This window comes from Limosilactobacillus gorillae (genome assembly GCF_001293735.1).
Classification (GTDB): Bacteria; Bacillota; Bacilli; order Lactobacillales; family Lactobacillaceae; genus Limosilactobacillus; species Limosilactobacillus gorillae.
On sequence record NZ_BCAH01000031.1, the window covers coordinates 1 to 46,942 of the forward strand.

A 46,942-nucleotide genomic window follows, 5' to 3' on the forward strand; every position below is an offset into this window, starting at 1 on the left:
TTAATCGGTGGTAGTTGACAATTCTTTTCACTTTCCACGTGAACTTTCTTTTTTTGTAGACTAGCGTACTGCTTTTTAGTAACTGATTCGTAGGCTTCCTCTTTAAAGGGCGTTCGTGGCTGGAATGATAACTTGCTTACTATCATCTAAATCACGATGAGCACTGAGTTGAACAGTTCTATTAGTAGAAGCATGTGGGATTTCAATTGTTGCTACTCCATTTTTAACCTTAACCGATTTAATTACACCATTTCCAATGCGATAATATATACGTTTACGTGAGGTGCGTACGTTGATTTCATTATAGTTACCGTCGGTGGATACCTTAATTTTCTTGATATGGGAGCGATCAGCTAATAGCATACCAGCGAATACAATGGCTCCGAGTCCTACTACTTTTTTCATGGTTGTTCTTTTCATGACTATCCTCCTTGTCTTAACTAGATAAGCAACGTATTATACTTCTATTTTAACCTAATTTAGTTGAACTAAAACTATATAATTAACTCCCGACTTGCAAAGCGAGCCGGGAGTTTTTTTATGCCATAACTATGGAAAGCCCCTAGCTTGCATAACAGTAACTAGGGGCTTTAACTATATCAATTTTGTTCAATGGCAATTGATAGAAAGCTATGTGCACCAACTTCAAAATTTCGTGAGGTTCTCAAGTTTTCCTAGATTTTATCAAAAATGAGGCGGGCGGGAATCGAACCCGCAACCTTTGGTTTAGAAGACCAATGCTCTATCCGGTTGAGCTACCGCCCCAGACTACATTAGTATAAAGAACGGGATAGGGCTTGTCAATTTCTTACCCGAAAAGCGTTGAAATAATAGTCAAGTATTTAAAGTAAGCGTTTGACGACAACTTATATTGAACATATAATAGGTAGTAAGAATAGAGAAAGAATACTTCATACCTGAAGGTACCGTATTGTGTCAAGGTTCTTGAATGGGGGTTATAAGATGACAGTCATTAAGCAAGATCCGCGGGTTGTTAAAACGCAAACCAATTTACGACGTGCATTGGTCTACCTAATGCAGCATGAAAAACTAGAAAACATTTCCGTTCAAAAAATTACCAAGACAGCCAATATCACACGGGGAACCTTTTATCTCCACTACCGGGATAAACAAGATTTTGTGGAGGCAGCAATGAATGGGATTATCGACCAGTTGTTCGAACACGTCCTAGAAAAGGGTACTCCCCGAGAAGTAACTAACGGCACTACTCTCCAGACCATGAGCATTAGTGAAACCTTTTCCTATATTGAAAAGAATGCGGATGTCTTTACCGTTTTGCTCAGCGGCCAACAAAATCGTTACTTTTACCAGCAACTGTACAATCGGCTGATGGAGGTGATTACTAATTATGCTAAGGGGCTGGGGACGGATTTAGAGGAGATCGACGTTCCGCTTCGAATTCAAGTGGCTTTCATCGCCTCGGCACTGTTAGGATTAATTATTCGTTGGCTTGAGGGGTGCTTAATATACACTCCCCGTTTCATGACCAGTAGCCTTGAAAAAATGCTTAATAACTTTGCCAGTAGCCACTTGTTAGTAATATCCTTCTTTGATTTTCAAATCCATAATGATTTAGAAATATAATCAGAAAATATGGACCGTCTTTTCGCCAATCAGTTGACGAAGGGACGGTTCTTTGATAGGATAAGAACGTTGTATTTGTAACCCCACAACTACAACCGCACGATGACGAGTTTAAAAGCAGCCGCTACTCGTCGCGGCGAGTCTTAATTAAGGAGGTGCACAGAATGTACGCAATTATCGTAACTGGTGGCAAGCAATACAAGGTAGAAGCAGGTCAAGCTATCTACGTTGAAAAGCTCGATGCTCAAGCAGGTGACAAGGTTACCTTTGACAAGGTTGTCTTCGTAGGCGGTGACGACACTAAGATCGGCACGCCATTTGTTGACGGCGCTTCTGTTGAAGGGACTGTTGACAAGCAAGGCAAGGAAAAGAAGGTTGTAACCTTCAAGTACAAGCCGAAGAAGCACACCCACACGAAGCAAGGTCACCGTCAACCTTACACTAAGGTTACTATTGACACGATCAACGCTTAATGAGGTGTTAGTATGATTCGTGTCTCATTTACGGTGACGCTGGATCAAAAAATCACATCGTTTAAGATGGTCGGGCATGCTGATTCTGGGCCCATGGGCCAAGATATTGTGTGTGCTGCGGTCTCGGCCTTGGCGATCACAACGGTTAACGGTCTTGAACGGGTAGTAAAAAAAGAACCCACCGTTACACAAGATGTATCCAATGGGGGCCATTTAGAGGTTACCTATATTGACCAAGGTCACGATGCTCAAATAATTCTCCAAACGTTTCTTACTGGGATTCTTGACATCCAGGAACAGTATGGTGAGTTTCTTGAGGTTAAAATGTTTAATTAATATCTTTGCTGGAGGTGAACAACTATGATTATGGATCTTCAATTCTTCTCCCACCACAAGGGGGGCGGTTCCACTGCCAACGGTCGTAACTCTGCAGGTCGGCGCCTTGGTACTAAAGCAGCTGATGGTTCCGTAGTTACTGCCGGATCAATCATCTACCGTCAACGTGGTACTCACATCAACCCAGGTGAAAACGTTGGTCGCGGTAACGATGATACTCTGTTTGCATTGGTTGATGGCGTTGTTAAGTTTGAACGCATGGGCCGGAGCAAGCGGAAAGTTTCCGTTTACCCAGTGGCTGAATAAGCTCATAATAGACCGTAAGCCTTGTGCTTACGGTTTTTTTGTCTTTTAATGGATTGTTTGTGCTTTAGGAAGGGTAGCTTATGAAAACGAGAATTGAGCGGCTCCGGATGGGGTTTGAAAAGCAGTATATTGATGCGTTTTTGGTAACCGATAAGACTAACATTCGGTACCTAACTGGTTTCAACCTTGAGCAGGGCGATGGTGGACTGTTAGTTACTGACTCCGATGCCGTAATCATCACTGATGCACGGTATCAAGAGGCCTTACGAGAGTTTAAGTCTGATGAGGTGGTGGCGATGATCACCCAGGATTATTGGGGAGATCTAAATAAGCTCTGCAAGGGAATGAAGGTAACGGTGATGGGTTTTGAAGACACCATCAATTACCGGACTTACGAACGTCTTGACGATTTGATGGAAGCTGCCATTGTACCCTCTAACCGGGTGGTGGAACGGCTGCGTCGGATTAAAGATGCTGAAGAGGTTGAGAGGCTACGTAAGGCAGCGAAACTACACGACCGGGGTTATAACTACCTCTTGTCAATTGCTCACCCCGGAGTAAGCGAACGGGAACTAGCCTTGGAGCTAGACCATTGGATGAGAATGAACGGAGCTACCAGAGAATCGTTCCCAACAATCTTAGCTAGCGGCCCGAACTCGGCTAAGCCGCATGCCACCGCTTCGGCCCGTCAGCTAAGGGAGGGAGATTTGGTAACCATTGACTTTGGCTACTATGTGGATGGCTACACTGCGGATATGACCCGAACTTTTGCTGTCGGGCAACTTGACCAGCGACTGATTGATCTGCATCACCTGATTGACGCTGCTCAAAAAAACGTAATTTCTCAATTGAAAGTTGGAATGACTGGTAACGAGGCAGACATGCTGGGGCGGAGGCCAGTTGAGGATGCTGGCTATGGAGATTACTTTAACCACGGGATGGGACACGGAATTGGAATGATGGTTCACGAATTTCCGAACTCGTACGGACCGGGCAGCCATCGTTACAAGTTCCGTAACAATGAAGTGGTTACCGTTGAACCAGGAGTTTACTTACCTGGTGTAGGCGGGATCCGGATCGAAAATGATGTATTAGTAACGCATGGCGGGGCTGAAGTCTTGACCAAGGCGCCCACCGACTTAGTTGTAGTGAGCTAGGTCAATTTGCAATTTATCCTTTAATAGTGCAAAATAGAAAAGATAACGCATGTACTGACGTGCCCGATCCAAGAATAAATAGGAGGCCGAACGGATGGCTGAAGATTCAACGATTATTTTAAATAGTGACGACCAGTCCTTAGGTAAGATTCAAATTGCACCGCGGGTCATTGAAATCATTGCGGGAATCGCTGCTAATGAGATCGATGGGGTGTCTAAGATGCACGGTTCTCTTGCCAACAACGTGGGAGAACTACTGGGCCGTTCTGATCGCCGGCGTGGGGTTAAGTTGGCCAATCGGGAAGACCGAACCCTGGCAATTGACGTCGATGTCTATCTTGATTACGGCGCTCAACTCCCGAAGGTAGCAGCTGAAATTCAAGGTAAGGTAACCCAACAAGTGGCTTTGATGACGGACTTGACGGTTAGTGAAGTAAACGTTCATGTTCAAGGGATTGTCACACCAAAAGAAGCCCAAACGGTCGATCCAGATAATTTATTTGAACAAGAAGAAAGTGAAGATGGTGAAGAGTAGTGAGTTTTAGTCGTCGTAAGATTCGAGAAGTGGCCTTTCAAACATTGTTTGCGATGGCGTCTGATGCTGAGGTTAACCGAGAAGAGTTGTACCGGGAATTATTGCCACTTGCCCCGCAAGAAGAAGTGCCGGCCTATCTTGAGAGTCTTGTCACAGGGGTAACCCAACATGAAGACGAGTTTAACCAAGACATTGAAGCGTCGTTGGCGAAGGGCTGGACGCTTTCGCGGGTGGAAAAGCCAAACTTAATTATCTTACGCTTAGCCCTTTATGAAATGAAATACGTTGATGACGTTCCGGTTGCCGTTGCCATTGATGAGGCCTTGGAATTAGCTAAGGAATACAGCGATGACAAGTCACGGAAGTTTATCAACGGGGTGTTAGGTCACATTGGGGGACCAAAGATAACTACCCCGTAATTAAAGGAAAGGGGCCAAGCACTGTGCTGGGCCCCTTTTTCTTATTTTCAAGCTAGGAGTTGGCGTGTTAAAATTAATCCATGGTAAAAAAGGAACTTAAATTTAGTTTAAGTTAAATAATGCCGTTAAATCCCGAACATTAACCAAAAATGAACGACCGATAGGGGAGGAATTGTTTACCATGGTGGAACTAATCGACGGTAAAAAATTAGCTAGGGAACTTAATGAAAAGACGGCCGCCCGTGTTACGGCACTGAAGGAGCGGGGAATAACTCCGGGAATTGCGGTGATTCTGGTCGGTGATGATCCAGCCAGTGCAATTTACACTCGTAATAAGCATCGCAAAGCCGAAAAACTTGGGATGAAGTCTGTGTTAAAAACTTTTGCAGAAGACGTCAGTCAAGAAGAAGTTATGGCCTGTGTTCAGGATTTGAATCAAGATCCGTCAATTCATGCAATTTTGATTCAATCGCCACTGCCGAGCCATCTTGACGAAAAGGTCCTTGATAACGCCATCAACCCTCAAAAAGATGTTGACGGCTTCCATCCCTTTAACGTGGGGCGACTATATAATAATGATCCGGATAAGTGCTACCCAGTTTCATGTACCCCACGGGGAGTTATGACGATGCTGGACCATTACAATGTTAAGTTAGGTGGCAGGGATGTTGTGGTAATGGGCCGCTCGATTTTGGTCGGCAAGCCGATGCAATCCCTGTTACAAAACCGGAATGCAACGGTAACGATGATATCTCGCCACACAAAAGATAAAGCCTTTTATATGCGTCATGCCGATGTCTTGATTGTTGCCATTGGGCAACCTCGCTTTGTCAAGGCTCAAGACGTCAAAGAAGGTGCCGTGGTGATTGATGTCGGGATTAACCGTTTAGAAGATGGGAGTTTGTGTGGCGATGTCGATTTTGAAGATGTTAAGGATAAGGCAAGTCTAATCACTCCGGTTCCCGGTGGGGTCGGTCCGATGACGATTGCCAGCTTGATGGCTCAAACTGTGGATTTGGCAGAGTGGAGTGAGGAGTAAATGATCGCGGAAAAGAACTGTTTGACGGTGGCCCAGCTCACTAGGTACGTTAAGCGAAAATTCGATGCGGACCCGTATCTAAACCGGAATGTTTACGTGGTAGGCCAGCTAACCGATTTTCGCTTACGTAAGACACACCAGTACTTTTCCTTAAAAGACGATCAGGCTGATGGGCAGTTTCAGTTGTCAGTAGTGATGTTTCAGCGGGCCTTTGCTAAGGTTAACTTTACCCCGGAAAATGGAATGCGGGTGATCATAAAGGGCCGCTTATCGGTTTATGAAGGCCGGGGCAGCTATCAAATGTACGCCGAGGAGATGGAAGTGACGGGGATTGGAACCCTTCAGGTGCGCTTCGAACAGCTTTATAAAAAGTTACGTCAAGAAGGTTTATTTGACCTGCCGAAAAAAACAGTACGCCCCTTCCCTAAGCAGGTGGCGGTGGTGACTTCCAATGATGCAGCCGTCAAGCACGATATCATTACCACCGTTCGTCGCCGTAACCCGTTGGTTCAGCTGATCTTTTATCCAACTCGAGTTCAAGGAGATCAGGCTGCCAGTGAAATTGCACATCAGATTAATCGGGTTAGTGAAGCCAGAGCCTATGATGCTCTAATTGTCGCCCGGGGTGGGGGATCGTTAGAAGACCTCTGGCCTTTTAACGAAGAGGTTGTTGGAAGAGCGATTGCAAAGGCGACTCTACCAGTAATTTCATCGATTGGTCATGAAACGGATACAACAATTGCTGACCTAGTGGCCGACGTTCGGACGGCAACTCCGACAGCGGCAGGAGAGGCAGTCACCGCCTGGCCACTAGCCGACGTCTTGGCCGAACTTCAAAAGGATCAAGCGTTACTCTATACGGCCGAAAAAAACCGACTGCAAAATGTTCGCCAGCAGGTAACGGCACTGACGGAAAGCTACTTCTTCAAGCAACCCGAGCGCCTTTTCGCCCCCCGGATCCAACAAGTGGATGAACTAACTGACCGGCTAAAAAACCAGGCCCAACTAAGGGTGACCAATAAGCGCCAAGTGGCTCAAGAATTGCAAACGTTCCTGGAGCGAAACTCGCCTCGGGCACGACTGGCGAAGCAGCAAGCCCAGTTAGCAAGTATCCAGCGGGCACTTCAAGTTCAAATGCAGGTCCGATTAAATCACGAACGGGAACGTCTGATTCGATTAAAAGAGAGGCGCGGAGCATTAACCAAACTCTTAACCCAGGTGCAAAGTGGTATTATTCACGATCGAAGCCAGCAGGTAGACACGCTGATTAAACAACTCGATACATTGAGCCCGCTTAAGGTTATGGCCCGGGGCTTTGCTCTGGTCACTAAGGATGAGAAAGTTGTGTCATCAACTAAGCAGCTACAAGTTGGTGACCAGGCCACAATCAGATTTGAAGACGGGGCTGTGAACGTAACGGTTAAAGAAATTGAAAAGGGGAATAAATAATGGCAAATCAATCAGCAAGTTTTGAAGAGCAACTGGGACACCTCCAAGAAATTGTTACTAAGCTCCAACAGGGGAACGTATCGCTAAGTGATTCAATTGACCTGTTTAAAGAGGGGATGACCATATCTAACGGTTTAAAGAAGCAACTCAACGACGCTGAAGCCACCCTAGCCAAGATGATGGACGAAAACGACAAGCTTCATCCAGCCGAAGAAAAGGGTGAAGACGTGTCTAATAATGGGGTTAACAATCAGGGGTTTCAATCGCAGTTTTTAAATGAGGATCATTTTTAATGGCAAAACAACTAACCGCTCTAGTGAGCCAAGTTGATGCTTACCTGGCCGCTAATTTAGCCGATAATTGCGATCAAGCAATTTTAAAGGAGTCAATGGGATACTCGCTTTTGGCGGGAGGAAAGCGTCTGCGACCTACCCTAACAATGGCGGTAGCTAAGATGCTGGGAACCATAGTTGATGATAACGTAACCAGGGCCGCTTGTGCGTTAGAACTAATTCACACTTACTCCTTAATTCATGACGACCTACCGGCGATGGATAACGATGATCTGCGGCGGGGTAAACCGACTAACCATCGGGTCTTCGGGGCGGGGATGGCAACCTTAGCCGGTGACGGTTTGTTGACCTTGGCCTTTCAATGGGTAAGCGAAAATGATCTTGCCCCAGCAGTCCGGTTACGACTAGTCCAGGAGTTGTCGCGGGCAGCAGGGCCAGCTGGGATGGTAGCCGGACAGGCAACAGATGTTTCGGCCACTGGTCAAAAACTCTCACTGACTGAGTTGAAGAAGCTTCATCGTCAAAAGACGGGCGCCCTTTTGCGCTATGCGGTCTTAGCGGGAGGGATCATCGCAAATCAACCACAAGAAGTTTTGGACGCCCTGATCGGCTTTGGTGAGAGTTACGGGTTAGCCTTTCAGATCTATGATGATATCTTAGACGTGACCGCTACGACGGCCCAAATGGGTAAGAAAACTCACAAGGATCAAGATAAGGCCAAAAATACCTACCCGGGACTCTTAGGGCTTGATCAAGCCAAGCAAGAGTTAGTCACCGCCCTGCAAACGGCTGGGGATTATCAGGCACAAATCAAGGAAGCTGCCGGGTGTGATGTTTCAATTTTGGATGAATTTTTAGCGTACTTTAAAATCTAGGGGTAAAATATGGAAAAAGAACGGGTGGACATTCTCTTAGTAAAGCAGGGACTGTTTGATTCGCGTGAACAAGCTAAACGATCAATAATGGCTGGCGAAATTCTAGGGCAAAACAACGAACGCCTTGATAAGCCGGGCCAAAAGATTCCCGTCACCACCACACTGCACATGAAAGGCAAGAAAATGCCCTATGTCTCACGTGGGGGACTGAAGTTGGCCAAGGCACTGAAGGTTTTTGATATCTCCGTTTCTGATAAAGTTGTCTTAGATATTGGGAGCTCGACGGGGGGATTTACTGACGTAATGCTTCAAAATAAGGCTAAGCGTTCTTACGCCTTAGATGTTGGGACTAACCAGCTCGTTTGGCAGTTACGTGATGATCCCCGGGTGGTGGTAATGGAACAAACAAACTTCCGTTACTCCAAGCGGGAAGACTTTACAGCAGGCCAACCCGAATTTGCTTCCATTGACGTTTCCTTCATCTCTTTATCAATGATTCTCCCTCCGCTGGCTAATATTCTGGTGCCGGGTGGGGAAGTGGTAGCCCTGATTAAACCCCAGTTTGAAGCGGGTAAAGAGCATGTTGGAAAGCATGGAATTATTCGCGAACGTAAGGTTCACGAAGAGGTTTTGACGCGGGTGTTATCCTTTATGGTCGAAGATGGCTTTGACGTTTTGGGATTGGACTTCTCCCCGATTAAGGGAGGCCAGGGGAACGTTGAGTTCTTGGCTCACTTAAGGCTGGCTAAGGGTAATGCCCAAATTAATCCCCAAATTGACATTAACCGCGTTATTGACGCTGCCTACGCGGAACTAAATAGCTAAGGAGGAAAACGTAATGAAAAAGGCTGGTCGTCAACGGCAAATTCAACAAATCATTGAGGAAAATGATGTTGAGCGTCAGGATGATCTCGTCAACTTGTTAGCACAGGCGGGAATTCAGGTTACGCAGGCAACAATTTCACGCGACATCAAGGAAATGAAATTAATTAAGGTACCGTCAACCCATGGCGGGTACCACTACAGCTTACCCAATCACCATCAAGAGGATAGAGAAGTCCAGTTGGAGGCAACCATTAAGAGCAACCTGGTTGAACTAAAGCGAAGTGACCGGATGGTGGGACTGATGATGCAACCAGGCCACGGACCGTTGATGGCTCTTCTGGTGAACTCACTTAAGTTTCCAGAAGTCTTCATGGCAATTGGCGATGATGCGAGCGTCCTGGTGGTTTGCCAATCAACGGAAGCGGCCAAGAAGTTTGAGATGCGAATTGAGGAGATGCGTTAATAGAATGGGGGGCTGCGTGTGTTACAAGAGCTTACAATTGATAACTTAGCGATTATCGATCACTTGAACCTGGCCTTTGATGATCACATGACGGTCTTAACCGGTGAAACCGGGGCCGGAAAGTCGATTATCATTGATGCCGTCAGCTTGCTAGCGGGGGGCCGAGGGTCTCAGGAATTTATTCGTAAGGGCGCTGAAAAATTATCCCTGCAGGGGCAGTTTGAACTCCCAAAGGTACCAGGTTACCAGGAACTCTTGGATGACCTGGGGATTTCACATGATGATGGGGTCCTGATTATTTCACGCGAGATTCACCGAAACGGACGTAACACCATTCGAGTTAACGGGAGCCTAGTCAACGCAACAATACTTAAACAATTGGGTGCCGGCCTGGTTGATATTCAGGGTCAAAACGAGCACCAGTTACTGCTCCGGCCCGAATCCCACCTAGGTATGCTAGATCAGTACGCAAGTGCCAAGGTACGTCCCCTGCTTGCCGGTTATAAAGAGGTCTATCAGGAGTACCGGCGTCTGGAGGCGGCGGTCAATAAGAAGAAGGAAAATGAGCAGCAGTGGGCCCAGCGCTTGGATATGCTGCGCTACCAGGTTAAAGAGATCGGTGAGGCCAACCTGCAAGCTGGTGAAGAAGACGAGATGATCGCGGAAAAGGAACGCCTGGAGCACTTCCAACAAATTGCTACCACCCTTCAGCAGGTGGTGGGCATTTTGAATGATAATGAGGGCACCCCTGTTTTAGATCAGGTAGCCACGATCATGAACGCAACTGAAGAAATCGCCCCCTTTGATGCCGACTATTCGGACTTGGCTAAGTCACTGTCTGATGCTTACTATTCCTTACAAGACGTTGCAAACCAAGCGGGTCACCAGCTAGATAGCCTGGAGTTCGATGAGAATCGCTTGGCGGCCATCAACGCTCGTCTAACGGTGATCGCCGATCTGGAGCATAAGTATGGCGAGAGCCTAACCGACGTTTTGGACTACTATGAGCAGATTAAAGCAGAGCTTAGTGAGATGGAAGCGACTGCAGACTCGGATTCTGACCTTGAAGAACGGCTGAACCAAGTTAAAGAAGAGCTTTTGAAAAGGGGCAGCGCCCTTAGCAAGGTTCGGCAAGAGGCGGCTAAGGAGTTAGCCCAAAAAGTTCACGTTCAGCTTAAGGAACTGTACATGGAAAAGGCGGTTTTTGAGGTTAACTTCTTGAAGACCAACGCTCCGGCCTTTTCACCGACCGGAATTGATCAAGCTGAATTCTACATTCAAACTAACCCTGGAGAAGCGATGGGTCCACTGGCCCGTATTGCTTCGGGTGGGGAACTGTCACGAGTCATGTTGGCCTTAAAGACCATCTTTGCCCAGGGCGAGGGCGTCACCAGCATCATCTTTGATGAGGTTGATACTGGGGTTTCCGGCCGGGTAGCCCAGGCGATCGCTGATAAAATCCGTCTGATTGCTCAGGGATCACAGGTCCTTTGCATTACCCACTTACCTCAGGTTGCTGCCGTGGCTCAGCACCACTTGCTGATCAAAAAGCAGGTTCAAAACCAGCGGACAACCACCAGTGTTTCACAACTGAATGAAGACCAGCGAGTTGAAGAATTGGCCCGGATGTTAGCCGGTGAAACAATTACTAAGCTTGCACGCGAACACGCCTCGGAATTATTAGCAATGGCAAAATAAAAAAAGCAAAAAACGACCCTGGACCTTTGGAGAGGCCTAGGGTCGTTTGCTTAATTATGGTTAGCCGGCAATGTAGCGGAGTTGGGCAAGCTTAAAGAAATAGGAGAGATTGCCAGTTTGGATAACGTATTGACCGGCGTGGAGCTGAGACAAGGGACCCCGGACATTGATAATCTGACCATCGGTGTGAACAGGCATTAGCTGAACAAAGACCTCACGTCGTTCTTTAATGGCGCGGTTAAGGAATTGGCGTCGCTGAAAAAGCGGCTGGATGGGAAGAATTCGTGGAACCATCGTTTGATTATTGCTTGGTGTATCAAATAAGGAGAACCAAAGAGCGGTCCCCCGGTTAATTAAAGAATGTTTTGGAATTTTCATATTGGTCCTCCCCGAACGTTTGTTTGTGACTATATTATACGAACGGATGTTCAGAAAAGCAAGGAAAAATCCGATCATTTATCCGTAATTTATTAAATGATTGTGAGAATTCATTAGTCTTCGCCCGGCAGAGTAAGAAACTGTGGTATCATATATCCAATACTTTTAAAAATGGTTAGGGGTAAGAACAGAAATGACAAAGCGAGGAATGTTGATTGTCCTTTCGGGACCATCTGGTGTTGGTAAGGGAACGGTTCGGAAGGCAATCTTTGACCAACCAGGAAACGACTTTCAGTATTCAATTTCGATGACGACGCGTAAGCCACGACCGGGTGAAGTTGATGGTAAGGACTACTTCTTTGTTTCTAAAGAGGAGTTTGAACAAAAGATCCAAGCTGGTGAAATGCTTGAGTACGCCAAGTATGTTGACAACTATTACGGTACACCATTAAAATGGATTAACGATACCCTGGATTCCGGTAAGGATGTCTTCTTGGAAATTGAAGTTAACGGGGCAATGCAGGTTCGCTCCAAGAGCCCGAACGGCGTCTTCATTTTCTTGACCCCACCTGACCTGATGGAATTGAAGCAACGTTTGATTCATCGGGGAACCGACAGCATGGAAGTAATCAACAAGCGGATCCAAAAGGCCTTTGGTGAGATCGAAATGATGCAAAATTACGACTATGCCGTAGTAAACGATGAAGTTCCAAATGCCGTTGAAAAGGTAAAGGAAATCATTCGAAGCGAACGATTACGAGTACGACGGGTAATGCCGGATTACTTAGAAATGTTAGGAGAATCGATGAAATGATTTTATTTCCATCCGTTGATAAACTTTTAGAACGGGTTGACTCCCGTTATTCATTAATCATGTTAGCAAGCAAGCGCGCCCACGAAATCGATAAATACCGTATTGATAAATGGCGTGCTGACCACCCAGACAAGGCGGGGGAAACCGTTAGTTTAGAAGGGGATAAGCCACTTTTGTTGGACCACTACGACTCTGACAAGTCTGTTGGGATGGCCCTTGAAGAAATCGAAGCTGGTCTGGTGACGATCGACGCCACTAGCCAGGAAAACATATAAAATAACCACCGGGAGAACCGGGAAAGTGGCCAGGGGAATCCCAGGTCGCTTTTTATTTTAAGGAGGAAACAAGATGGCGCGAATTGCAGTGTACGTAACGGGAAGTATTGCCGCTTATAAGGCGGTTAGCGTGGTACGGGATTTGCAACGGGCAGGACATGAAGTACGGGTGGCTCAGACCAAGGCCGCCCAGCAATTTGTTGGCCCAGCCACTTGGGGCTCCTTAACCCACCACCCCGTCGTCGATGACTTATGGGCGATGAGTGCAGAGGGACAGGTTCCCCACGTTCACTTGGCTGACTGGTCAGATTTAGCCCTGGTGGTCCCAGCAAGTGCAGATGTACTTGCAAAGATGGCCAGTGGCTTGGCTGACGATGCAGTCACTAGTGCTCTTTTAGCAACTCAGGCACGCCGCCTGGTGGTTCCGGCCATGAATTCGCACATGTGGGCCAATCCGGCCACTCAACGAAACGTTGCCCAGCTGAAAAAAGATGGGGTTCACTTTCTAGAACCAACCGACGGGATGCTTGCGGAAGGCTACGCTGGTAAGGGACGGATGCCCGAACCGGCTACCATTTCTAAATGGGTCGATTCCTTTTTAAACAAGAGTAACGCCCTTACCAAAAAACGGGTGGTTGTTACCGCTGGTGGGACCCGGGAGCCCCTTGATCCAGTCCGTTTCATTGGCAACCGATCATCTGGGAAGATGGGAATCGCAATTGCTAAAGCGGCCGCTTTAAGGGGCGCCGATGTTAACTTAATTGTGGGTCAAGTGAGTGTCGAAGTGCCTCACCATCCCAATATTCGGGTTCAACGAGTTGAGACAACGGAAGAGCTATTTGAAAAAGTTGATCTAGCCTTTGAGAAGGCGGATGCACTAGTGATGGCCGCAGCAGTAGCCGATTTTCGCCTGGCCAAGCCAAACGAACAGAAAATTAAGAAGGATCAAAACGGCAATTTAACGTTGCAATTGGTTAAAACCACTGACATCTTAAAGGTGATGGGCCAAAAGAAGGGTAAGCGACTGGTGGTGGGATTTGCCGCTGAGACGGAGCACCTACTTGAAAACGGGACCGCGGAGCTAGCTAGAAAAAACGCCGACTTGATTGTGGCTAACGACATCACTAAGGCCGGGAGTGGCTTTGGCAAAGATACCAATCAGGTAACGATTATCTCACGTGATCAAGATCCCGTTGAATGGCCTCAGATGAGTAAGCGAGCGGTTGCTGAGCACCTAATTGACTTAATCGGACAGCGTTTAACGGAGAGAAAATAGGACGGGTGAAATTAAATGGTAGAGATCGTCCAAGTAATTGTTGATGTTCCGACAATGCAAACCAACCGCCCCTATACCTACCGGGTTCCTACCCGGCTTGAACGTCAGGTTGCACCGGGAATGCGGGTAATGGTTCCCTTTGGCCGCGGGAGCCGGGAGGTACAGGGCTTTATCATTGCCGTCGATCAGCCAACTGATTACGACGGGAACCTCAAGGAACTAACGGCGGTGATGGACCTAACCCCAGTTTTAAACCCAGAGCTGTTACGCCTCTCCTCTTGGCTTGCTGATACCACCTATTCCTTTCGAATTACTGCCTTGCATACTATGCTGCCCAATCTCTTAAAGGCGCGGACAATTCGGTTAGTTCGCCTGGTTGACGAGGTCGATGAGCAAACCTACCTTAACTTATTTGGTGGCCAGAACGAACTTGACTTAGCCAGTGTGCAAAGTGACCCGCTAGCCCTTAGTAATTTGATGAAACTCCGGCGGGCCGGAAAAGTAGTTATCGACTACCAGGTTAAGGATCAAGCACGTGTCAAGGTGGTGACGACGATCATCCCGCTACTATCCTTTGACGACTACGAAGGGGAACGGCTGGCGGTTGCTAAAAATGCCCATGCTCAGCAGAAACTATTGGATTACCTGCAGAGCCTTAACGGCGAAACGGTTACCTTTAAGGTGGCCCAGGAAGTGAGTGGCTTAAAGCCAGCGACCTTTACCATCGGTGAAAGACGGGGCTGGCTTAAAAAGGGACAACAAGAGGTCTACCGTGATCCCAGTGGGGCGCTGCTGTCTTCAACTACTCCGCCCCCGGTTTTAAATGATGATCAACGGAAAGCCGTTTTGGCAATTAACCAAGCTACCAACCAGCATGAAGAAAGGGTCTTTTTGCTCCAGGGAGTGACCGGATCAGGAAAAACGGAGGTCTACTTGCGGGCAATCCAGGAGGCCTTAAAAAATGGTCGAACCGCCCTGATGTTAGTACCAGAAATTTCTTTAACCCCTCAGATTGTAAGCAGGGTTCGGGCACGGTTTGGCCGCCGGGTGGCCGTCTTACACTCGGGACTTTCTAATGGCGAACGTTACGATGAGTGGCGCCGAATTAGGCGTGGTGAAGCCCAGGTAGTGGTTGGGGCCCGTTCAGCCGTTTTTGCACCACTGGAAAATATTGGTATTATCATTATGGATGAGGAGCATGAGTCGTCGTATAAGCAGGATGATGTTCCTCGCTACCACGCTCGTGAGGTGGCTAAGTGGCGTGCCAAGTACCATCATGCTCCCCTGGTTTTGGGGTCGGCCACCCCAAGCCTTGAGTCACGGGCACGGGCCGAAACAGGGCTTTACCAGCGCCTAATACTACCTCAACGAATTAATCAGCAGCCTTTACCACCGATTGAGGTAGTGGATATGAAGGAAGAGGTACAGCGGCGTGGAGAGACCAACTTATCACTGCCACTCTTAAACCTCCTGGTTGATCGCTTGAATAAGGGTGAACAGAGCATTTTGATGCTTAATCGGCGGGGGTTTTCCTCCTTTGTTATGTGTCGGGACTGCGGTTTAGTGCCCAAGTGTCCCAACTGCGATATCTCCTTAACGTTGCACATGGATAGCCATACCTTAAAGTGTCACTACTGCGGGCACGAAGAACCAATTCCGCGTTTATGTCCTCGCTGCCAGAGCCGGCGAATTCGCTATTATGGAACAGGAACTGAAAAGGCCCTGGCGGAGTTGCAAACTCGGTTGCCGACTGCTAGGATCATTCGGATGGATGTTGATACCACCCGGCGCAAGGGGATGCATGAAAAGTTGTTAGCCAAGTTTGGTAACCATGAGGCAGACATCTTACTGGGGACTCAGATGATTGCTAAGGGACTTGACTTCCCCAACGTTACCCTGGTGGGGGTCTTGAATGCTGATACCGGTCTGGACTTACCTGACTTTCGGGCTACGGAGCGAACTTTTGACCTGCTTGCTCAGGTAGCAGGTCGAGCGGGTCGTGCTGAAGCAGCGGGTCAAGTGGTAATTCAAACCTTTAATCCTGATAACTACGTGATTCAGTTGGCCAAGGCCCATGATTACGAGCGCTTCTTTGTTCAGGAGATGAACCTGCGTAAGCTGGGGGCATATCCACCTTACTACTACACAATCCGGGTGATGGGGAGTCACCCTAATGAGCAAACTGCTGCCAGAGTGATGCAAACAATCCGCCGGGAACTGACGGGTGCTTTAGACACCCAGACCGTTATCTTGGGACCAACGCCCCGGGCGATTGCTCGCCTTAAAAACCGTTACTACTACCAGATTGTAATTAAATACCGTCACGATTTAACCCTTCACGACCGTCTGACTGCCATCATGGAGGGAGCTCAGAAAAAGTTTGACCGTCAGACCCAGGTAATAATTGACCCGGATCCACAGTACTTCTTATAGTTTCAGAAAGGATAGATAGTTAATGACATCGATTGTTTTTATGGGAACCCCACACTTTGCGGTTCCAATTCTACAGGCTCTGATCGAAAGTGATGATTACCAGGTCTTGGCCGTTGTTACCCAGCCAGATCGCCGGGTAGGGCGAAAGCACCAGTTGAAAGCGACCCCAGTCAAGGAGGCGGCGCTCTCAAACGGCATTGAAGTCCTGACCCCTGAAAAGATTAATCATAGCCCTGAGATGGACCGGGTGATTGAATTGGCGCCTGACTTGATCATCACGGCGGCCTTTGGTCAGTTCCTCCCGGAGCGACTTTTGGCCGCTGCAAAGCTGGCTGCCATCAATGTTCATGGCTCACTTTTACCCAAGTACCGTGGGGGCGCTCCAATTCAATACGCCGTTATGAACGGTGATAAGGAGACTGGGGTTACCATCATGTACATGGTTAAGAAGATGGACGCCGGTGACATCATTAGCCAAGCACACCTTGAAATCACCCCCCAAGATGATACTGGGACCATGTTTGAGAAGCTGTCCTTACTGGGCCGCGATCTCTTACTTGAAACCCTGCCCAAACTAATTGCAGGGACGATTACCCCGGTTAAGCAAGATGAGAGTGGGGTTGTTTTCTCACCTAACATTACGCGGGAACAGGAGCAAATTGACTATACCTTACCGGCTGAGCGAATCGACGACCTAGTACGTGGGCTACGTCCAGCACCAGTGGGGAACATGGTTTTAGACGGCCTGGTTACCAAGATTTACGACGTAACCCCGCTTGAAGAGACCACCGATTTAAAGCCTGGCCAGGTAGTACGGGTTGAAAAGCACGCCCTTATTCTAGCGGCGGGTGAGGGGACAACTTATCAGATCAACAGCTTAAAGCCAGCTGGTAAGCCCAAGATGGATATCACGGCCTACTTAAATGGTCATCAAAACCTAAGGGCAGGGGTGCAAGCAATAAGCCATGAATAAGACACAAGTGAAACCACGCGGGGCTCGAGAAATCGCCCTGACAACGTTAGATAAGGTTCGGTCTTCTGGTGCCTATTCGAACCTGCAGTTAAACCAGGCTCTACAAAATAGCCGGCTGTCCAAAGCTGATCGCCGGCTCGTGACGACTTTGGTTTACGGGACTCTGCAGCACCAGTTAACCCTGGAATACTGGTTGGCTCCCTTTATTAAGGGTAAAAAGGTAACGCCATGGGTCAAGACCCTGCTCTTGATGACCATTTACCAGTACCAATACTTGGAACGGGTGCCTAATTTCGCTGCCACTGATGAGGCAATTGAAATTGCCAAGTACCGGGGGAACCCCGGGGTCCGCCGGTTTGTGACCGGGGTGCTACACGCCATTTTGGATAGGGGCGTTGCTGATTTGACAAAAATCAAGGACCCCCTGATGCAGATGGGAATTCAGGCTTCATTGCCGGACTGGCTAATTAAGACCCTGGTGGATCAGTATGGTGAGCAAACAGCCAAGGCGATCGCCAAAACAGTTAACGAACCGGCCCGAGTCAGCCTTCGAGTCAACCTAAAAAAGGCATCGGTTGAGCAAGCTCAGAAACTTTTGAAAGAGCAGGGAGTGGAAACGAAGCGTTCTGAGGTTGCCAAGGCCGGTCTGGTAGTAACTAAGGGGGCGGTTATTAGTACCCCGGCCTTTTCAGAGGGAATCGTGACGATCCAAGATGAATCAGCTATGCTAGCAGTGGAAAGCATGCACTTGATGGGGACAGAACGGGTCTTAGATGCCTGCGCTGCCCCAGGGGGCAAGACGGTTCAGATTGCCGAGGCCTTGACGACTGGGAAAGTCTACGCCCTGGATATCCATAAGCATAAGGTTGGTTTGGTTGAAAAAAATGCTCAGCGCATGGGGGTTAGTGATCGGGTTACCGTCCGCCAGCTTGACGCCCGTCACGTTGGAGAGGCCTTTTCAGACGGGTTCTTTGACCAGATCTTAGTTGATGCCCCGTGTTCGGGAATGGGTCTGCTACGACGGAAACCGGAAATTCGCTATGATAAGCAACTAACGGACAGTCAGCACCTGCACCAAATTCAGGAAGCAATTTTGGATTCGGTGGCCACAAAAGTAAAAAAAGGCGGTATAATTACTTATAGTACGTGTACGATCCTTCGTCAGGAAAATGACGATACGGTGGCTGATTTCTTAAAGCGCCACCCGAACTTTAGGTTACAGAAAACCACAACCGCACGTATGTTGAAGGACAACCGCCAAGCCCAAACGCTCACCCTGTTGCCGAGTGATTACGGCTCTGATGGTTTCTTTATTAGTAACCTTCAACGAGTCCAGTAGAAGGGGAACGAAGAAACACATGGAGACTGCATTTCGATCTGATATCGGTCAACAACGATCCCAAAACCAGGATCGGGTCAGTGCCTTTTGTATTACACCAAATCTCCAATTGGTTGTTATTGCCGATGGAGTTGGTGGAAATAATGGGGGGAATGTCGCCGCAGAAGAAACGGTGATGGCGCTTGGTCGTTACTTCACCCAGGAGGCACCGAAAACTTCTGAAGCCGCAAAAGAATGGTTTCGGGAAAAGGTCCGCCTGGTTAACCAATTAATCTTAAAAAAATCCCAATCGAACCCGAAGTACCGGGGGATGGGAACGACGATGGTGGCCGCCATTTTAATCGATAGCGTGGCCGTTGTTGCTAACATCGGTGACAGCCGGGGTTATATTTTCCACCAGGATTTACTGACCCAGATTACCGACGACCACTCCCTCGTCAATGAACTAGTCAAAAACGGTGACTTAACGGAGCAAGAGGCGGCTCACTCCCCGCAAAATAATATTATTACCCGGGCAATTGGAATTTCTAATGATGCCGAAATCGACGTTAACGTCTTTCAACTGGGGCCAAAGGACCAACTTTTATTGTGTACGGATGGCTTAACCAAGATGGTTCCCGCAGCCCAAATTACGACCATTTTAGCGGGGAAAGGATCCTTAACGGATAAGTGTGCCGGCCTGATCAAGCTAGCTAATGAAGCCGGCGGAAGCGACAACGTTACCGTATTAATTAGCCAAAACGACCAGGAGAAATAGCAAATGGAACCCGGATACGAGCTTAATCACCGGTACCGAATCATTTGTCCCCTTGGTGAAGGGGGGATGGCCAATGTCTACTTGGCCCATGACCTGGTTTTAGACCGGGATGTATCGGTAAAGTTACTCCGGCTTGATTTACGGGATGATCCCAATACGCAGCGCCGTTTCCATCGGGAAGCGCTTGCGGCAACACAACTTAATGATCCTCATATTGTTGGGGTTTATGACGTGGGTGAAGACCACGGAATGCAGTATATGGTGATGCAGTACGTCAAGGGGATGGACCTCAAAGACTACATTAAAATGCATTATCCGCTTCCGCTTTCCCAAGTTATTAACATTATGGAACAGGTATTGGCAGCTGTTGAAGCCGCCCATACCCAGGGGATTATTCACCGTGACTTAAAGCCACAGAACATTTTAATTGATGAACAACAGAATATAAAAATCACTGACTTTGGGATTGCAATGGCTAGCTCGGGCAATTCGTTAACGCAAACAAACACTTTATTAGGTTCAGTCCATTATTTATCACCTGAACAAGCGCGTGGCTCGATTGCCACTAAGCGCTCCGATATTTATTCGCTGGGGATTATTCTCTATGAATTGTTAGTGGGTAAGGTTCCCTTTGAGGGCGAAACCGCGGTCTCAATTGCTCTAAAGCATTTTCGGGACCAGGTTCCTTCGGTGCGCCAAGTAAATCCGTCGATTCCGCAAGCGTTAGAAAATGTGGTTTACCGGGCGACAGCAAAGGATCCCGCTCAACGTTATAAAACTGCCGCAGAAATGGCCGCGGATTTGGCAACCGTCTTGTTACCAGAGCGAGAAAATGAAGCACCACTAAAGCTGATGGACCCCGGTAACGAGGAAACTAAGGTGTTGGATTACCACCAGATTAAGGAAGAGGTTGCCAAGGCCAAGGAGGAACCGGTCAAAAAGGCCCCGGTTGATCAGAAAAAAAAGGAGCCTGAAGAAGAGCATCTTAAAAATAAGAGGCGTCACCGCGATGTTTGGGTAAGTCTAATTGTACTGGTGTTAGGAACCCTATTTGGTGCGGGCTGGTACTTTAACCGTGAGGTCACGGTGCCCGACCTAAGTGGGATGACTACCCGTCAGGCCACAAAAGTGCTAGCAGCACGGCACTTGCGGTTGGGGAATATTACCCGGGAAAACTCCTCGTCGGTTGCCAAAAATCGGATTGTGTCCGTAGATGGGGCAAGTAAGGTCCGCTATGGACGTGAGGTCAACGTAATTCTTTCTAACGGAATTAAAACCTGGACGATGGCGGATTACGTTGGTAGTTACTACCAGGGGACAAAGGAGAGCTTAGAAGCCAAAGGTTTTACCGTCCGGATTAAAAAGGAATACTCCGACACGGTGAGCAAGGATCAGATCATCCGGCAGTCAACTACGTCGGGAGAGGTAGTTCACCCGTCTCAAGACGTGATTACCCTGACGGTGTCAGCGGGCAAGAAAACCTATAAGATCCCTAATTTCAAAAATCAGGATATCACTAACGTACAAGACTACGCCAGCAAACACGGCCTGCAATTGACGGTAACGCAACGGGATTCGTCAACAGTAGCAGCGAACAAGGTAATTAGTCAGACCCCTAAGGTGGGGAGTCGGCTGGCCAAGGGTGACACCCTAACGGTGGTTATTGCGAGTTCCGGGACCCAACTAAAGACTACCAGCATCCAGATTGATATTCCTTTCGATGGTAATGGTGGTAAGACCGAAAACCGGGTCCAAGTTTACATTGAAGACGCCTACCATAATCTGACGATGGAATACCAAGACATTACAATTAACCAAGAGACAACGATTAACGTTCCCTTTACCCTGCGTGATGGTGAAACTGGAGCCTACAAGGTTATCCGCAACGGGAAGACGATTATGAGTGCAACCAACATTACCGGCTAAATGCGATAGGAGGTCGTTTGTGAGAAGCGGGACAATTCAACAGTCACTGAGTGGCTTTTATGACATTTGGTCCAACGGAAAGCTGTACCGGACCAGGGCGCGAGGAAATTTTCGAAAGCGGGGGTTAAAACCAGTCGTTGGCGACCAGGTCGAATTTGAGGCCGCAAACCAACAAGAAGGGTACCTGCTAAAGATTTTACCCCGGAAAAATCAGTTGGTCCGCCCGATGGTGGCTAACGTTGATTTAGCGGTGGTGGTAACTGCCGTTAAGGAGCCTACCATGTCCACTAACCTGCTGGACCGTCAGTTGGTGGCATTAGAGAGCCAAAAAATTGATCCGATCATCTACTTTTCAAAGACCGATTTGCTTTCGGATGAAGAGGAAAGCGCCCTAATGAAAATCGTGGCTGGCTACCGTGAGATCGGTTACCCAGTAGTTTACCAGCGCCCCCCGTTTGGCACTGAAGCGCTAGATGAGTTAAGGAGCTTGCTATCCGGTAAGGTTGTGACCTTGATGGGCCAAACCGGGGCTGGAAAGTCGACCCTGTTAAACCACCTAGCACCCGACCTAAAGCTTGCCACGGGTGAAATTTCTCAAGCTCTCAAGCGAGGAAAACACACCACAAGAAAGGTTAGCCTGATGCAAGTGGGGGACGCCTTGATTGCCGATACACCAGGTTTTTCTTCCTACGAAGATTTTAAGATGACGGTTCAAGAACTCCCGAATCTTTTTCCGGAAATGCGGGCCTTGGTACCGGAATGTAAATTTCGTGGTTGTTTACACATAAAAGAACCATCCTGTGCGGTGAAGAATGCATTAGAACATGGTAAAATAATGACTAGTCGGTACGACAATTACCTCCAGTTCCATGAGTTAATTGCCAACCAAAAACCAAACTACCAGAAATGAGGGAAATGATATTATGATTAAAGTTGCACCGTCAATTTTGAGCGCTGACTACGTTAACCTGCAAAAGGATATTGAAATGGTGGAAAAGGGGGGCGCAGAAGTCCTTCACATTGACGTGATGGATGGGACCTTTGTTCCAAGCATTTCTTACGGACCAGGCTTCGTAAAGGCGATCCGGCCAATCTCTAAGATGGTCTTGGACGTGCACTTAATGGTTCAAAACCCAGAACACATCTTACCGGACTTTATTGATGCCGGTGCGGATATTATTGGGGTTCAGGTTGAAGCTACACAACACATTCATCGGGCCCTTCAAATCATCAAGAACGGTGGGGTAAAGGCTGAAGTCGTTATTAACCCGGGGACACCGGTTGACATGATCAAGCCGGTTCTACATCTGGTTGATCAAGTGCTAGTCATGACGGTTAACCCAGGTTTTGGGGGACAGAAGTTCTTACCAGAAACGGTGGATAAGATTGCGGAATTAGACGCATTGAAGAAGGAACAGGGCTACGACTTTGATATTGAAATTGACGGTGGGATCAACGATCAAACCGTTGTTGATTGCTACAAGGCGGGGGCAACGGTGGCCGTTGCCGGCTCATTTGTCTTCAATAACGAAGATCCGGTTGCCCAGATCAACAAGATCAAAGACGCAACTAAGTAAGCTAGGTCAACTCCACTAGGATCGTGTAGTTGTTATTAATGGGTTCCAGCAGCGCGGCGAAACGCAACTGGGACCTTTTACTATATGGGGGCGAAGGGATGAAGGAAGTAAACATCATGGTTGGGGGGATCTTAGACCTGGTTCCCTTAGACCAACTGCAAAAACGGACACAAGAGACCTGGATCGGGGTCGATTATGGGGCCACTTTTTTACTGGACCATGGTATTGTTCCCGCCATTGCACTGGGAGATTTTGATTCAACGCCGGCGCCCCTCTTAAAACGGCTGAAGGAACGGGTAGGGTGCCTGGAAACTTTCCCACCCGAGAAAGACTACACCGATACCCAGTTAGGAGTTAAACGGGCCTTTTTGGACTATCAACCGGACCGGGTTAACATTTACGGGGCCACTGGGGGACGGTTAGACCAGCTCTTATCTAACCTTTACTTCCCACTCTTGGAGGAATTTCAACCCTACTTAGACCGGATCCGCTTGATCGACCGGCAAAATGAGGTTACCTACTACTGGCCGGGGGAGTATACCATCAAAAAACTATCGGAAATGCGGTACCTAGCCTTTGTCGGTTTAACCCCAGTTAAGAACCTGACCCTGCCAGATGAAAAGTACCGTTTGAAAAACTTTAGCACGACGGTGCCAATTTCGTGGTCAAGTAATGAGTTTAATGGTCAGGTCAATCACTTTTCGTTTCAAGCCGGAGTGGTAGCCGTGATTCAAAGTCGGGATTGGACCCTTTGATGCTGTCAAGGGAAAATACTTGAAAGAAAATGTTGCAATCACCGCGCCCCTATGGTAAATTATTTAGGTGAGTTACCGCAGATGCGCGGAGAAAATAATTTGATGAGGAGAGGAGGGTTATCATGGCTAAGGATTTTATTACTGGTAAGCGGACGCAGTTTGGTAACAAGCGTTCACACGCCCTTAACTCAAGTCGTCGCAGCTGGAAGCCAAACTTACAAAAGGCCACCATTTTGGTTAATGGTAAGCCAAAGAAGGTTTACGTTTCAGCACGTACCCTGAAGTCAGGGAAAGTGACTCGGGTTAACTAAGAACCTAACAAATGCGGCTGCCAAGTTTGGCAGCCGTTTTTTGCTTGCCCTGGAAAAACAGTTTAGTTTTTGTTGACCAGGGTGTTGTATGGTAAGATATGATGGATATATGATTTTACGAACTAAGTTTAGCGACTAAAGGAGGCCATTAAGGATGGCAGTAAAGATTAAAACTCCAGCTGGAATGATCGACATTGCTAACGACGTCATTGCGACGGTTGTTGGTGGGGCGGCCACCGATAACTACGGGGTCGTCGGAATGGCAAGTCGGAACCCCCTTAAGGATGGGGTAAACCAGATCTTGGGGCGGGACAGTTTCCACCAAGGGGTCGTCATCCGTCAACAAGACAACGGGATTGCCGTTGACGTTTACATTATTGTTGGTTATGGCACTAAGATTTCAGCCGTATCAAAGAGCGTCCAAGAGAAGGTTAAATACAACCTGGAAGCGATGCTCGGGGTAACGGCGAATTCTGTAAACATTATGGTTCAGGGCGTACGTGTCCTGGGAGATTAAGTCGACCGAGCGGAGGAACAATAACTTTGGTAGTTACAACAATTACAAACCATGAATTTGGCAAGATGGTGCAGGCAGCGGCGGCAAAGCTAAACGCCCGGGCCGACTACATCAACTCGCTGAACGTCTTTCCAGTTCCGGATGGTGATACTGGGACCAACATGTCGATGTCAATGGCATCCGGAGCTAAGTACGAACGCGATGCTACTTCAACGCAAGTGGGCGATTTAGCTAATGCGCTGGCTAAGGGCCTTCTGATGGGGGCGCGCGGGAACTCCGGGGTGATCTTATCTCAGATTTTTCGGGGCTTTGCCAAGGGCTGCGAAGGGGCTAAAAGCCTTGATGCCAAAGGCTTCGTTGATGCATATGCTAACGGGGCTAAGACAGCCTATAAGGCAGTGATGAAGCCAACAGAAGGGACGATCCTGACCGTGGTTCGTGAATCGGCTCAGGCCGGCTTAAACGCGGTTAAAAACGGCGAACAAGATCTAGAAGTTATCATGCAAGAGATTGTAACGGCTGCCGACCTGGCACTGGAAAAAACGCCGGATCTCTTACCAGTTTTGAAGGAAGTTGGTGTGGTTGACTCCGGTGGTCAGGGGTTAGTCGTTGTCTTACATGGTTTCTTGGAAGCCTTGACCGGCCAAGTGGTGGAAGACACACTGCCGGATGCGGCTACGTTAGATGAAATGGTTAACGTCAATCACCGCCAAAGTGCCCAGGGAAAGTTAAACCCCGATGATATTAAGTATGGCTACTGTACCCAAATGATGGTTCGCATTGGCCGCGGTAAGTCGGTTACCAAAGAATTTGATTACGATACCTTCTATAATTACCTGGCCGACCTTGGAGATTCCCTGCTGGTGATTAATGATGATGAAATCGTTAAAGTCCATGTTCACACCGAACAACCGGATAAGGTTCTGGGCTGGGGACTCCAGTTTGGGGATCTGCAGACGATCAAGATCGATAACATGCGTTGGCAACAGGAATCGATCATGGAGCACGATGAAGAATCAACACAAGTACCGGTTGCTGAAGTAAAAAAGACAGCTGAAAGTACCCAGGTTAAAACTGCGGTGATCGCTGTGGCCTCCGGAGACGGGGTCGAAGAACTCTTCAAGTCGCTTGGTGTAACCCACGTAATCAGTGGGGGTCAAACCATGAACCCAAGTATTGAAGACCTGGTCAACGCCGTTAACGCATCCGGGGCTAAGCAGGCCTTATTGTTACCTAATAATGGGAACATCTTCATGGCCGCCGATCAGGCAGCCGAAGTGGCTGAGGTCCCAACCAAGGTCGTTCATGCTAAGACGATCGCCCAAGGGATGAGTGCCCTCTTGGAATTTAACCCGGAAGCTTCTTTGGAAGATAATCAAGAAGCGATGGAAGAAAACCTAGCAACTGTTAAGTCTGGTGAGGTAACAGTTGCCGTTCGTGACACCACGATCGAGGGACGAACAATCAGGGAAGGCGACTTCATGGGTATTGTAGACGGTAAGATTACCGTTACTGATCCGGATATTGAACAGGCCGCTTCCAAGATGGTGGTAGGTATGCTGGATGAAGATAGTGAAATTGTCACGATTCTGTATGGCCAAGAAGGAACCAAGGAAGCAGCGGAACGGATTTCAGCGGCAATTGAAGCCGAAGATGATGAAATTGAAGTTCAGATTTACGAAGGAGATCAACCGGTTTACCCGTACCTGATCTCAGTTGAATAAGTAAAACCGCACGAGCGGGGTGGTCCACGCGGCAACCCCGCTTCTAGTGTTTAAAGGGGGGATGCACATGAAATCCTTACAAGACCCGGTCAGTCAATTAAAGGGGGTTGGTCCCAAGATGGCTGAAAATTTAGCGACCCTGGGGATCAAGACAGTTGGTGACTTGCTAACCCATTATCCATCTCGCTATGACGATTTTGCACCGACCGACTTATCAGTGGCAAAGGATAAGCAAAAGGTAACGGTTAAGGGAACTGTTGTGTCTGACCCCCTAATGTCTCGTTATGGTTATCGGCGCTCGCGGCTATCTTTTCGCCTGATGGTTGGTCCGGGTGTGGTTAACGTAGTGTATTTTAACCAACCTTACTTAAAGAAGCAGGTTGAACGGAGCCAGGACGTGACCGTGTTGGGAACTTGGGACGCACCTCGCCAGCAAGTCCTGGGGACTAAGCTAATTGCTAAAGGTAGCAAGGCCCAGGCTATTGGAGCTACCTACCCGGCTAACAAGCACGTTCGCCAGGCAACGTTGCGCAAACTAATCGCCCAAGCTTTTGAACAGTACCAAAACGTAATTGCAACTCTTTTACCGATTAGTTTGCGTCAGCGCTATCAGCTGATGGAGCGGCGTGAGATGATCAAGCAGATGCATTTTCCAAGTGATACCACGATGGCCGAGGCCGCTAAGCGAACAGCAGCCTTTGAAGAATTCTTCTTGTTTGAGCTCCGTTTGCAAGCGATCCGGCGGGCTAACCGTAAGGACGAGGGGCTTAAGATCTTATACAATAATGATGACCTACGTGCCTTCATTAAGACGATTCCCTTTGAACTGACGGGGGCTCAAAAGCGAGTGGTTAACGAGATTTGCCGTGACCTGCGTTCGCCCTACCAGATGAACCGTCTTTTGCAGGGGGACGTTGGGTCTGGAAAGACGATTGTAGCCGCGATTGCTGTAATGGCGACCGTTTTAGCGGGCTATCAGGTTGCACTGATGGCACCAACGGAAATTTTGGCTTCCCAGCACGCTGAAAAGTTGATTAAGGTCTTTAACGGAACTCACGTCAAGGTTGCCTTGTTGACCGGGGCGATGACGACCAAGCAACGTCACCAGCTGACAAGAGAAATCAAGACTGGTCAGTTAAACTTAATCGTGGGGACCCACGCACTGATTCAAAATGGGGTCGATTACGCTAACCTGGGGCTTGTAATTATTGATGAGCAGCACCGCTTCGGAGTTAACCAGCGCCAGCAGCTGCGGGAAAAAGGAGAACGCCCCGACGTTTTGGCAATGACGGCAACCCCGATTCCACGAACCCTGGCAATCACGGCCTACGGGGAAATGGATGTTTCGGTGATTGACGAGCTCCCCGCCGGACGCCAGCCAATCAAGACAACCTGGCTTAAAGGAAATCAAGCCAATAGTGCCCTAGATTTTTTGGATCGGCAACTAAGAGCGGGGGCCCAGGCTTACGTGGTGTCTCCCCTGATTGAAGAGTCCGAAAGCTTGGATGTCAAGAATGCCACCGATTTGTACACCCGCTTCAAGGAGCACTTTAGTCCTGAATATAAGGTGGGCCTTTTGCATGGTCGAATGAGTAACGACGAAAAGGCAACCGTGATGCATGATTTTCAGGCTGGTAAGGTTCAGGTGATGGTAGCCACCACAGTGATTGAAGTTGGTGTAGATAACCCCAACGCCACCGTGATGCTAATTTATGATGCTGACCGTTTTGGCTTAGCTCAGCTTCACCAGTTGCGGGGCCGGGTTGGCCGGGGAAAGAGCCAATCGTACTGTCTTTTAGTAGCCGACCCGAAGACCGATGAAGGAACAGCTCGGATGGAGACGATGGTGGCCACCACCGATGGTTTTGAAGTAGCCCAAAAAGACCTGGAGTTACGCGGGGCTGGTGACGTTTTAGGAGCTCGCCAATCAGGGATGCCTGATTTTAAAGTTGGTGATCCGGTCGGTGACCTGAAGATGCTTCAGATTGCCCGGGCTGACGCTGGCAGCCTTTTGGCTACCCCAGGTTGGGATGACAAGGATGAAAACCAGCCCCTAGTCTTATACCTTAAGCGCCATCAGTTAGAAACTCATTTTGATTAGGAGAGAGAAAATGAAAATTGCAGTTGACGCCATGGGCGGCGATAACGCCCCGGCAGTTGTTGTTGAAGGGGTCGAACGGGCCCGAGATCGGTTTGCAGACGTTGAATTTGACTTATATGGGGATTCCAAATTAGTTCAACCACTAATTAATGATTCCACCCGGATCAACCTGATTGAGACCACCGAAGTGATTGAAATGGGTGAAGAACCAGTTCGAGCTATCCGCAAGAAGAAGGATTCATCAATTGTCCGGGCCGCTACGGCAGTTAAGGAAGGCCAAGCTGATGCTTTTTTCTCCGCTGGTAACACCGGTGCGATTTTAGCCGCGGGTCTGTTTATCGTTGGACGAATCAAGGGGATTGACCGACCGGGATTGACCTCAATTTTACCGATTGCTAAGCCCGGTAGTGACAGGAAAAACTTTGTATACCTAGACTCCGGGGCTAACGCTGAAATCAAGGAAAAAAATATGCTTCAGTTTGCCGAATTAGGCCGTTTTTACGCCGAAAATGTCCTTCAGGTTGAAAACCCTCGGGTTGCTCTCTTAAATAACGGGGCCGAGGAAGATAAGGGCGACCGTCTTCACAAAGAGGTTCACCAGCAGCTTAAGGCCGAAGAGGACCTTAACTTTGTGGGTAACGTTGAAGCTAGTGAACTTTTGGCCGGCAAGGCCGACGTTATCGTTTCTGATGGCTGGACAGCTAACGCAGCCTTAAAGGCCACCGAAGGTACTGCTAAGATGGTACTGTTGCTGATTAAAAACGGGATTGAAAATGGTGGCTTGCGGGCTAAACTTGGCTACCTGTTTTTAAAGCCAGTCTTTAAGAAGATTGCTAAGCTGATGGGAACGTCAACGTACGGGGGAGCCGTCTTATTAGGATTAAAAGCTCCGGTTGTTAAGACCCACGGATCTACCGACGCTTTGGCGGTTGAAAACACGATTGCCCAAATTCGAACTATGATTTCAAGCGGAGTAATTGAAAAGACAGTTAAATACTTTGGCCAGGTCCAATCCGAGGAAAGCATGGACAAGCCAGATAAAAACTAATAGAATAAGGTAGTTAGTTTAGATAAAAGAGGTATTGAAAGAATGGATAAGAAGGAAATCTTTGATACGGTCTCGTCAATCGTGGCCGACCACTTTGATGTCGATCGGGCTAAGATCACCGATGACCTGAATTTGAAGACCGATCTGAACGCTGATTCCATTGACTTTGTGGAATTTGTTCTCGAGGTCGAAGACACCTTCGGCGCAGAAATTGAGGACAGTGAAGCTGAAAAACTCAGTACCATTGGTGAGGTAGTGGATTATATCGCTGATCACCAAAAGGACTAACGTTGGTACGAACAAGAGGGGTCGCGATCAAATTGCTCGCGCCTTTTTTTTAGAAAAAAACAAACTACCTTATTTTTAAGGACTTACACGGTATTCGGTCTGTGATAAGGGGTTGTGAGCTCACGACCCCCTATCAGAGGCCCGATCAGAAAGGACGGACACGATGATTACTGAATTACAGGATTACCTAGCTAAAACCTATGGGATTAATTTTAAGAACACGGATCTACTTGCTGAGGCTTTTACCCAGGCATCGTACGTTAACGAGCATCCCCACCAAAATCTAAAGTACTACGAACGAATTGAGTTTTTGGGGGATGCAGTCCTGCAGTTATTTGTCTCCGAGTACATTTACAAGCGCTATCCAGAGTTACCACAGGGGAAGTTGACCCGTTTGCGGGCGGCCATGGTTTGCGAGGACTCCTTCTCTAAGTTTGCTAAGGAATGTCACTTCGATCAGTACATTCGTCTTGGTAAGGGGGAGGAAATGGCTGGTGCCCGGGACCGGGCCAGCCTTTTGTGTGATATTTTCGAATCCTTCATCGGGGCCTTGTACCTTGACCAGGGGCGCCAGGCGGTAGAAAAGTTCATCCATACTGTCATTTTCCCTAAGTTAGATATGGGCTGGTTCGACCACGCTGTTGATGCTAAGACTAGCCTGCAAGAATTTCTGCAGCGTAATGGGGATGTTGATATTGAGTACCGTCTCTTAAGTGAAGGGGGAACGGAAAACGACCCAATCTTTACCGTTGAAGTAACAGTTGACGGTAAGGTCGTTGCAAACGGACAAGGCAGTTCTAAAAAGCACGCGGAAATGGATGCCGCAAAACATGCGTTACAAAAACTACGAATGGACAAGTAGGAGTTGATCACCCATGCGACTACTTTCACTAGAAATCGAAGGCTTTAAATCCTTTGCCGATAAAACCGTAATTGATTTTCGACCAGGGATGACCGGAATCATTGGCCCTAACGGGAGCGGAAAGAGTAACATTATTGAAGCAATCCGTTGGGTAATGGGGGAGCAGTCTGCCAAAACCTTACGGGGAGACAAAATGGCTGACGTCATTTTTAACGGAGCGGCCGATCGTAAGCCCCTTAACCGGGCCCAGGTGAAGATCACCCTTGATAACGGTGACCACTACTTAGAATCAGAGTTTACGGAGCTAACGGTGACCCGACGTTTGTACCGTAACGGGGATTCTGAGTACCTAATAAACGACCACCCGGTACGTCTAAAGGACATCGTTGACCTGTTCATTGATTCGGGGATTGGACGGGAATCATTTTCGATCATCTCACAGGGTCAGGTGGCTGCCATTTTCAATGGGAAGCCAGCCGATCGGCGCGAGGTGATTGAAACCGTCGCTGGGGTAGCTAAGTACAAGCAAAATAAGAAGGCGGCTGAAAAGCGGCTTTTGACAACCAATGATAATCTCAACCGAGTTAATGACATAATCGCCGAAATTGAAGGCCGGCTTACCCCATTGGCTGAGGAGAGTGCCTTAGCTGAAGAGTACTTGGAGCAACGTGGGCGCCTCGACCGCTTGGATCGCACTCAAACGGTACGCCAAGCCCGACTTAATCAAGAGCGTCTTGCCCAGGTGAGCCAACAACTTATTGATGGACAGGACATGACAGATCAATATGATCGAAGGGCTAAAGCTGCTAGCCAGCGTCAGGCAACCTTACAAGCTAGTCGTCGTCAGATGGTAACGGTTCGTGATGACCACCAAGCCAAGCTCTTATTAGCAACACAGACGATCGCTAAGCTGGAAAATCAGCAGTCCCTTTCATCTGTGCGTAAGGAACAGCGTCAGGCAGAGCATGACCGCCTCACTGACCGGCAAACGGAATTAGAGGGGCGCCGGACGGTCTTAAACAATCAATTACAAGAGGTTGAGGAACGAATTAATCAACGTGACCAAGAGATTAAGGACCATCAAACTCAGCTACGCCAGCTGAAGACGATGAGCGCCGAGGAACGAGCGGCCCAGCTAACGGATAAAATTGAAAAGCTCCGCAATCAACAGGTTGACTTGATGCAAGAGCAGACCACGATTCAAAACAATCAACTCTTTTTGAAGCGTGATTACCAGCGTAACGTGAGCCAGCGGGAGGCCGGTGCCTCAGCCTTAGAGGCGGCCAAACAAAAGCTGGCGGATCTAAATGGGAAAGCAAGAGACCAGGCGGCGGTAGCTCAAAAAGCGCAGGAAGAAGCACGGGCAGTAGTGGACCGCTATAGCCAGGAGCAAGCTAACCAAGTTAAGCTAGAACAGCAATACGAGCAGACGTCACGTCAGTGGTATCAGGCCTTAGGGGATGTTTCATCCGCTGAGAGTCGGATTAAGAGCTACCGGGCGATGGCGGCTGATTATACTGGTTACTATCATGGGGTACAGCAGGTCTTGAAGCATCGGCAATCTTATCCGGGATTATTTGGGGCGGTTAGCGAACTGATTGAAGTTCCCACCCAATATACGATGGCGATTGAAACTGTTTTAGGAGGCCAGCTTCAGCAATTAGTGGTTGATCACCAGGGAACTGGGAAGCAGATCATTCAGGACTTAATTCAGACCCGGGGGGGCCGGGTAACGATATTACCGCTAGACAGCTTACGGGGGGGTTATGCTCCCCGTAACCTAGCTAACTTGAACCAACTCCCTGGCTTCATTGGCCGGGCTGGGGACCTAATTTCCTTTGACCCCCGTTTTCAAATTGTGGTCGATCACCTGCTGGCCAATACTGTGGTGGTTGATACCTTGGACAATGCAACTCAGGTGGCTAGGGTGGGTCAGCACCAGGTTCGGGTGGTAACCTTAGACGGCCAGCTGATTAATGCGTCAGGGGCGATGACTGGAGGGGCTAATCGAAACCAACGGACTGGCCTCTTACGTCAGCGTCAGCAACTAGAGGAACTACAAGGGGCCCTTCAAAAAGTTCAAGCCACAGCTAGTCAACTGGAGGTGCAGGTGAAGCGTCTTCAAGAGGCACGTCAGGCCAGTCAAGCTAGCCGTGACACCCTGGAACAGGAACTGTCCCGGGTGCGCAGTGAGGCCAATCAGCAACAGAGCAGTGCTCAACGTTTAAATGACCAAGTGAAGGCTGCCAAACAAGAAGTAACGGCGCTTGAGTTTCAATCCAACCAGCAAAACGACCAGCAGGCCGCCTACCAGACCCGGGTTGAGGAGGCCAACGTTAATGCTGAGCGGGTTGAAAAGGAATTAACCCGGGTTAAGCAGGAAACGGTGCAGGCCCAAGAACAATTAACCGCCCTTCAATCCAATGCGGCAAGCCAAAATGAGCAGGTGCATGAGCTCAGTCAGTTCTTAGCAGTGGCCAAGGCCCGTCGGGAACAAGATCAGGCCCAGCAGGAGGGGCTCCAGACACAGTTAGAAGAGGTTCAAGCTTCCCTTGATGAAGCAGGAGAAGCCCTGACCCACTTAGCCGAGCAAGACGTCACGATGGATGCCGAGCATGAATCGAGCCAGTCTGCTCTGGCGAAAGCCAAAGACGAGCTTAAAGAGCACCAAGAGGCGGTTGAAGCCGTTACTGATCAGTTGGATCAGCTTGAAGAGGAACTCAAGAAGGTTAATCAGGAGGCCCAACGACTACAGGACCTCTCGAAGGTGGCCATGGGTGAACAGACCCGGTTGGCAGCTGAAAAGGCCCAACTAGAGGTGACGATTGACCAGGCTCTTAATCACTTGAGTGAACGCTACCAAATGACCCTGGATGCAGCCAGTCAGGACATGGCCGAGCTGGCCGATGAGGAGTTGGCCCGCCAAATTAAGCTCTTAAACCGGGGAATTGCCGATCTTGGCGATGTCAACACGGCTTCGATTGCTGAGTACAAGCAGGTTAAGGAACGTTATGACTTCTTGAGTGGCCAACGGGCCGATTTGATGGCGGCTAAATCGCAACTTGAAAATACAATGGCGGAGATGGACCAACAGGTTGAAAAGCGCTTTATGACTACCTTTAAGCAGGTATCGGTAGCCTTTAGTGAAACCTTTACTCAGATCTTTGATGGCGGGGAGGCTAAATTACTCTTAACCGAACCAGATCAGCCGTTGACTACCGGGGTCGACATCACGGCCCAGCCACCTGGTAAGCGTAATCAGCGCCTTTCGCTTTTATCTGGGGGAGAACGAGCGCTAACGGCGATTGCCCTTTTATTTGCAATTCTAAAAGTCCGGCCGGTGCCGTTCGCCATCTTAGATGAACCGGAAGCGGCCTTAGATGCTGTCAACGTTGACCGTTTTGCCCACTATCTGGATCGTTTTGGGGATCAAGGTCCCCAATTCATCGTCATCACACACCGGAAGGGGACAATGATGAACGCCGATGTCTTATACGGGGTGACAATGCAGGAATCTGGGGTGTCGCGGATGGTCTCCGTGGACGTCAATCAAACGTTAGAACAACACCAAGCATAGAAACGAGGGGGAGCACATGGGATTATTTGATATTTTCCGGCGCCATAAAAAAGAAGAGAAAGAGCAGACTACTGACCAGGAAATGCCAACGAGCGAGGAGCTTTCTTCGAGCACATCCACGGCAGCGCCAGCTAAAGAAGATAAAGCAAACGCAACTCAGGCGTCGATAAGTCAGGTCATACCTGAAGAAGTAGTTGAAGCAGATCAACCGGTAATAAAAGAGAGCCCAGTCAAAGAAGAACAGGTGACCTCAGATGAACCGGTGGTAACAAAGACGAATCCGGTAAGTGAGAAACTAGAACCAGAGGCATCGGAAGCTTCGGCACCGGAATCAGCGGAGACCGTGGCTCCTGTTACCGCCGACTGGGTTAAACAGGTTGAAGAGTCAGTTGATGAAATGCCGCCAGCTTCAGAGGAGAGTACAACCGAAGAAGCAGCGCCGGAAACTGAAGAAGAGCAAGAACAAGCTACCGAGCAGAAGTATGACCAGGGGCTTGAAAAATCACGAAACGGCTTTGGGGCCCGGTTGAACAGGTTCTTAGCTAATTTTCGTCACGTTGACGAGGACTTTTTCGATGACTTAGAAGACATGCTGATTGAGTCCGATGTGGGTTATGAAATGGCAATGAAGCTATCGGATTCCTTACGAGAAGAGGTTCGGCTTCAAAATGCCAAAAACAAGCAGGATGTCTCAAACGTAATCATTGAAAAGATGGTTGACCTATACGATGAGGCCGGTCAGGGGGAGCAGACCACCTTGACAATGGCCAAAGAGGGACCAACCGTAATCATGTTTGTCGGAGTCAACGGGGCTGGTAAGACGACCACGATCGGTAAGATGGCAGCACGATTTAAGAAACAGGGACAGCGGGTCCTCCTGGCGGCGGCCGATACCTTCCGAGCCGGGGCTACCGAACAATTGGAGGTCTGGGCCCAGCGTGATGGAGTTGACATCGTCACTGGGCCGGAAAGTAGTGACCCAGCGGCCGTTGTTTTTGATGCCGTCACTAAGGCTAAAAGGGATCACTACGATGTACTCTTTGTTGATACTGCCGGCCGCCTGCAAAATAAGGTTAATCTAATGAACGAGCTGGCTAAGATGAAGCGAATTCTAACCCGGGAAATTCCGGATGCCCCGCACGAGGTCTTGTTGGTCCTCGATGCGACCACCGGACAAAATGCCTTAACTCAGGCGAAGCTGTTTAAAGAAACCACCGCCGTTACCGGGATCGTTTTAACCAAGTTGGACGGGACCGCCCGTGGGGGGATCGTCTTAGCCATTCGAAACGAGCTACACCTACCAGTGAAGTTTGTCGGGCTAGGTGAGAAGGTTGATGATTTAGAAGAATTTAACGCCCAAGACTTTGTTTACGGACTCTTTAAGGGCCTAGTTACGGTCGATTAAGGGAAGAAAGGTGCAAGATGGAATTAGAGAAAAATGAACGAATCAACGCCCTCTTTGCCTTTTACCAACCCCTTTTGACCAAAAAACAAAATGACTACCTTCAGCTTTACTATGCCGATGACTACTCCTTAGGAGAGATTGCGACTGAGTTTGCCGTGTCGCGGCAAGCGGTTTACGATAACATTCGACGGACCGAAAGGATTCTGGAGAGCTACGAACATAAGCTACACCTCTATGCTGAATTTGAGGTGCGTAATGAGCAAGCTGACCTAATTCGTGATTACGTGCAACAACATTACCCTGATGACCACGAGTTACAACGGTTGGTAGCTGGAATGGAAACCTTAGAAGCCGAATAATGGACGCCCCCATTTGGTATGACCAGGTGGGGGCGTTGTCAGTTTAGCTAATCATGGTGTAAAAAGGCCTAATGTAGTAAAATTAAAAAGTGATATTGGTAAATTTACCAGGCGAAGAATCTAAAATTAGGGGAGAAATACATGGCATTTGAAGGTTTAACAGAACGCCTGCAAAAGGCAATGGAAAAACTGCGGCGGAAACCCAAGGTGACTGAAGCTGATTTACGTGAAACGATGCGTGAAATTCGGCTGGCCCTCCTAGAAGCCGACGTTAACTTTAAGGTTGTCAAGGACTTCGTTAAAACGGTACGCGAAAAGGCAGCTGGGGCCGAGGTTTTGAAGGGCTTGAACCCGGCTCAACAAATCGTTAAGATCGTTAACGACGAACTGACCGAAATGATGGGTGAAACGGCAACGCCCCTCAATAAATCCGCTCATATTCCAACCGTCATTATGATGGTTGGGCTCCAGGGGGCTGGGAAAACGACTACGGCCGGAAAGCTGGCTAAGCGCCTGAAGAAAGAGGAAAACGCCCGGCCGCTCTTTATCGCTGCCGACGTATACCGGCCAGCAGCCATCACCCAGCTACAACAGGTAGCTTCAAGCATTGACGTACCGGTTTTTGAAATGGGAACTAATGTCGACCCGGTTGAAATTGTTCGCCAGGGGATGGCGGTTGCCAAGGAAAAGCACAACGACTACGTGATTATCGATACGGCCGGCCGTCTGCAAATTGACGAACAGCTGATGAATGAGCTAAGCAAGATCAAGGAACTGGCTAAGCCGGATGAAATCCTTCTGGTTGTTGACGCCATGACCGGGCAAAACGCCGTTAATACCGCCCAAGGTTTTGATGATCAATTAGACATCACTGGGGTTATCTTAACCAAGCTGGATGGGGATACCCGCGGTGGGGCAGCCATGTCAATTCGGGCTGTGACCGGGAAGCCGATTAAATTTGTCGGTGAAGGGGAAAAGATGGACAACTTGGACGTCTTTCACCCAGATCGGATGGCCTCCCGAATCCTGGGAATGGGGGACATGATGACCCTGATCGAAAAGGCCCAGGAAAACTTTGACCAGGAACAAGCGGCCCAGGCTATGAACAAGATGAAGGAAAACTCCTTTGACTTTAACGATTTCTTGGACCAAATGGACCAGATTACTAAGATGGGACCGTTGGAAGATCTATTGAAGATGATGCCGGGGATGGCCAACAATCCGGCCCTAAAGAATATTAATTTAGATCCCAAGCAATTTGCTCACATTAAGGCAATCATTTACTCAATGACACCGGAGGAACGTGAGAATCCGGACGTGATGAACCCAAGTCGGCGTCGGCGACTGGCGGCCGGATCTGGGCGGCCAATCGTTGAAGTTAACCGGATGATTAAGCAATTCAACCAGATGCGCAAGATGATGCGTCAGGTTACCAACGGAAACCTCAGCGGGATGGAAAACCTGATGGGGGGCCAGTTACCAGGAGGCCGGTTAGGTAAGCTTGCCATGAACAGGATGGCCCGGCAGATGAAGAAGAATAAAAAGAAGCGCCTGAAGAAGAGGCGTTAATAATCTAAATCCTGTTGATGGATTACCACGTACGGTAATTCGTTGGCAGGTTTTTTGGGTTATAAGGGGTGGCCTTTATCAATTAAAAAGCTAGTGAGGTTTCAAGAAATTGTGATGTTAGTCAGTCTAAAAAACGCTCACCGCCAAAAAATGGCGATGAGCGTTTTTTATTCTAGCTTATAACCAAAACCGCGGACGGTCGTCAGATGAACCGGGTTCTGTGAATCATCTTCAAGTTTATCGCGGAGGTGGGAAACATGGATGTCTACAATCCGGGAGCTTCCTAAGATATCGTAGCCCCACACACCATTAAGGAGCTGTTCGCGTGACAAAACCTGCCCCTGGTGGTCAGCTAAGAAGGCTAAAAGCTGAAACTCTTTGCGGGTAAGGCTGACTTTCTGACCAGCCTTAGTAACTTGAACTTTCTTGGGATCAATTTCCCAATCGCCAATTTGAACGTGATCTTCAACGAGTGGCTTTTCTTCCTCAAACGGATCCTCGGTGGTGACCGAGGCGTGCTGGTAGAGCCAGCACCGTTGTTCAATTATGGGCCGTAAAACATCGTGGGTGATTTCTTTTTCCAAGACATCATCAACCTTGGCTCGGAAGAGTTTACGGCGCTGACGGTCGTCAGGATTAGGGGAGAAGATTAGGAGGGGCCCGTTTTGCTGGTTGCGGATCAAGGTTATGGTGGCAATGGTGGTGTCAAGGTTGGTGGCGGCCAGGTCCCATAAAATCCCAGTATAGGTATTTTGTTCTAGGTTAACCACTAGGGCTGTGGCGGTCGTGACCCGGTCTAAGTCCCAGTGCTGGTGATGGCAAAAGTGCGCTAAATCGGTTGCAAAGGTTTGATCCTTTGTCATGAGTAAGAAATTTTTGATGACAATGCCTCCCTGAATTTACAAAAGCTTTACATGATGAAAGTGGAAGGTTTACAAGGCCTTGTTAAATTATAGGTATCTTATGGGAGCGTATTGGCTGGTACCCAATCCCTCCTCCACACGCTTGATCGCCGGGTACAGCGGAAAAACATGTGGGAAAACATTAAGATCGCTTATCAATTGTCATTATAGCACCTTCATTAGCCAAGGGTTGGTTAGTACGCTGCTGCCCATTTGGTTGGGGCGCTGGACAGTCAACAAAGTGAAAACGAGAGGATTTTGAAAATGAAGAAAATCATGGGAACCTTAGGGGCGCTTGCCCTTTTGCTGCTCCTTTGCTTCGGTTGGTTTCAAGCTCGGGGCAGTGGCGCCACCATCACCAAGGTGACTGATGTGGGGTCAACAGCCTTACAGCCTTTGGCAGAAGCAGCCATCCCGGGTTTTTTGAAAAACCACCAGAATATTAACGTCACTGTTCAGGGTGGGGGATCAGGGACCGGTCTGTCCCAGGTACAGGCCGGGGCTGTCGATATTGGGAGTTCCGACGTCTTTGCCGCTCAGCAAGCTGGAATTGACGCCAGCAAGCTAACCGACCATATTATCGTTGTTACCGGGATCGTTCCGATTGTGAACCCTAAGTTAGGGGTAGACAACCTTTCGATGGACCAACTCCGGGGGATCTTTGCCGGCAAGATTACTAACTGGAAGGAAGTCGGTGGACCAGATAAAAAGATTACCGTGATTAACCGGGCATCTGGCTCCGGAACCCGGCTAGCCTTTGAACAGGTGGTCATGGGTAGGCAGGAAACGGTTAAGGCCCAGGAACAAGATTCTAATGGGACGGTTAAACAAATCGTCTCCAACGTTCCGGGGGCAATCTCATATGTTTCCTCAGCCTATTTAAATGACCAGGTCAAAGCCCTTATGATTGACCACGTTGAGGCAACAAGTAAAAACATTAGCAATAACAGGTGGAAGCTCTGGTCTTACGAACACATGTATACGACTAAGCATGCTAAAAAGGCGACATTGGCTTATATTCGCTACCTGCAGTCGGCCGATGTTCAATCCCACCTGGTAAAGGAAGCCCACTATATCTCGATTCACGACATGAAGGTTAGACGGGATGCTGACGGGGTAGTTACAAAGATTGGAGAGAAGTAATGAGTGATTGGGAAAAGCGGCTCACTGGGCCTTCTAAAGAAACCAATCAAGAACGTGTTGGTCGGGTGTTAACGACCCTGTCAATCACCGTGATTGGCTTGCTGGTTGCAACTATTTTAATCTTTTTGGCCAGCAAGGGCTTATCGTTATTTATCAAGTACGGGGTAAACATCTGGGACTTCGTGTCCGGAACCGATTGGTCACCGAAGAAGGGCTCTTATGGAGCTCTGCCAATGATCGTCACCTCCTTTGGGGTTACAATGCTAGCCGGGATTGTGGCCCTACCATTAGCCTTGATGGTAGCCCTGGCAGTAACAGAAATCCTTCCACCGGCCTTTCGCAAGGTAACTCAGCCAGTAATTGAACTCCTGGTGGGGATTCCATCCGTTGTCTACGGGTTCGTCGGTTTGACGGTGATTATTCCGATTTTGCGTCAGTGGTTTGGCGGGACTGGGTTTGGGATGCTAGCCGCCACGGTGGTTTTGTTCTTGATGATCGTACCAACCATGGTTTCAATGACGATAGATACGCTCCTAGCAGTACCGGAATCATACCGAATGGCCTCTAAGGGCCTTGGGGCGACTAGGTGGCAAACTATTTATCGCACCATTTTGCCAAGTGCGGCCGGGGGAGTCTTGACAGCGATGATCTTCGGGATGGCCCGCGCTTTTGGGGAAGCCTTAGCCGTACAAATGGTGATTGGAAACGCCTCAATCATGCCAACCAGTTTGATGAGCTCGGCCGCCACCTTAACCTCGGTTCTGACAACGGGGATTGGGAATACGGTCATGGGAACCGCTGCTAACGATGCCCTATGGTCCTTGGCCCTGGTATTACTTGTTATGTCGTTAATTTTCAACTTGGCCATGCGCCTGGTGAACCGCAATAAGGAGGGGTAGGATGGACCCGCAAAAAAGTAACCGGCTGGCAACCGGTGTGATTCTCTGTTTCGCCGCCATTGTGAGCCTGATCGTACTCTCCTTGGTTTTATATCTGTTAGCAACGGGGCTCCCCCATGTCTCCTGGCACTTCTTGACCAGCGCAGCTAGCTCTTTTACGGCCGGCGGGGGGATTCGTGACCAGCTCTTTAATTCATTTTATTTAGTTATCTTGACCCTGCTGGTGTCCGTACCGCTATCCTTAGGGGCGGCTATCTATCTAAGTGAGTACGCACCTAAGAACCGGTTAACCAGTATCTTACGCCTGGCAATCGAAGTATTGTCGTCGCTACCATCTGTGGTCGTGGGACTGTTTGGCTACTTAGTCTTTGTTTTGCAGTGGAAGATGGATTTTTCACTGTTAGCTGGGGCTTTGGCTCTCACGATCATTAACTTACCGTTATTGACCCGGTCATGTGAAACCGCCCTATCTCAGGTCCCCTTCTTGCAGCGGCAAGCGGGCTTAGGCTTGGGAATGGCCAAGTGGCGGGTAACAACGCGGATCATGGTCCCAGCCGCCTTACCTGGGATCATGACCGGGGCAATCCTTTCGGCTGGGCGGATCTTTGGTGAAGCCGCTGCCCTGATTTATACGGCCGGCCAGAGTTCAATCAACGTTTCTTACAGTAATTGGAATCCCTTTAGTCCAACCAGCTTTTTAAATCCAATGCGACCGGCCGAAACCCTGGCCGTCCATATCTGGAAGCTAAATACTGAAGGATTGGTTCCGGACGCAACCGCCGTCTCTGCTGGGGCCGCCGCGGTTCTAATTATTGCTATTTTAGCCTTTAACCTGTTAGCCCGCTTTGTTGGGGGACTGGTTGCAAAACACTTCCGTCAATAAGGAGGAACGATAATGGAAGACAATATCGCACTTGAATTAAAGGATGTTTCGGTGGCTTACGGGGCCGAACCAACCGTCCGCAACGTTTCAATGAAGTTCAAGAAAAACCAGATCTCAGCGTTGATTGGGGCTTCGGGGTCTGGCAAGTCAACCCTCTTACGGAGCATTAACCGGATGAATGACGGGCTTGCCACGGTTACCGGCCAGATTCTTTTTCACGATGTTGACATCAATCGGCCTAAGGTCAATGTTTACAAGGTCCGCCAAGAGATTGGGATGGTGTTTCAACAGCCAACCCCGTTCCCAATGTCGATCTATGAGAATGTCATCTATGGCCTGCGCTTAACCGGGGAAAAGGATCGACGGGTCTTAGACCAGCGGGTCGAGGAGAGTTTAAAGCATGCGGCCTTATGGGATGAGGTTAAGGACCGGTTGAAGGCCAGCGCCCTTTCGCTTTCCGGGGGACAGCAGCAGCGGCTATGTATTGCCCGGACATTGGCCACCAAGCCAGAGATCATCTTAATGGACGAACCAACCAGTGCCTTGGATCCAATCTCAACGACTCAGATTGAGGCAACGATGATGGAGCTAAAAAAAGACTATACCATCATCATCGTGACTCATAACATGCAACAGGCATCTCGGGCTTCGGACTGGACCGCTTTTATGCACCAGGGGAATTTGATAGAATTTAACCAGACCACAGAAATCTTCATGAACCCGCATGAACAAGCAACTAACGACTACTTAAACGGGAAGTTTGGATAAGGTAAGGGGGAGATAACAATGGGTGTGATTTTTGATGAAGAGCTAAAGAAGTTACGGACCCGCTTCATGGAAATGGGGATCGATACCTCCGAGCAGATTTATAAGGCAGCCAAGGCCTTTACCGATCATGACAGCGCACTGGCTCAAGAGGTGTTGGCCAGCGATGATCAGATCAATGATGAAGAAATCAGTTTGGAAAAGCGAGCCCTTAAGCTGATGGCCTTACAACAGCCCTTGGCCAGCGACTTTCGGAAGATTATTTCAATTTTAAAGGCTTCTAGCGACGTGGAACGGCTGGGAGATTATGCCGCCCACATTGCCCGTTCGGCGATTAATTTCGACAAGAAGAACCATAATGGTGAGATTGAGAAAGAAATCGAAAAGATGACTGAAATCGTGCGCCAAATGCTAGAGAAGGTGATGGATGCTTACGTCTACACCAATGAAAAGGCTGCTTACGAGGTGGCTAACCAAGACCTGAAGGTTGATATGATTTACGTGGCCCAGCAAAAGCGGGTCATGCAGGCAATGATGAAAAACCAAGCGGCGATTCCGGCTTTGGAGACTTACATGACCGTCATTCGGAACCTGGAACGCTCCGGTGACCATATCGTCAACCTGGCCGAATGGGTTATCTACATCGGTGCTGGTAAACTAGTTGAATTAAACCCAGGTAAGACCGACCCGGGCTTGGTACAACGTAAGCTAGAGGAACGAGAATAGAGGGGCGCCGATCCTTAATCTAAAATTTTCTAAGACTGTCAAGAAAAACTACTTTACAATCCTTAGAAAACTTGGTATATTATTACCTGTTAGAAAAAAGGTTAAGGAGGTGTCACTATGTCAGTCAAGATTCGTTTAAAGCGGATGGGTTCCAAGAAGCGTCCTTTCTACCGGATCGTTGTTGCCGACTCACGTTCACCACGTGATGGTCGCTTCATCACTTCTCTTGGTACTTACAACCCGCTGACCACGCCAAAGCAAGTTAACTTCGATGAAGAGGCTGTGATGGATTGGTTACAAAAGGGTGCGCAACCTTCCGACACTGTTCGCAACATGCTGCAAAAGGCCGGTGTTATGAAGAAGTACCACGAAACCAAGTACGCAAAGAAGTAATGGTGTGATCGGTCATGAAAGAAGTTGATTTTAAGGGGCTAGTGGTTGCTTTAATTGCACCACTAGTTAAACACCCTGAGGCGGTCAAGGTAGAAGAAGAGCGAACTTCACGCTACCATCAGTTCCGCGTGACCGTTGCGTCCGTGGATACTGGCCGGGTGATTGGCCGTCAAGGACATGTTGCCGCAGCTTTGCGGACCATCGTTGAAGGGGCTCGTGATAAGCGAGTAAACGACAAGAAAATTCGGCTGATCATTCATGACCGCCGTCATTAGAAAACTCCCACAAGCCTTTGTGGGAGTTTTTTTGAATTAACACATGCTTTAGAAAGAAAGAGGAACGAGCGAATGGAACTCTACACGGTTGGAAAAATCGTTAATACCCACGGAATCCGGGGTGAAGTTAAGGTCCTAGCCACCACCGATTTTGTTGATCAGCGTTTTCAGGATGATGCCACCCTATACCTGGTAAAAAAGAACCAGGCGCCCTTAGAACTAACGGTTGAGCATGCCCGGGTACACAAGGGGATGGTGCTGGTTAAGTTTAAGCAGTTCAATAACATTAATGAGGTGCAACACTTTCGTGAGGCTGAATTAAAGGTGGCTGATCAGGACCAAGATGAGTTAGAGGAAGGCCAGTACTACTACCACCAAATTATTGGGCTTACAGTTGAAACCGGTGATGGTCGGAAGCTGGGGACGATTAAGGAGATCTTGGCACCAGGGGCCAATGATGTCTGGGTGGTTCAACGCCCAAACCAGCGGGATCTTTTATTGCCAGTGATTGATGATGTAGTCAAAGAAGTCGATCTTGAAAATAATAAAGTAATCGTGGAATTACTGGAGGGATTAGAGTAATGCGGATTGATATTTTAAGTCTCTTTCCTGATATGTTTGATGCCACTTTAGGTCAGTCCATCGTTGGTCGGGCCCAAGATGAAGGTTTTTTAGACATTCACGTAACGGACTTTCGTCAGTACACCACTGACAAGCACCGCCATGTTGACGATACCCCGTTTGGTGGAGGGGCTGGGATGCTACTTCAGGCCCAACCAATCTTTGATGCCATGGACGCAATTAATAAGGAAGTGGAAGGCACCTACCCAAAGGGGCGTGTGATCTTGATGGATCCGGCCGGTCGGCGCTTTGACCAGGATTACGCCATGGAGCTGGCTCAAGAAGAGCACCTAACCTTCATTTGTGGCCACTACGAAGGATACGATGAGCGGATTCGTCAACTAGTGACCGACGAAGCTTCCCTGGGGGACTACGTTTTGACCGGGGGCGAGCTGGCCGCCATGGTAATGGTTGACGCCACCGTCCGTTTCGTTCCCGGGGTACTGGGGAACATGTCTTCACCGATGGGCGACTCATTTTCAAACGGACTCTTAGAATATCCTCAATATACCCGCCCAGCTGACTTCCGGGGGATGAAAGTGCCAGAGGTCCTGACTAGTGGGAACCACGAAAAGATTCGCGAATGGCGGATGAGAGAAGCACTGAAACGAACGTTGGAACGGCGCCCCGATTTATTAAAAACCGCTAAGCTGAGCCGGGAACAGCAGATTATCTTGCAAGACCTCAAGCTTGACTTAGATCCGGACGCACCAAAGTAGGAGGCCAAGCGTGAAAAAATTAATTACACGCCTCTTAAAACAAGAGGATCCCAGCGTCTATCAAATTAAAGATTCCAAGTTGGAGCCAACCTTGACGACCCTGGACCTGATTGGCTTAGGAACCGGGATGGTGGTTGGAACGGCCATCTTTACCTTGCCAGGGATCGTGGCAGCTGAACACACTGGTCCAGCCGTCCCGTTAGCCTTTATTGTCGCCGCAATTGGAGCTGGGTTATCAGCACTGGCCTATGCTGAAACCGCTTCGGTCCTGCCCTTTGCCGGCTCGGCTTTTTCGTGGATGAACGTCTTGTTTGGGGAGTTCTTTGGTTGGCTCGCTGGGTGGGCCTTGTTAGCTGAATACTTCATCTCGGTGGCCTTTGTGGCCTCGGGGTGGTCGGCCTATATGCAGGGGTTCTTGGCATCCTTTGGTATTAAGTTACCAACGGCCTTAGCCGGGGGCTTTAACCCTGCTAAAGGCTCATACGTTGATATCTTTGCGGCCGTGGCAATCTTAGCGGTTGGCTGGCTTTTGTCCCACGGGGTTCATCAGGTGGCCCGGATTGAAAATACGATCGTGGCCATTAAGCTTTTGGTAATTATCTTATTCATCGTTGTTGGGGCGACGGCCATTCACACCCAAAATTACCATCCCTTTATCCCAGCACACAGACCGGGAACGACCTTCGGTGGCTGGAGTGGAATCATGGCCGGGGCTTCACAGATTTTTATTGCCTACGTAGGCTTTGATGCGATTGCGGCTAACACCGCCGAGACCAAGAATCCTCAGAGGACAATGCCGCGGGGATTAATCGGAACTTTGGCACTAGGGACCGGTTTTTTCATCGTTGTTTCCCTGGTCCTGGTGGGGATGTTCAAGTATTCTCGCTACGCAAATAACGCTGAGCCAGCTGCCTGGGCCCTGCGTGAGTCAGGTCACTATTTAACTGCTAACCTCTTGTCAATCGTAGCTTTGATTGGGATTTTCTCAGCACTGATCGCAATCCTATTAGCTTCATCACGATTGATTTATGCCTTTGGTCGGGATGGACTTTTACCAGCTTTCTTAGGTCACATTGATAAGAAGCGGGTACCAAACCGGGCCCTATGGATGATCACCGTCTTAGCGATGATTTTGGGTTCTGTCTTTCCGTTTACCTTCTTGGCAACCCTGGTGTCAGCCGGGACGTTGGTAGCCTTTATCTTTGTTTCTCTGGGAATTTATGCTCTCCGTCGACGGGAAGGAAAGGATCTTCCGGAGGCTCAGTTTAAGATGCCTGGTTATCCAATCCTTCCAGCGGTGTCAGTAATCTTTTCGGCTGTCATTTTCTGGAACCTTAACGTTGATGCTAAATGGATGATGGTTGGCTGGTTTGCCATCGGGATGGTGGTGTACTTTGCCTACGGGATTCGCCACTCAACTCTTGCTAAGAAGTCCTAAATTTGGTTTGCAATTAGCCAGTAAAAATGGTAAATTAGTCATTGGCTATGTAGCCGCATAAACGGTGTTCCGCTGGTTCCGTGGGAATTAATGAATGTCGGTGAAAGGAAAGAAAATTATGCGTCAAAATCAATTAATCGAAAAGGTAACTGCAGGTCAGTTACGTAGTGATATCCCGGATTTCCGTGCCGGTGATACTGTTCGTGTACACGCCCTCATTGTTGAAGGGACTCGTGAACGTGTTCAGATCTTTGAAGGGGTCGTTATCAAGCGCCACGGTGCTGGTATCTCCGCCACTTACACTGTTCGTAAGATCAGTAACGGTGTTGGGGTTGAACGGACCTTCCCACTTCACTCACCACGGGTGGAAAAGATCGAAGTTGTACGTTACGGTCGTGTACGTCGCGCTAAGCTCTACTACCTCCGTGAACGGACTGGTAA

50 protein-coding genes, 1 tRNA gene and 1 other annotated feature are annotated in these 46,942 nt (G+C 48.7%); of the genes, 47 read left to right on the top strand and 4 right to left on the bottom strand.

Annotated elements, in window-relative coordinates:
* Positions 1–102 precede the first annotated feature (102 nt).
* Together AOQ57_RS05660 and AOQ57_RS05665 are read right to left on the bottom strand one after the other, a co-directional pair.
* Positions 103–420, bottom strand: a complete 318-nt coding sequence (locus AOQ57_RS05660) for a hypothetical protein (RefSeq protein ID WP_093626048.1) — start codon at positions 418–420, stop codon at positions 103–105.
* A 271-nt stretch (positions 421–691) separates the two neighbouring features.
* A tRNA-Arg gene (locus AOQ57_RS05665) sits at positions 692–765 on the bottom strand.
* Between the two features lie 198 nt (positions 766–963).
* Here AOQ57_RS05665 and AOQ57_RS05670 point away from each other — a divergent pair.
* The 14 genes from AOQ57_RS05670 to recN all read left to right on the top strand — a co-directional run bounded on the left by AOQ57_RS05670 (position 964) and on the right by recN (position 11,473).
* Complete coding sequence (locus AOQ57_RS05670) at positions 964–1,605, top strand: TetR/AcrR family transcriptional regulator (protein ID WP_093626050.1); 642 nt, start codon at positions 964–966, stop codon at positions 1,603–1,605.
* A gap of 83 nt (positions 1,606–1,688) precedes the next feature.
* Positions 1,689–1,759 (top strand) — a sequence feature (ribosomal protein L21 leader region).
* A 10-nt stretch (positions 1,760–1,769) separates the two neighbouring features.
* Positions 1,770–2,078 carry a 50S ribosomal protein L21 gene (rplU, locus tag AOQ57_RS05675; RefSeq protein WP_093626052.1) on the top strand — a complete coding sequence of 103 codons (309 nt, stop codon included), beginning with the start codon at positions 1,770–1,772 and terminating at the stop codon, positions 2,076–2,078.
* A 12-nt stretch (positions 2,079–2,090) separates the two neighbouring features.
* Positions 2,091–2,414, top strand: coding sequence for a ribosomal-processing cysteine protease Prp (locus tag AOQ57_RS05680; protein WP_093626054.1), 324 nt, complete (start codon positions 2,091–2,093; stop codon positions 2,412–2,414).
* Between the two features lie 24 nt (positions 2,415–2,438).
* Positions 2,439–2,720 carry a 50S ribosomal protein L27 gene (gene rpmA, locus AOQ57_RS05685; RefSeq protein WP_093626056.1) on the top strand — a complete coding sequence of 94 codons (282 nt, stop codon included), beginning with the start codon at positions 2,439–2,441 and terminating at the stop codon, positions 2,718–2,720.
* A gap of 80 nt (positions 2,721–2,800) precedes the next feature.
* Positions 2,801–3,877 carry a M24 family metallopeptidase gene (locus AOQ57_RS05690; RefSeq protein ID WP_093626058.1) on the top strand — a complete coding sequence of 359 codons (1,077 nt, stop codon included), beginning with the start codon at positions 2,801–2,803 and terminating at the stop codon, positions 3,875–3,877.
* A 94-nt stretch (positions 3,878–3,971) separates the two neighbouring features.
* Positions 3,972–4,412, top strand: a complete 441-nt coding sequence (locus AOQ57_RS05695; RefSeq protein WP_093626060.1) for an Asp23/Gls24 family envelope stress response protein — start codon at positions 3,972–3,974, stop codon at positions 4,410–4,412.
* Positions 4,412–4,831, top strand: coding sequence for a transcription antitermination factor NusB (nusB, locus tag AOQ57_RS05700; RefSeq protein ID WP_093626062.1), 420 nt, complete (start codon positions 4,412–4,414; stop codon positions 4,829–4,831). The genes AOQ57_RS05695 and nusB overlap by 1 nt, the downstream gene beginning before the upstream one ends.
* A 181-nt stretch (positions 4,832–5,012) precedes the next feature.
* Positions 5,013–5,870: a bifunctional methylenetetrahydrofolate dehydrogenase/methenyltetrahydrofolate cyclohydrolase gene (locus AOQ57_RS05705; protein ID WP_093626064.1), complete on the top strand. Its 858-nt coding sequence runs from the start codon at positions 5,013–5,015 to the stop codon at positions 5,868–5,870.
* A complete protein-coding gene (xseA, locus tag AOQ57_RS05710) occupies positions 5,871–7,319 on the top strand; it encodes an exodeoxyribonuclease VII large subunit (RefSeq protein WP_093626066.1) in 1,449 nt (482 codons plus the stop codon).
* Positions 7,319–7,612 (top strand): exodeoxyribonuclease VII small subunit, encoded by a 294-nt coding sequence (locus AOQ57_RS05715; RefSeq protein WP_093626068.1) that lies wholly within the window; start codon positions 7,319–7,321, stop codon positions 7,610–7,612. The genes xseA and AOQ57_RS05715 overlap by 1 nt, the downstream gene beginning before the upstream one ends.
* A complete protein-coding gene (locus AOQ57_RS05720; protein WP_093626070.1) occupies positions 7,612–8,487 on the top strand; it encodes a polyprenyl synthetase family protein in 876 nt (291 codons plus the stop codon). Before AOQ57_RS05715 ends, AOQ57_RS05720 begins: the two co-directional genes overlap by 1 nt.
* A gap of 9 nt (positions 8,488–8,496) precedes the next feature.
* Complete coding sequence (locus AOQ57_RS05725; RefSeq protein ID WP_093626072.1) at positions 8,497–9,312, top strand: TlyA family RNA methyltransferase; 816 nt, start codon at positions 8,497–8,499, stop codon at positions 9,310–9,312.
* Between the two features lie 13 nt (positions 9,313–9,325).
* A complete protein-coding gene (locus tag AOQ57_RS05730) occupies positions 9,326–9,775 on the top strand; it encodes an arginine repressor (RefSeq protein WP_093626074.1) in 450 nt (149 codons plus the stop codon).
* Positions 9,776–9,793: 18 nt separating this feature from the next.
* Entirely contained in the window at positions 9,794–11,473 is a 1,680-nt protein-coding gene (recN, locus tag AOQ57_RS05735; RefSeq protein WP_093626076.1) for a DNA repair protein RecN, read from the top strand.
* A gap of 60 nt (positions 11,474–11,533) precedes the next feature.
* Here the strand turns inward: recN and AOQ57_RS05740 are convergent, their stop codons facing one another.
* A complete protein-coding gene (locus AOQ57_RS05740) occupies positions 11,534–11,851 on the bottom strand; it encodes a hypothetical protein (protein ID WP_093626078.1) in 318 nt (105 codons plus the stop codon).
* 193 nt (positions 11,852–12,044) lie between these two features.
* On the opposite strand from AOQ57_RS05740, the gene gmk reads away from it, so the two are divergent.
* The 22 genes from gmk (at position 12,045) to ffh (ending at position 37,737) form a co-directional block, all read left to right on the top strand.
* Positions 12,045–12,665, top strand: coding sequence for a guanylate kinase (gmk, locus tag AOQ57_RS05745; protein ID WP_093626080.1), 621 nt, complete (start codon positions 12,045–12,047; stop codon positions 12,663–12,665).
* Positions 12,662–12,940 carry a DNA-directed RNA polymerase subunit omega gene (rpoZ, locus tag AOQ57_RS05750; protein WP_093626081.1) on the top strand — a complete coding sequence of 93 codons (279 nt, stop codon included), beginning with the start codon at positions 12,662–12,664 and terminating at the stop codon, positions 12,938–12,940. The genes gmk and rpoZ overlap by 4 nt, the downstream gene beginning before the upstream one ends.
* Before the next feature lie 73 nt (positions 12,941–13,013).
* Positions 13,014–14,216: a bifunctional phosphopantothenoylcysteine decarboxylase/phosphopantothenate--cysteine ligase CoaBC gene (coaBC, locus tag AOQ57_RS05755; protein WP_093626083.1), complete on the top strand. Its 1,203-nt coding sequence runs from the start codon at positions 13,014–13,016 to the stop codon at positions 14,214–14,216.
* A 15-nt stretch (positions 14,217–14,231) separates the two neighbouring features.
* Entirely contained in the window at positions 14,232–16,649 is a 2,418-nt protein-coding gene (gene priA, locus AOQ57_RS05760) for a primosomal protein N' (RefSeq protein ID WP_093626085.1), read from the top strand.
* 22 nt (positions 16,650–16,671) lie between these two features.
* Positions 16,672–17,622, top strand: a complete 951-nt coding sequence (fmt, locus tag AOQ57_RS05765; RefSeq protein ID WP_093626087.1) for a methionyl-tRNA formyltransferase — start codon at positions 16,672–16,674, stop codon at positions 17,620–17,622.
* Positions 17,615–18,961, top strand: a complete 1,347-nt coding sequence (gene rsmB / locus AOQ57_RS05770; RefSeq protein ID WP_093626089.1) for a 16S rRNA (cytosine(967)-C(5))-methyltransferase RsmB — start codon at positions 17,615–17,617, stop codon at positions 18,959–18,961. The genes fmt and rsmB overlap by 8 nt, the downstream gene beginning before the upstream one ends.
* 19 nt (positions 18,962–18,980) lie before the next feature.
* Positions 18,981–19,718 carry a Stp1/IreP family PP2C-type Ser/Thr phosphatase gene (locus tag AOQ57_RS05775; RefSeq protein WP_093626091.1) on the top strand — a complete coding sequence of 246 codons (738 nt, stop codon included), beginning with the start codon at positions 18,981–18,983 and terminating at the stop codon, positions 19,716–19,718.
* A gap of 3 nt (positions 19,719–19,721) precedes the next feature.
* Positions 19,722–21,644 (top strand): Stk1 family PASTA domain-containing Ser/Thr kinase, encoded by a 1,923-nt coding sequence (gene pknB / locus AOQ57_RS05780; RefSeq protein WP_093626093.1) that lies wholly within the window; start codon positions 19,722–19,724, stop codon positions 21,642–21,644.
* A 19-nt stretch (positions 21,645–21,663) separates the two neighbouring features.
* Positions 21,664–22,554 (top strand): ribosome small subunit-dependent GTPase A, encoded by an 891-nt coding sequence (rsgA, locus tag AOQ57_RS05785; RefSeq protein WP_093626095.1) that lies wholly within the window; start codon positions 21,664–21,666, stop codon positions 22,552–22,554.
* A gap of 13 nt (positions 22,555–22,567) precedes the next feature.
* Positions 22,568–23,221 carry a ribulose-phosphate 3-epimerase gene (gene rpe / locus AOQ57_RS05790; RefSeq protein WP_093626097.1) on the top strand — a complete coding sequence of 218 codons (654 nt, stop codon included), beginning with the start codon at positions 22,568–22,570 and terminating at the stop codon, positions 23,219–23,221.
* Between the two features lie 98 nt (positions 23,222–23,319).
* Positions 23,320–23,976, top strand: coding sequence for a thiamine diphosphokinase (locus AOQ57_RS05795; protein ID WP_093626099.1), 657 nt, complete (start codon positions 23,320–23,322; stop codon positions 23,974–23,976).
* Positions 23,977–24,098: 122 nt separating this feature from the next.
* Complete coding sequence (gene rpmB, locus AOQ57_RS05800; protein WP_012391446.1) at positions 24,099–24,287, top strand: 50S ribosomal protein L28; 189 nt, start codon at positions 24,099–24,101, stop codon at positions 24,285–24,287.
* 154 nt (positions 24,288–24,441) lie between these two features.
* The gene (locus AOQ57_RS05805; RefSeq protein WP_003683850.1) at positions 24,442–24,804 is read left to right on the top strand and encodes an Asp23/Gls24 family envelope stress response protein; all 363 of its coding nucleotides are present in this window, start codon (positions 24,442–24,444) and stop codon (positions 24,802–24,804) included.
* A 26-nt stretch (positions 24,805–24,830) separates the two neighbouring features.
* Complete coding sequence (locus AOQ57_RS05810) at positions 24,831–26,528, top strand: DAK2 domain-containing protein (protein WP_093626101.1); 1,698 nt, start codon at positions 24,831–24,833, stop codon at positions 26,526–26,528.
* 67 nt (positions 26,529–26,595) lie between these two features.
* The gene (gene recG, locus AOQ57_RS05815) at positions 26,596–28,629 is read left to right on the top strand and encodes an ATP-dependent DNA helicase RecG (RefSeq protein ID WP_093626103.1); all 2,034 of its coding nucleotides are present in this window, start codon (positions 26,596–26,598) and stop codon (positions 28,627–28,629) included.
* A gap of 10 nt (positions 28,630–28,639) precedes the next feature.
* Positions 28,640–29,677, top strand: coding sequence for a phosphate acyltransferase PlsX (gene plsX, locus AOQ57_RS05820; RefSeq protein ID WP_093626105.1), 1,038 nt, complete (start codon positions 28,640–28,642; stop codon positions 29,675–29,677).
* A 42-nt stretch (positions 29,678–29,719) separates the two neighbouring features.
* Positions 29,720–29,965 (top strand): acyl carrier protein, encoded by a 246-nt coding sequence (gene acpP / locus AOQ57_RS05825; protein WP_093626107.1) that lies wholly within the window; start codon positions 29,720–29,722, stop codon positions 29,963–29,965.
* Between the two features lie 163 nt (positions 29,966–30,128).
* The gene (gene rnc / locus AOQ57_RS05830; RefSeq protein ID WP_093626109.1) at positions 30,129–30,827 is read left to right on the top strand and encodes a ribonuclease III; all 699 of its coding nucleotides are present in this window, start codon (positions 30,129–30,131) and stop codon (positions 30,825–30,827) included.
* 13 nt (positions 30,828–30,840) lie between these two features.
* A complete protein-coding gene (smc, locus tag AOQ57_RS05835; protein ID WP_093626111.1) occupies positions 30,841–34,404 on the top strand; it encodes a chromosome segregation protein SMC in 3,564 nt (1,187 codons plus the stop codon).
* 16 nt (positions 34,405–34,420) lie between these two features.
* Positions 34,421–35,809 carry a signal recognition particle-docking protein FtsY gene (gene ftsY / locus AOQ57_RS05840; protein WP_093626113.1) on the top strand — a complete coding sequence of 463 codons (1,389 nt, stop codon included), beginning with the start codon at positions 34,421–34,423 and terminating at the stop codon, positions 35,807–35,809.
* 17 nt (positions 35,810–35,826) lie between these two features.
* Positions 35,827–36,168, top strand: a complete 342-nt coding sequence (locus AOQ57_RS05845; protein WP_093626115.1) for a putative DNA-binding protein — start codon at positions 35,827–35,829, stop codon at positions 36,166–36,168.
* A 141-nt stretch (positions 36,169–36,309) separates the two neighbouring features.
* Positions 36,310–37,737, top strand: coding sequence for a signal recognition particle protein (gene ffh, locus AOQ57_RS05850; protein ID WP_093626117.1), 1,428 nt, complete (start codon positions 36,310–36,312; stop codon positions 37,735–37,737).
* Between the two features lie 167 nt (positions 37,738–37,904).
* On the opposite strand, the gene AOQ57_RS05855 is transcribed toward ffh, so the two are convergent.
* A complete protein-coding gene (locus tag AOQ57_RS05855; protein ID WP_093626119.1) occupies positions 37,905–38,600 on the bottom strand; it encodes a winged helix-turn-helix transcriptional regulator in 696 nt (231 codons plus the stop codon).
* Between the two features lie 303 nt (positions 38,601–38,903).
* Between AOQ57_RS05855 and AOQ57_RS05860 the strand changes: the two genes are divergently transcribed.
* From AOQ57_RS05860 to rplS, 11 genes are all read left to right on the top strand, one after another.
* Positions 38,904–39,782 carry a phosphate ABC transporter substrate-binding protein gene (locus AOQ57_RS05860; RefSeq protein WP_093626121.1) on the top strand — a complete coding sequence of 293 codons (879 nt, stop codon included), beginning with the start codon at positions 38,904–38,906 and terminating at the stop codon, positions 39,780–39,782.
* On the top strand, positions 39,782–40,681 hold the full coding sequence (pstC, locus tag AOQ57_RS05865; RefSeq protein WP_093626123.1) for a phosphate ABC transporter permease subunit PstC: 900 nt from the start codon (positions 39,782–39,784) through the stop codon (positions 40,679–40,681). Before AOQ57_RS05860 ends, pstC begins: the two co-directional genes overlap by 1 nt.
* A 1-nt stretch (position 40,682) precedes the next feature.
* Positions 40,683–41,564 carry a phosphate ABC transporter permease PstA gene (gene pstA, locus AOQ57_RS05870; protein ID WP_093626125.1) on the top strand — a complete coding sequence of 294 codons (882 nt, stop codon included), beginning with the start codon at positions 40,683–40,685 and terminating at the stop codon, positions 41,562–41,564.
* A gap of 12 nt (positions 41,565–41,576) precedes the next feature.
* Positions 41,577–42,332, top strand: a complete 756-nt coding sequence (gene pstB, locus AOQ57_RS05875) for a phosphate ABC transporter ATP-binding protein PstB (RefSeq protein WP_093626127.1) — start codon at positions 41,577–41,579, stop codon at positions 42,330–42,332.
* Positions 42,333–42,350: 18 nt separating this feature from the next.
* A complete protein-coding gene (phoU, locus tag AOQ57_RS05880) occupies positions 42,351–43,055 on the top strand; it encodes a phosphate signaling complex protein PhoU (protein WP_093626130.1) in 705 nt (234 codons plus the stop codon).
* 117 nt (positions 43,056–43,172) lie between these two features.
* A complete protein-coding gene (gene rpsP / locus AOQ57_RS05885) occupies positions 43,173–43,448 on the top strand; it encodes a 30S ribosomal protein S16 (protein WP_093626132.1) in 276 nt (91 codons plus the stop codon).
* Between the two features lie 14 nt (positions 43,449–43,462).
* On the top strand, positions 43,463–43,723 hold the full coding sequence (locus AOQ57_RS05890; protein ID WP_093626134.1) for a KH domain-containing protein: 261 nt from the start codon (positions 43,463–43,465) through the stop codon (positions 43,721–43,723).
* 72 nt (positions 43,724–43,795) lie between these two features.
* The gene (gene rimM / locus AOQ57_RS05895; protein WP_093626136.1) at positions 43,796–44,305 is read left to right on the top strand and encodes a ribosome maturation factor RimM; all 510 of its coding nucleotides are present in this window, start codon (positions 43,796–43,798) and stop codon (positions 44,303–44,305) included.
* A complete protein-coding gene (gene trmD / locus AOQ57_RS05900; RefSeq protein ID WP_093626138.1) occupies positions 44,305–45,063 on the top strand; it encodes a tRNA (guanosine(37)-N1)-methyltransferase TrmD in 759 nt (252 codons plus the stop codon). The genes rimM and trmD overlap by 1 nt, the downstream gene beginning before the upstream one ends.
* A 10-nt stretch (positions 45,064–45,073) precedes the next feature.
* Entirely contained in the window at positions 45,074–46,501 is a 1,428-nt protein-coding gene (locus AOQ57_RS05905; RefSeq protein ID WP_093626140.1) for an APC family permease, read from the top strand.
* Between the two features lie 118 nt (positions 46,502–46,619).
* On the top strand, positions 46,620–46,942 hold a 323-nt coding region (gene rplS / locus AOQ57_RS05910; protein ID WP_093626142.1), incomplete at its 3' end, for a 50S ribosomal protein L19.

Bases quoted from the DNA above. Each gene is read 5' to 3' on its own strand.
- rnc (WP_093626109.1), top strand. From the start codon at position 30,129: ATGATTACTGAATTACAGGATTACCTAGCTAAAACCTATGGGATTAAT.
- ffh (WP_093626117.1), top strand. From the start codon at position 36,310: ATGGCATTTGAAGGTTTAACAGAACGCCTGCAAAAGGCAATGGAAAAA.
- rpmA (WP_093626056.1), top strand. From the start codon at position 2,439: ATGATTATGGATCTTCAATTCTTCTCCCACCACAAGGGGGGCGGTTCC.
- AOQ57_RS05805 (WP_003683850.1), top strand. From the start codon at position 24,442: ATGGCAGTAAAGATTAAAACTCCAGCTGGAATGATCGACATTGCTAAC.
- ftsY (WP_093626113.1), top strand. From the start codon at position 34,421: ATGGGATTATTTGATATTTTCCGGCGCCATAAAAAAGAAGAGAAAGAG.
- AOQ57_RS05740 (WP_093626078.1), bottom strand. From the start codon at position 11,851: ATGAAAATTCCAAAACATTCTTTAATTAACCGGGGGACCGCTCTTTGG.
- recG (WP_093626103.1), top strand. From the start codon at position 26,596: ATGAAATCCTTACAAGACCCGGTCAGTCAATTAAAGGGGGTTGGTCCC.
- AOQ57_RS05725 (WP_093626072.1), top strand. From the start codon at position 8,497: ATGGAAAAAGAACGGGTGGACATTCTCTTAGTAAAGCAGGGACTGTTT.
- fmt (WP_093626087.1), top strand. From the start codon at position 16,672: ATGACATCGATTGTTTTTATGGGAACCCCACACTTTGCGGTTCCAATT.
- coaBC (WP_093626083.1), top strand. From the start codon at position 13,014: ATGGCGCGAATTGCAGTGTACGTAACGGGAAGTATTGCCGCTTATAAG.
- pstA (WP_093626125.1), top strand. From the start codon at position 40,683: ATGGACCCGCAAAAAAGTAACCGGCTGGCAACCGGTGTGATTCTCTGT.
- AOQ57_RS05705 (WP_093626064.1), top strand. From the start codon at position 5,013: ATGGTGGAACTAATCGACGGTAAAAAATTAGCTAGGGAACTTAATGAA.
- AOQ57_RS05890 (WP_093626134.1), top strand. From the start codon at position 43,463: ATGAAAGAAGTTGATTTTAAGGGGCTAGTGGTTGCTTTAATTGCACCA.
- AOQ57_RS05670 (WP_093626050.1), top strand. From the start codon at position 964: ATGACAGTCATTAAGCAAGATCCGCGGGTTGTTAAAACGCAAACCAAT.
- AOQ57_RS05855 (WP_093626119.1), bottom strand. From the start codon at position 38,600: ATGACAAAGGATCAAACCTTTGCAACCGATTTAGCGCACTTTTGCCAT.
- priA (WP_093626085.1), top strand. From the start codon at position 14,232: ATGGTAGAGATCGTCCAAGTAATTGTTGATGTTCCGACAATGCAAACC.
- AOQ57_RS05775 (WP_093626091.1), top strand. From the start codon at position 18,981: ATGGAGACTGCATTTCGATCTGATATCGGTCAACAACGATCCCAAAAC.
- AOQ57_RS05795 (WP_093626099.1), top strand. From the start codon at position 23,320: ATGAAGGAAGTAAACATCATGGTTGGGGGGATCTTAGACCTGGTTCCC.
- AOQ57_RS05845 (WP_093626115.1), top strand. From the start codon at position 35,827: ATGGAATTAGAGAAAAATGAACGAATCAACGCCCTCTTTGCCTTTTAC.
- AOQ57_RS05715 (WP_093626068.1), top strand. From the start codon at position 7,319: ATGGCAAATCAATCAGCAAGTTTTGAAGAGCAACTGGGACACCTCCAA.
- AOQ57_RS05660 (WP_093626048.1), bottom strand. From the start codon at position 420: ATGAAAAGAACAACCATGAAAAAAGTAGTAGGACTCGGAGCCATTGTA.
- rimM (WP_093626136.1), top strand. From the start codon at position 43,796: ATGGAACTCTACACGGTTGGAAAAATCGTTAATACCCACGGAATCCGG.
- AOQ57_RS05730 (WP_093626074.1), top strand. From the start codon at position 9,326: ATGAAAAAGGCTGGTCGTCAACGGCAAATTCAACAAATCATTGAGGAA.
- rpe (WP_093626097.1), top strand. From the start codon at position 22,568: ATGATTAAAGTTGCACCGTCAATTTTGAGCGCTGACTACGTTAACCTG.
- xseA (WP_093626066.1), top strand. From the start codon at position 5,871: ATGATCGCGGAAAAGAACTGTTTGACGGTGGCCCAGCTCACTAGGTAC.
- plsX (WP_093626105.1), top strand. From the start codon at position 28,640: ATGAAAATTGCAGTTGACGCCATGGGCGGCGATAACGCCCCGGCAGTT.
- AOQ57_RS05680 (WP_093626054.1), top strand. From the start codon at position 2,091: ATGATTCGTGTCTCATTTACGGTGACGCTGGATCAAAAAATCACATCG.
- acpP (WP_093626107.1), top strand. From the start codon at position 29,720: ATGGATAAGAAGGAAATCTTTGATACGGTCTCGTCAATCGTGGCCGAC.
- pknB (WP_093626093.1), top strand. From the start codon at position 19,722: ATGGAACCCGGATACGAGCTTAATCACCGGTACCGAATCATTTGTCCC.
- pstC (WP_093626123.1), top strand. From the start codon at position 39,782: ATGAGTGATTGGGAAAAGCGGCTCACTGGGCCTTCTAAAGAAACCAAT.
- pstB (WP_093626127.1), top strand. From the start codon at position 41,577: ATGGAAGACAATATCGCACTTGAATTAAAGGATGTTTCGGTGGCTTAC.
- rsmB (WP_093626089.1), top strand. From the start codon at position 17,615: ATGAATAAGACACAAGTGAAACCACGCGGGGCTCGAGAAATCGCCCTG.
- AOQ57_RS05720 (WP_093626070.1), top strand. From the start codon at position 7,612: ATGGCAAAACAACTAACCGCTCTAGTGAGCCAAGTTGATGCTTACCTG.
- AOQ57_RS05695 (WP_093626060.1), top strand. From the start codon at position 3,972: ATGGCTGAAGATTCAACGATTATTTTAAATAGTGACGACCAGTCCTTA.
- phoU (WP_093626130.1), top strand. From the start codon at position 42,351: ATGGGTGTGATTTTTGATGAAGAGCTAAAGAAGTTACGGACCCGCTTC.
- rplU (WP_093626052.1), top strand. From the start codon at position 1,770: ATGTACGCAATTATCGTAACTGGTGGCAAGCAATACAAGGTAGAAGCA.
- rpmB (WP_012391446.1), top strand. From the start codon at position 24,099: ATGGCTAAGGATTTTATTACTGGTAAGCGGACGCAGTTTGGTAACAAG.
- rpoZ (WP_093626081.1), top strand. From the start codon at position 12,662: ATGATTTTATTTCCATCCGTTGATAAACTTTTAGAACGGGTTGACTCC.
- AOQ57_RS05690 (WP_093626058.1), top strand. From the start codon at position 2,801: ATGAAAACGAGAATTGAGCGGCTCCGGATGGGGTTTGAAAAGCAGTAT.
- trmD (WP_093626138.1), top strand. From the start codon at position 44,305: ATGCGGATTGATATTTTAAGTCTCTTTCCTGATATGTTTGATGCCACT.
- AOQ57_RS05860 (WP_093626121.1), top strand. From the start codon at position 38,904: ATGAAGAAAATCATGGGAACCTTAGGGGCGCTTGCCCTTTTGCTGCTC.
- gmk (WP_093626080.1), top strand. From the start codon at position 12,045: ATGACAAAGCGAGGAATGTTGATTGTCCTTTCGGGACCATCTGGTGTT.
- smc (WP_093626111.1), top strand. From the start codon at position 30,841: ATGCGACTACTTTCACTAGAAATCGAAGGCTTTAAATCCTTTGCCGAT.
- rpsP (WP_093626132.1), top strand. From the start codon at position 43,173: ATGTCAGTCAAGATTCGTTTAAAGCGGATGGGTTCCAAGAAGCGTCCT.